This window comes from Pseudomonas sp. PDM13 (genome assembly GCF_025685765.1).
GTDB classification, from domain to species: Bacteria; Pseudomonadota; Gammaproteobacteria; order Pseudomonadales; family Pseudomonadaceae; genus Metapseudomonas; species Metapseudomonas solani.
The window spans coordinates 112,797-170,467 of the sequence record NZ_JAOTQU010000012.1; the positions used below are offsets into that span (position 1 = coordinate 112,797).

The window sequence follows — 57,671 nt, forward strand, 5'->3', positions numbered from 1 at the left end:
CCAGGTCGTACTTGATCTGCGGGTTGAAGTGCAGGTTGGCGTGCAGGTCGTTCGGGCGGCTGCTGGTGCCGTCCTTGTTGTTCCACACCCAGTCCATGAAGCCGTCGATGAGGATGTCGGAGTTGCCCACTGGGATGGTGTACGACCACACCGGGGTGACCTGCCACTGGCCGGCGGGGTTGTTGGTGATGCCGTCGGGCTTGCGGTAGTAGAAGTTCAGCTGGAAGAAATCGAAGCCGGGGATGGCCAGGTCGAAGCCTGGGCCGAGCAGGTAGTTCTGGTTGCGGTTCTCGCCACGCTCGTAGGTGGCGGCCAGCAGCACGTCGGTCACCGGGCCGAAGGCGATCTTCTGGTCGAACAGCTTGCCGAAGGACAGGCGCGGCTGGATTTCACCGTAGTAGGTGTTGTTGCCCGCGTTGGCGTCGGCCTTGCCGTTGTAGTTGATCTGGTCGGCGAAGATGAACAGGTCGCCCCAGGTCCAGCCACTGGCGTGCTCGAAGGTGAAGGTCTGCTGGATTTCCGGGTTGACCTTGAAATCCTTGCCATACAGGTAGGTGACGCTGTTGTTCTGCCACAGCAGCGGGCCGTCGGCCATGGCCTGCCCTCCCGCCAGGAGGCCTGCGGTAAGGGCGATGCAGTGAGGCAGATGCTTCAGGTTCATGCGGTTTTCCTTATTTTTCAGGGCTTCAGGTTTGCCTCTACGCAGCCGGCAGGAAGCCGCCCGACGGAGCAGGGCGGTCTTGCTGGAGGCGTGGAGGGATTCCGGGTTGGCCGTCCTGGCGTCAGCTCGGCATGACGACGCGGTCGGTCTTCGGATTCCGGGGCGGCGACGGGCGATCTTCAGCGCTGGGCTGTTCGGCTGCGTCGTGCGATATGCGCCGGGCCTCGTGGGGGGAGGCCTCGGTGGGGAATGTCGTGAACGGGGAGGGCAGGACAGTGGGCATGTCGCGGTCCGGGCGGCGGACGGCGCCGGATGTGCCGGTCTGGGCGGATGCGTTCATCGTTCAAAGCCTGCCTGTTGTTTTTGTAGGTCGTGGGCTTGCGGGTTACAGCCGTCCCGCTGGCTGCCTCGCGTTTGGAAACTGAACTGCGGGTCAGGTTTTGCGAATATAGCATCCTGTTTACAATCTGGGTAACAAAATAAATCAAAATTGTGTACATAAAGTCGGCCGTTTTGCCTGCGACCGATCGACTCGCCACGGGCCTCCCCCGAACGCCCTGTAAAGCACGCCATCCCTGCACGAAGCCCCGACGTGCCTCGCCGTTCCGTCCGGAGGCGGATGCCCATAAAAAAGCCCGCTTTGTAGGCGGGCTGTAATTCCTGTCCTCACCGGGTGGGTGCATTCAGGTGGGAGCAAAACTTAATGGGCGGCGCAGTGATGGCTGCGTTCCTTCTCACCCAGGATGTTGAACAGGATGTTGAGCACCAGGGCACTGACGGTGGCCATGGCGATGCCACTGTGGGTGATGGGTTCCATCCAGTGGGGCAGGTGGGCGAAGAATTCGGGGCGCACCACCGGCACCATGCCCATGCCCATGCTCACGGCCACCAGCAACTGGTTGCGGCGGTCGGTGATGTCTGCTTCGTGGAGGATCTTGATGCCGGTGGCGGCGACCATGCCGAACATCGCCAGGCCCGCACCGCCCAGGACCGCAGGCGGAATGGAGGCCACCAGGAAGGCGGCCTTGGGCAGCAGGCTGAGGGTGATCAGGAACAGGCCGGCGACGGCGGTGACGTAGCGGCTGCGCACACCGGTCATCTGTACCAGGCCGATGTTCTGGGCGAAGGAAGAGTGGGTGAAGGTGTTGAAGAAGCCGGCGAAGAAGGACGCGCCGGCGTCGCACAGCAGGCCACGGCGCAGGGCTTTCGGGCAGACCTCGCGGCCGGTGATCTTGCCCAGGGCGAGGAACATGCCGGTGGACTCGACGAAGATGATCACCACCACCAGGCACATGGACAGCACCGGTGCCAGCTCGAACTTGGGCATGCCGAAGTGCAACGGGGTGACCACCTGGAACCAGGGCGCCTGCTCCAGGCCCGTGAGGTCGACCATGCCCATGCCGCCGGCAACCAGGTAGCCCACGGCCATGCCGATCAGCACCGAGACGTTGACCCAGAATCCGCGCATGAAGCGGTTCACCAGCAGGATGATGCCGAGCACCAGGGCGGCGACCGCCAGGTATTCCAGGGCGCCGAACTGCACCGCCTTGCTGCCGCCGCCGGCCCAGTTCACCGCAACGGGGAAGAGGGTGAGGCCGATGGAGGTGATCACCGTGCCGGTCACCAGCGGCGGGAAGAAACGCACGATTCGCGCCATGAAGGGGGCCAGCAGCAGGCCGAAGAAGCCGGCTGCGATGGTCGCGCCGAAAATACCCTGCAGGCCGACGCCGGGCATGCCGGCCATCACCACCATGCTGCCGACGGCGGCGAAGCTCGCGCCCATCATCACCGGCATGCGGATGCCCACCGGGCCGATGCCGAGCGACTGCACCAGGGTGGCGATACCGGCGACCAGCAGGTCGGCGTTGATCAGGAAGGCGATCTCCTCGCGGGACAGGCCGGCGGCCTGGCCGACGATCAGCGGCACGGCCACGGCGCCGCCGTACATCAGCAACACGTGCTGGATGCCGACGAGCAGGAGTTGCAACAGAGGCAGGCGTTGATCGGCGGGCGGAATGGCGAGCTCGGGCTCGGTCAGCTTGGTCATGCAACACCTCTGGCGCTTTTGTTTTTGTTGAGCCGTTTAGGCCGCAGCTGGCAAAGGCCGGCTGCGATCCTGGTATTCATGTTTCTGCCATCCGGGCCCAGCTGTGGGCGGTGGATGGGGTACGCGGAAGAAATGGCAGGGCCTGATGCTGGAGGTGCACCGGAACGCCGTGCCGGAAGACGATAAAAAAAGCCTGCCTGGGGCAGGCTTGAAACACGGGCCGCAGCTTGGGGATGCGGCCCGTCGTGGTCGAGATTAGTTGGTCTTGGCGCCCTGGGCGATCCACGAGCCGATCAGGTCACGCTCGGCCTGGGTCATCTGGGTGATGTTGCCCAGCGGCATGATCTGGGTGGCGACGGCCTGAGCCTGGATCTTCGGCGCGAGGGCCTGGATCTGCTGCGGGGTGTCGAACATCACGCCACCCGGAGCCGCCGTGAACAGGGGGCTGGTGGGGGTGGCGGAATGGCAGACGGAGCAGCGTTCCTGGATCACGCTGTGGACCTTGTCGAAGTCCGCACTGCCGGCATTGGCCTGGGCGGTAGCGGGCGCCTGCTCGGTGGCGTGCTGGGCCGGAGCCTGGGCCTGCTCAGCGGGCTTGCTGGCTTCGGTGGTGGCTGCCGGCGCTGCGGCTTCGGTCTTGGCCGGTGCGGTGACCGGGGCGACGTTGGCGGTGGGCGCGGTGGCGGCCTTGTAGTTCGGCGAGGTGACGAAGGCCAGGCAGATCATGCCCAGTGCGCCGGCCGGGAGGGTCCAGGCGAACTTGTTGCTTTCGTGGCGGGTGTTGAAGTAGTGGCGCACGAGAACGGCGATCACCGCGATCCCGGCCAGGATCAGCCAGTTGTACTTGCTGCCGTAGGTGCTCGGGAAGTGGTTGCTGATCATGATGAACAGCACCGGCAGGGTGAAGTAGTTGTTGTGGCGCGAGCGCAGCAGGCCCTTGGCCGGCAGGGCCGGGTCCGGGGTGCGGTTCTCTTCGATCGCCTTAACCAGTGCACGCTGTGCCGGCATGATGATGCGGAACACGTTGCCGACCATGATGGTGCCGATCAGCGCGCCGACGTGGATGTAGGCACCACGACCGCTGAACACCTGGGTGAAGCCCCAGGCGGCGCCGATCACCAGCACGAAGAGGATCAGGCCGAGCAGGGCGGGTTGCTTGCCCAGGGGCGAGTCGCACAGCAGGTCGTAGATGAACCAGCCGGCGATCAGCGAACCCACGCCGATGGCGATGGCTGCCGCGGGGGCGAGGTCCAGGCCGGGGGCGATCAGGTACAGGGTCGGGTTCAGGTAGAACACCACGGTCAGCAGGGCGACGCCCGACAGCCATGTGAAATAGGCTTCCCATTTGAACCAGTGCAGGTTGTCCGGCATTTTCGGCGGGGCGAGCTTGTATTTCTCCAGGTGGTAGATGCCACCCCCGTGGATCGCCCACAGGTCACCGGCCAGCCCGTCGCGCGGGGCCTTGCGGTTGAGGTTGTTCTCCAGCCAGACGAAATAGAACGATGCGCCGATCCAGGCGATACCGGTGATCATGTGAACCCAGCGAATGCTCAGGTTCAGCCATTCGGTCAGATGTGCTTCCACAGTACGTACCTCTTTCCCGAACGATCGGCACGGCGATCGCTGGGCTTCTCTTATTAGTGGTGGGGGTCGAGGAAGAGCTGCTCGTCCTCGGTGAAGTAATGCTCATCGCAGTTGTTGCCAGAACCACTGCGATCAACCACCAGGAAGTCATCCCGCTTTTCGATCGTCAGCACCGGGTGGTGCCAAACGCCGCGATGGTAATTAACGCCCTGCTTGCCATTGGTGAGGAAAGCACGGACCAGACCCGGTACAGGTGCATCGCCAACGGGCGCGACCACGACCAGAAAGGGGTTGCCGAGCAGCGGTATGAAGGCCTGGCTGCCCTGCGGATGTCGTTCAAGCATGCTGATGGGGCGGGGCATCTCCAGGGATTCGGCGCTGAAGATGCTGATGATCGCCTTGTCGTCCGGCTGGGCCGTTTCGACGGTGGCCAGCTTGTGGTAACGGCGGGTGGAGCCGTTGTTGATCATGAAGAATTCGCTGCCTTCGGTTTCGATGACGTCACCGAACGCGGCGAAGGCTTCTTTGGTCAGGGGCTCGATCTTGAGAGTGCGCATGCTGTTCTTCTTATCCTTACTGTCGCCCCGCCACGGTGACGGGGGTTGCCGGAAGCTGTCCGGCGTTAACTGGCCACCTTGCCGAACAGGCGCAGGCGACTGACGCCTCCGTCCGGGAACACATTCAGGCGTACGTGGGTGACGGGGCCGAGGGCCCGGATCTGTTCGATGTATTTGTGTTCGGCGTGCATCGAGAGTTTCTGGCTCGGTAGCAGCTCGCGCCAGAACAGGCTCTGGGTCTCGATCTGGCTGTCGGTGCCGCCTTTGACGAAGGCGGCCTGGATCGAGCAGCTGTCGGGGTAGTTGCCCTTGAAGTGCAGGGTGTCGACCACGATGCGCTCGATCTCGCCGGGGTGGCCGAGGGCGACTATCACCCAGTCGTTGCCAGGCGTGCGGCGGCGGGCGGTTTCCCAACCGTCACCCATGTTGATGCCACGGCCCGGGTTGAGGATGTTGCCCATGCGACCGAAGTGCTCGTCGGAGCAGGCCAGCGCGCGGCCGCCATTGAGGGCGGCGGCGAGGTCGACCTGCTCGTTGTCGCCGACCGCGCTCCAGTCGCGATGGGGCACGCCGTATACGCGCAGGCGCGCCACGCCGCCATCGGGGTAGATGTTGAAACGCAGGTGGGTGAAGGCCTGGTCGTTGTCGACCGCGTGGTAGTGGTGGCTGTCGCCCTTGAGTTCCACGGCGCCGAGCACGTCGCTCCACTGGGTGTTCTCGTCCGGGTCGCCGTTGGCCACGAAGCAGCCTTCGAGGGACGCGGACGGCGGGTAGTTGCCGGTGAAGAAGCTGGTGTCGATGTCCACGCCCTTGATCGAGCCCGGTACACCCAGGCGGATCACGGCATGGTCGTAACCTTCGAAACGTTTGCGGCGGGATTCCCAGCCGTCCATCCACTTGCCGTTGTCGTCGAACACGCCTTCCTTCCAGACGGCCGCGGTCGGCTGGAACAGGCGGTTGACGTCAGCGAACCAGTCGTCGGTGACCGAGATGGCTCGGGTCCCGAGGCGGGCATCGGCGAGGTTGACGTACTTTTCGAAGGGTACTGCGTAGCTCTTCATCGTTGCTGTCTGCCTTGAAACAGTGGCATTGCGTAGGGCGGCGTGCCTGCAACTGGGGTTACATCTGCTGCAGGCGGAACAGCGCGATCTTGTTGATCTCGGCCAGGGCCCGGCTGAATTCGGCTTCGGGGGAGTTGTGGATGCGCTCCTCGAAGGCCGCCAGGATCTGGTGCCGATTGCTGCCCTTCACCGCCATGATGAAAGGAAACCCGAACTTGGCCTTGTAGGCGTCGTTCAGCTCGGTGAAGCGCGAGAACTCTTCAGCCGTGCATTCGTGGATGCCGGCACCGGCCTGTTCGCTGGTGCTGGCTTCGGTCAGTTCGCCACGGACGGCGGCCTTGCCTGCCAGGTCCGGGTGAGCGTTGATCAGGGCCAGCTGGGCGTCGTGGCTGGCGCTGAGGAGGATGTCGGACATGCGCTGATGCAGGCCGTCGATCTGGTCGACGCTGGCGTCCAGGCCGAGGTCGTAGGCTTTCTCGGCGACCCAGGGCGAATGCTCGTAGATGTCGGCAAAGGCGCTGACGAAGGCATCGCGGGACAAGCTGGACGGGGTGATCTTCTGGAAGCTGCTCATTGGGCGTTGCCTTGGAAAGGGTGGGTGGTGTGCCAGTGGCGGGCGATGTCCACGCGGCGGGCGAACCAGACCTTGTCGTGGCTCTTCACGTATTCGATGAAACGGGCCAGGGCGGCGAGGCGCGCGGGGCGGCCCAGCAGGCGGCAGTGCATGCCGATGGACAGCATCTTCGGCGCGCCGGCTGCACCTTCGGCGTAGAGCACGTCGAAGGCGTCCTTCAGGTATTCGTAGAAGTCGTCGCCCTTGTTGAAACCCTGCACCTGGGTGAAGCGCATGTCGTTGGTGTCGAGGGTGTAGGGGATGACCAGGTGCGGCTTCTCCACGGTGCTGGCCGGGTCCCAATAGGGCAGGTCGTCATCGTAGGTGTCGGAGTCGTAGAGGAAGCCACCTTCCTCCATCACCAGGCGGCGGGTGTTCGGGCCGGTGCGGCCGGTGTACCAGCCCATGGGGCGCTCGCCGGTCAGTTCGGTGAGGATGCGGATGGCCTCGAGCATGTGCTCGCGCTCCTGCTCCTCGCTCATGTACTGGTAGTCGATCCAGCGGTAGCCGTGGCTGCAGATCTCGTGGCCCGCCTCGACCATGGCGCGGATGGCGTCCGGGTGACGCTGGGCGGCCATGGCGACGGCGAAGATGGTCAACGGGATGTCGTGCTTCTTGAACAGGTTGAGCAGGCGCCAGACGCCGACGCGGCTACCGTATTCGTAGAGGGATTCCATGCTCATGTTGCGCGCGCCCTGCAGGGGCTGCGCCGCGACCATCTCGGAGAGGAAGGCCTCGGATTCCTTGTCGCCATGAAGGATGTTGCGTTCGCCGCCTTCCTCGTAGTTGAGAACGAAGGAAAGGGCGACGCGAGCCTCGCCCGGCCAGTGCGGATGCGGGGGATTGCTGCCGTAGCCGATCAGGTCGCGGGGGTAGTCGAGGCTCACTACTGGATTCCTTCTTGTCTGTTGAGGGTTCGCAGAGCCGTGGCTGCGCGAACACGATGGGTGATTGTATACAAATGTCGTTGCGTTTTGTAAATCGAATATTTGTCCAAGTCGACGTTCTGCAGGTTTGCAAAAAACTTGCCTGAATGGTCAGCTCTTTGCAATAAAACCCTTGTCGGGTGGAGGTATGCATCAAAATGGTGCCAGCTGCCCGAGCGCCCACGGAGGTGGGAAAAATTCTGGAATAATTGTGTACAATTCTGAAGAATAATGTCTTATATTTGTCGCATCGCGGTGCCCTTGATGCCCTTTCATGGGGCGGTAGGCACCCTGGATGCACCGAATTCAACGAGAAGAGGAGGCGTGGCAACCGCGGGTCGACGACTGCAGCGGGAGCCCGGAAAGCAATGGGACGATTGACCACCCACGTACTGGATGCCGCCCACGGTTGCCCTGGCAGCGACATCAGCATCGAGCTCTACCGCGTCGAGAACGGCGGCATGGAGCTGATCACCCGTACCACCACCAACGACGACGGCCGTTGCGATGCTCCCCTGCTGCAGGGCGAGAGCTACGCCACCGGCGTCTACCAGCTGCACTTCCATGCGGGCGACTATTACCGCAAGCGTGGCGTGAAACTGCCCGAGCAGGCCTTCCTCGACGTGGTCGTGCTGCGCTTCGGCATCAGTGCCGAGCAGGACCACTACCACGTGCCGCTGCTGATCTCCCCCTATAGCTATTCCACCTACCGCGGTAGCTAGTACCCGTCTACCCCCTGACTCATCAGCGAGTCCTTTTTCCCAGCCCGTCCACACTGCGGGCTTTTTTTTGCCTGCGATTTGGCGCCTGTCGGCATGGAACTAGACAGGAGAGTCCTGTCTGGACTGTGTGGCACTCCCGTACCAGGGTAATGGCATTTCGCCCTCTCTCTGACGAGTGGTTCGCATTTGGTCGGGAAACGGCTTGAGCAAAGTTCCCGGCGCCATAAAAATGCCGCCCCGATGTCGAGATGCCACTATTCCAAGGACGGTCGCAATGCGTCTGCAGTCTTTCGCTGCGGGCTTCTGCCTGCTTTTCCCCGCTTTTTCTGTTTTTGCCGCTGACAGCCCCGGCGCGCCCTTCGCGGGTGACCGCGACCTGATCCGCGAGCGCCAGGACCGCATCCTCGAAGAACAGCGCAAGCGCCTGCAGGACCTGCAGCAACTGCCCGGCCGCGAGGCTCCCGTCCAGCCCAGCGCCCCCGCCAGCCAGGGGCCGTGCTTCGACATCCGCAGCATCCGCCTGCAGGGTGCCAGCCTGATTTCCGCGTCGCGCCAGCGCGAGCTGCTCAAGCCCTTCGAAAACCAGTGCCTGGACAGCGGGCGCCTCAACGAGCTGCTCAAGGCCATCACCCAGCACTACATCGACAAGGGCTACGTCACTTCGCGCGCCTACCTGCCGCAGCAGGACCTGGCCGACGGCGAGCTGGACGTCATCGTGGTCGAAGGCAAGCTCGAAGGCCTCGACAGCTCGGCCATCGCCAGCGACCGCGAACTGGCCATGGCGTCGCCCGCCCGCAACGGCGAAGTGCTCGACCTGCGCGAAATGGAACAGCTGGTGGACCAGATCAACCGCCTGCCGTCGCGCCCCGCGCAACTGGAGCTGGTGCCTGGCGCGGACGTGGGTGGCAGCCGCGTGCAGCTCAAGGGCGAGCCGAGCAAACCCTGGCGCGTGGGCCTGAACCGTCACAACGACGGCCAGCGCAGCACCGGCGAGCAGCAGTGGGGCGCCAGCCTCGACTGGGACAGCCCCTTCGGCCTGGCCGACCAGCTCAGCCTCCGCGGCGGCGGCGACCTGGCCAGCGACCACTGGAAGCACTCGGCCAACCAGAGCGTCCTCTACAACCTGCCCTACGGCTGGTGGAACTTCAGCTACGCCTACAGCCAGAGCTACTACCGCACCCGTAACGACAACAGCGGCTTCCCCTTCGTCACCGACGGCGAGAGCAAGAACCACCAGTTGCGCGCCGAGCGTGTGCTGCACCGCGACAGCGTCAGCAAGACGGCGGCCAGCCTCGGCATCGCCCATGTGGAAACGCGCAACTACGTGGAGAACAGCCTGCTCGGCACCTCCAGCCCGCGCCTGACCGAATCCCAGCTGGGCTTCAACCACGGTCGCCGTATCGGCAATGCCTTCGTCAACGTCGATGTCGGCTGGCAGCGTGGCATCGGCGCCTCCGATGCCCAGCACGATCGCACGCCGTTCCATGGTTCGCCCGAGGCCCGCTACAACAAGTACAGCCTCACCGCCAGCTACCTGCAGTCCTTCCAGTTGCTGGGGGAATCCTTCAGCTTCGACAGCCTGGTCAACGGCCAACACAGCGAAGACGTGCTCTACAGCCCGCAACGCATCAGCGTCGGTGGCCTCAGCTCGGTGCGTGGCTTCAAGGAGCAATCCCTCTCCGGTGACACCGGCGCCTACTGGCGCAACCAGCTGCGCTGGCGCCGGCCGGTCACCTGGGCTGCGCTGCAACCCTTCGTGCAGGAATACGGTGCCGCCTTCGCCTATGACCTGGGGGTGATCCACGGCGATCGCTACAACCCCGGTCAGAGCGGCCGCCTCAGCGGCAACGCCTTCGAGTTCAGCGCCCGGGGCCAGCACCTGGCCGCCTCGGTCACCTTCGCGCGGTCCCTGGAACGCCCTGACGCCATCACGCGCCAGGAACACCCGGTGTATTTCCGCTTCGACCTCTTCTTCTGATTTCAGCTTCGCCCGGAGTTCCAGTACATGGACGTTCGCAGCCCCCTGTTCCAGAACATCGCCACCATCCTCGTCGGCGTGATGTTCCTCAATCCCATCGTCTCCACCGCCGCCGACCTGGCGGTGGACGCGGCCGCTGGCGGCAACACCAGCATCGGCAGCGCCGGCAATGGCGTGCCCGTGGTCAACATCGCCACGCCCAACGCCAACGGCCTGTCCCATAACCGCTTCACCGACTACAACGTCGGCCAGCAGGGGCTGATCCTCAACAACGCCACCGACAAGCTGCAGAACACCCAGCTCGGCGGCTACATCATCGGCAACACCAACCTCAACGGCCGTGCCGCCGGCCTCATCCTCAACGAGGTCAACGGCGGCAGCCCCAGCCAGCTCAAGGGCTACACCGAGGTGGCCGGGCAGGGCGCCCATGTCATAGTCGCCAACCCCCACGGCATCACCTGTGACGGCTGCGGCTTCATCAATACGCCCAAGGTCACCCTGAGCACCGGCAAGCCGGTGGTGGAGAACGGCCGCCTCGACCGCTACGACGTGGACGGCGGCGCCATCGCCATCGAGGGCGCCGGCCTCAACGCCGGCAATGTCGACCAGTTCGAGCTGATCACCCGCAGCGCGCAGATCAACGCCGAACTGCACGCCAAGCAACTGGCCATGGTCACCGGCCGCAACGAAGTGGACGCCGTCACCCTGGCCGCCACTGCCAAGGCCGACGACGGCAGCACCAAGCCGCAACTGGCCATCGACAGCTCCGCCCTCGGCGGCATGTACGCCGGGGCCATCCGCCTGGTGGGCACCGAGCAGGGCGTGGGTGTGAAGCTCGCCGGCGACATGGCCGCCAGCGGCGGCGACATCCAGATCGATGCCAACGGCAAGCTGACCCTGGCACGCACTGCCGCCAGCGGCGACATCACCCTCAAGGCCAACGATGTCGACCTGACCCGCAGCGCCTACGCCGGCGGCAAGGCCAGCGTCACCAGCGGCGGCACTGTCGAGGTGAAGGAAAGCCTGGCGGCCGCCGGCGACCTGAGCCTGAACGCCGCGCGCATCGACAACCGGGGCAACCTGGAAGCCGGCGTGCGCGCCGACGGCAGCGCCAACACCGCCAGCGTCCTCGACCTCCAGGGCGGCACCCTGACCAACCGCGGCAAGGTGCTGGCCCAGGGCACCCTGACCACCGACCTGGCGAAGCTCGACAACCAGGGCTCGCAACTGGTCGCCGCCGGCTCCGCCCAGGTGAAGGCCCAGACCCTGGAAAACCACGGTGGCCAACTCATCGGCCGGCAGGACCTGAAGGTCGAAGGCAAGCAACTGGACAACAGCGGTGGCACCCTGGCCGCCAACAAGGCACTGACCGTTACCGTCACCGACGAGGTGAAGAACCTCGGCGACGGCCTGATCCTCTCCAAGGCCGACGGCCTGACTCTCACTACCGCCGTGCTGGACAACCAGGGCGGTACCCTCCAGGCCGACAGCGGCGAGCTCAAGGCCACCGCCAGCAACCGCCTGGACAACCGCAGCGGCAAGGTCCTCGCCGGCGATGGCAAGCTGACCCTCGCGGCCGGCGAACTGAGCAACCAGCAGGGTCGCCTCAACGCCCAGGGCGGTGCCCTCACGGCCACCGTCGACAGCCTCGGCAACGGCCAGGGCCGCATCCAGGGCGACAGCGTCGAGCTCACCAGCACCACCCGCCTGGACAACGGCCAGGGCCAGATCGTCGCCACCCAGGGCGACCTGAGCATCAAGCGCGGCGAGGTCATCAACGACGGCGGCCAGCTACTGGCCAAACAGGCGGTGACGGTCGATGTCGACAGCCTGCGCAACCAGGGCGGCACTGTGGGTGGCGACAGCGCCAGCCTCACCCTGACCGGCAAGCTCGCCAACGACGGTGGCCTGATCGAAGCCAGCAAGACCCTCGCTCTCGACGTCGGCTCCGCCAGCAACGCCGGCGGCAAGCTGCGCGCACTCGGCAGCACCGGCATCAGCACTTTCGCCATCGGCGGCCGCTTCGACAACGACGGCGGCCTGGTGGAAATCGGCAACGCCGGCTTCAGCCTCACCAGCGCCAGCCTCAGCAACCAGCAGGGCACCCTGCGCCACGTCGGTACCCAGGGCTTCGCCCTCAGCCTGGCCGATGCCGGGCAGGCCGGCGGCAGCTTCATCACCAACGGCGTGCTCAGCCTCGATGTCGCCGACTGGACCAACAGCAGCCTGCTGCAGGCCCAGCGCCTGGACCTCAAGGTCGGCACCTTCACCCAGACCGCCAGCGGCAAGCTGGTGTCCATCGACGACATCACCGCCAGCGGCGGCGACTGGACCAACGACGGCGCCATCGAAACCGAAGGCAAGCTGCAACTGGCCCTCACCGGCCGCTACCAGGGCAACGGCAGCCTGAAGAGCCTGGGCGACCTGACCCTCAGCGCCGCCAATGCCGAACTCGGCCAGGGCGCGCAACTGCGCAGCGGCGGCAAGGGCGAGTTCCGCCTCGGCAGCAGTCTGGTCAACGCCGGCACTATCAGCACTGTGGGCGATACCCTGCTGATCGTCGCCAGCCTCGACAACCGCGGCACCCTCGGCGCCGCGCAGAAGCTGCGCATCGAAGCCCCGACCCTGCTCAACCAGGGCCTGGTCTTCAGCGGCGCCGACATGGCCCTGCGCGCCAACAGCCTCACCAACCTCAAGGGCGACATCTACAGCCTGGGCGCACTGAGCGCGGCGAAGGACGATGCGAATGGGCAGATGGCGTTGCTGGAGAACCGTTCCGGCGGCATCGAGTCCACGGGCGACATGACCCTGCGTGCCGCCACCCTGACCAACCGCAAGGAGCTGTTCACCCCCGGCAAGACGCTGGTCTCCGGCTCCATCAGCGTGGTCTGCTACGACTGCAGCGGTGATCACCACAACGTCGACTACGTCGCCACCGAGCGCTTCGAAAGCTCGGTGCTGGAAGATTCCGCCGCGTCGCGCATCCACAGCGGCGGCAACCTCGATATCCAGGGCGGTGTCATCGCCAACCGTTACAGCAGCCTGAGCGCCACCGGCAACATCGGCATCCAGGGCACCAGCCTGGAGAACACCGGCGCCGCCACCGGCATCATCGAGCGCGTCCGTCGTTTCAATACCGGCCGCGTCACCGACGGCACCGATGAGCGCTTCCGCGACAACTACATCAATCCCTACAACGCCCAGCCGATGCCGAAGGAAGTGCCCAGTGCGCTCTACAGCTGGGCGTTGACCAGCGACGTCGAGACCCGCACGCCTACCGGCATCGGTTCGCCGGCCATCATCCAGGCCGGCGGCAACGTCAGCATCCAGGCCACCCAGCCCATCACCAACGACTCGGTCCTGGCCAACCAGGCGCCCCAGGGCGGCACCGCCCAGAACCTGGACAGCCAGGTAGGCCTCACCAGCCAACCGCTGGTGGTGCAGCTCAATGCACAGCTGGCGCCGGACGCCAACCAGCAGGCGGTCAACCCGGTGACGCTGCCGGGCTTCGGTCTGCCCCAGGGCCAGAACGGCCTGTTCCATGTCAATCAAGGTGCCGGCCATCGCTACCTGGTCGAGACGCGCGCCGAGTTCGCCAACCTGAAGAGCTTCCTCAGCTCCGACTACATGCTGAACCGCCTCGGCTTCGACGCTGACCAGGCGCAGAAACGCCTGGGTGATGGCCTCTATGAGCAGCGCCTGATCCGCGAAGCGGTGGTCGCCCGCACGGGCAAGCGCTTCATCGACGGGCTCGCTTCGGATGAGGCTCAGTTCAAGTACCTGATGGACAACGCCATCGCCAGCAAGGAAGCCCTCAACCTAGCCCCGGGCGTGGCCCTGAGCGCCGAGCAGGTGGCCGCCCTGACCCACGACATCGTGTGGATGCAGGAGCAGGACGTGAATGGCGAGAAGGTGCTGGTGCCGGTGCTCTACCTGGCCCAGGCCAAGGACCGCCTGGCGCCCAGCGGCGCACTGATCCAGGGCCAGGACGTCGCCCTCATCAGCGGCAGCACCCTCAGCAACAGCGGCACCCTGCGTGCCAGCAACCAGCTGCAGGCGTCTGCCCTGAACATCGACAACCGTGGCCTGATGCAGGCGGGCGATCGCCTGTCCCTGCTGGCCACCGACAGCATCCGCAACGCCCATGGCGGCATCATCAACGGCAAGGACGTCAGCGCCATCGCCCTCACCGGCGACATCATCAACGAGCGCACCATCAGCCAGGACGCCCGCAGCGGCAAGAACTTCAGCCAGCTCACCAGCGTGGTGGACAAGGCCGCCGGGATCGAGGCGAGCAACAGCCTGAACCTCTCCGCCGGGCGCGACATCCAGAACATCGGCGGCAGCCTCAAGGCCGGCGGCAACGCCACGTTGAGTGCCGGCAATGACCTGGTCATCGCCTACGCTGCCGAAGAGAACGGCAGCATGCGCCAGGACAAGCGCCACTTCTGGAGCAATACCAGCACCACCCAGCATGGAAGTGATGTGCAGATCGGCGGCAACCTGCAGGCCAGCGCCGGGCAGGATCTCGCAGTGATCGCCAGCACCGTCAAGGCGGGGGGCGACGTCAGCCTGGAGGCCGAGCGCGACATCACCATCGCTGCGGCAGCCGACGAGAGCAGCAGCGAATACCGCTACAAGCGCAGCGGCAAGAAGATCAACAAGGAAGACAGCACCGTCCGCCAGCAGGCGGCGGTGATCGAAGCGGGCGGCGATCTCGATATCGAGGCGGGCGGCAACCTGCTGCTCAGCGCCAGCAAGCTCAAGGCCGGTGACGAAGCCTACCTGTACGCCGGCGAACAGCTGGCCCTGACCGCAGGGCAGGACAGCGACTACCACCTTTACGACATGAAGAAGAAGGAGGCCTTCGGCGCCAAGAAGACCCAGCGCGACGAAGTCACCGATGTCCGTAATGTCGGCACCAGCATCATCACCGGCGGCGACCTCACCCTCGCCAGCGAAGGCGACCAGCTCTACCAGCGCGCTCACCTGGAAAGCGGCAGCAACCTGACCCTGGAAAGTGGCGGTGCCATCACCTTCGAAGCGGTCAAGGACATGCACCAGGAGAGCCATGAGAAGAGCAAGAGCAGCTTCGTGTGGAACTCCATGGAGGGCAAAGGCAAGACGGATGAAACGGTCCTGCAGAGCCAACTGATCGCTCAGGGTGAGATCGCCATCAAGGCTGTCGATGGACTGAAGATCGATATCAAGGAGATCAACCAGCAGAGCGTCAGCCAGACCGTCGATGCGATGGTGGCTGCCGACCCGCAACTGGCCTGGCTGAAAGACGTTGAACAGCGAGGTGATGTTGACTGGCGTCGAGTGAAGGAAGTGCATGACTCCTTCAAGTACAGCCATTCGGGGCTGGGCGGTGGTGCGGCGATCATCATTGCGATCATCGTTGCCTACTTCACTGCGGGTGCTGCTAGCGGGCTTATTGGTACGGCTGCGAGTGCGACTGCAGGCTCGGGCAGTGCGATGGCAGCTGCAGGCACAGCTACAGCATCCGCCGTGGCGAATGGAGCGGCGATTGGCTCTACGGTGGCGGCGGGCACGGCCAATGCCGCTTTAACTGCTGTGGCTTCGTCCGCAGCTGGATCGGCCGCTGTAAGCACCATCAATAACAAAGGAAATCTTGGCGCGGTCGTTAAAGACATCACGTCGAAGGATGCGATGAAAGGGTATGTCGTTACTGGGGTGACGGCAGGTTTGACGGCTGGGGTCTACGACAAGTGGACCGGTACTAATACTGCCCCCTCAACTTCTTTACCTAATAGTGGGGCCGTTACCGCAGCGGGCGGGCTTGGCACCTGGGAGGGCGTCGGTCGATTCACTGCCAACCAAGTGCTCCAGAATGGGACCTCCACACTAGTTGACCGCGCCCTGGGAGGGGATTCGAAGTTCAGCGACGCCCTGCGTACCAGTCTGGCCAACGCTTTTGCTGCCGCTGGCTTCAACTGGGTGGGAGACAAGACCAGCGTTTACGAGTGGGACTGGAAAAACGGCAGTCTGCCCAAGATAGGGCTGCACGCCCTCATGGGGGGGCTCGCGGCCGAAGCCGCAGGTGGAGATTTCAAGACAGGCGCTTTGGCGGCTGGCTTGAACGAAGCCATCGTAGACGAGCTCGCCGACGTCTATGGCCATATGGACCTGGAAGAGAAGAAGCGCTTGCTCGTCATGAACTCGCAAGTACTTGGCGTCTTGGCCGCAGCTGCTCAGGGAGGCGACGAAGCAAGCCTGCAGACTGGAGCCTGGGTAGCTGGTAATGCGACTAGTTACAACAATCTTGATCATCCATCCGCTGATCAGCTTTTGAGTGAGTTGAAAGATTGTCGTGCAGGAAAACAGTGCAGTGAACAAACGCTCTACGGAATTCTAGATAAGTACGAGAAATTATCAGCGGCTCGCTCTAACGCCATTGAGTCTTGTACAAGCCGTGCTTGCGTTGAAAAGATAGTAAACAGCTCTATCGCAATGGACGATCCAGTAGCTAAAGAGCTGATGAGCTTCCTTTATCGCAGCGTGGGATACGATGTTCCTGGTCTTCTCAATGGCAATCCTAGTGTAGTTGCGGTGCCTTCAGCTAACCCGTTCAACGAGCACGGTGATCTTTTCACTCTGGATAAGCAGCTGGTGCTGGCCAAGTATCTTAGAGAGGGTTGGTTGACTTCTCAGGAGCAGGGGGCGCTGGACGTATGGATGAGTTCTACTCAGTGGCTAGAGCGTGCTTATGGGAAAACTCTCAATCCACAAGAGCGAGCGACGCTACTGGGTAACTTGGCACAGGAAGGGGTGATGGGTATTCACGGCGGGCGTATGCCTGCTGGTAGTACTGGTGGGGCGACTGCCGGGAACGGGCGAGGAGTGGCAGGCGTCAGCGTAGGGAAAGAGGTCAAGCCCGAAAAGGCTGTTGGTGATACGAAGCCAAAATGGGACAACGCCGTTTCACAAAGTGATGGGGATTTTGGCGCGCTTAATCAGAAGCCAAGACCGAGGTTTGTTGCGGATTCGTCCGGTATTGTTATTGATCTAAATTATACGAGGGGGCTTACGGCAACGAATGTTACAGTCACGGGGGCTCGTGGTGGCGTCCAGTATCCGCTACAGGGGCAAAGACCAAATTCCTACGCTAATCTTGGGAATGGCCACGTCATTGTCTATGGTCCAGAGGGGCGTGCGCTGTATGATGTCTCTAGCGCTCGAATAAAGGTGGTTGAATGGCATCAATCACCAAACGGGCAGTATTTCCCGAAAAAAGGCAGTGATACGAAAGTTTTCGAAGGGAATGTACCAAAATCAATCCTTAATGACTTGGGTTTGTGATGATGAAGAGCTGTCGGGGTGGTATTTCTACGCAGTCGTTGAGCTTGTTTTCTTCGGATATTGGAGCTGGAGAATTTTTTTCGTATGTGGGTAATCTGGTTTCGCTGGAGCAGGCGATTGCAGTTATAGGGTTATTATCTCCTGATTTTGTTGAGCACGATGGCCATGTTTTCTGGTTGCCTACCGTTCAGCAGTATGATCCACAAAAAAATATGTTGAGTGGGTTGGTTGAGGCGGAGACAGGGCAGTTGGAGAGGGGTTTTTCTCGGAGGGATGTGGAACGATATAGGAACAATTTCTCAGTAAGCCAGTTTTTTTCGAGGTGGGAGAGTGCGCCTGATCGGCCAGTATTTAAGGTTGGGCTATCGGAGGAGGACTATCGGCTTTGTTATATTTTTGCTGAGCAACTTAAAAAATACTGGAGGGTGGCGCTGTCTGAGTGCTTTCCAGAAAAAAAATTTGAGTTTGAGGTTGCTGATGATCTTCTTGATGAGTACGGGGTTTGCCTGACGTTTTGGCAGATTTAAGAGATCAATAAGAGACAAGCCACGTTTATTGCATCTAGGGTTATGGAAGTCCATGGAAGGAGGTCTGTATGCCACGTCTAACACGTATTTCATTGCCAGGTATTTCACTTCGCCTGATTCAGAAAGGGAACAATCGCTCAGCCTGTTTTTGCGTTGACGAGGATTATCTTTTTATCTGGACGTATTGCTGGAGCAGGTAAAGAAGCATGGATGTGCGATCCATGCCTGGTGTCTGATGACTTTTGACCACGCCCGAAAGCCCTGATTCCGCTATAAACTAGACCCAGGGCTGGTTGATCAAATACGTGCCGCCACAAATGGAAACTATGCACTGGGAAGTCCCAAGTTTTTTGCTGAATTTGAGGCGGCGTTGGGGCGAGTAGTCACAAGAGGTAAGCCTGGACGTCCCAAGAGTGTACTCGATCTTTAGGTCTGTCCCTTATCGTTTTATTATTTTCTGTAAGGTTAAGGAGTGATCAGTTTTTCGGGCTTGCCGGCTACCTTAGTCGGGTTGAGGAAGAAATATATTCTGTCTGTGTAACTGGGCGATGGGTGAGGGGTGAAAGTCTGCTTGGGCGGATGCCGGTCAATGGTTTGTTGTGCTGCTTATAGTTGAGCTCTTTGGGCATGTGCTAGGGCTATGATCTGAATAGGCTATAAATGAAAGGGTGTTAAGGAAATATGAAACGTACTTGTCTTGTCGCGGTCATGGCTCTTATGACTGCCTGTTCCAATAAAGATCCAGCAACTCTTCCAGTTGCCTCTAATGAAGCACCTTCTGCTATTCAGGCCTTCCGTGATATCTGCCTGAAGACTGCGCCCGACTTCTCTCAGGCCGCAGTGGTCGCCAAGACATTTGGTGTCGAAGTTACCGATATGGGCTTCATGATGGCGGGCTTCAACGCTGACAAGAGCATGAGTGTCCAGATCCAGGCAGGGAAGGAGTGTGCTGTGACCACGCCTTCGCAGCGGGACGAGAGCCTTACCCGGCAATTGCTGGACTCTGCTCGTGGTCTGTCAGGTACTCCGGTTGCGCAAACCGCTCCTTCCATGGTCACGCTCGGCGGCCAGGTTTTTATCCTCGCTCATGACCGAAGTGGCGGTGAGGCGTATGTCCTGCTGAAAGCAAAGGACTGACGTTAAGTCGATAGCGCCGGCACAGGTTACGGTGCTGGCGTCACTCCCCTCAGATATTTTGCTTCCGGCCATTACCCGGTCGGGAAAGCCATTTCATTCTTCGTTATCGGTCGCCTAATGCTCCAGAAATTCTTTATCGCTCTTGCCCTTGTCAGTCTGGGGGGCTGCTACAGCATGCCCACCTCATCGGTACCTGCCTCCTACGAACCTACCGCCACTTCTGGCACCAGTTATCTGATCGGTGTCGTGGGTATCTGGTCGGATGCCTATATCGCTGCCGAAGAGCAGAAACTGCTACTGCGCCAGCGCGGTGGTCATGAGTTCGCCTCTGCACAGTCGCTCAATGGTTGGTTAGTCCGGACGCCTCGGGATGTACGTGATCGATCGAAAGGAGTCGGCTCGTTGTTCGTGATGCCGTTGAAGCCTGGACGCTATGAGCTCTTCAACGTCTGGTTCGATACTGGGCGTACTCGCTCCTGGAGCCGGGAGGATTTCTCGATTCCGCTGAATCTGGAGGCTGGCAAGGCCTACTACATCGGTGATTTCCGCAGCGCCTGCATCATCGTCGGGAATGCCTGTACCTATTTCCATAGTCGCCATCCGGAGCGGGATTTAGCGCTCGCAAGGACGGCGCACCCTGAGTTGCCTTCCATTGAAGAACTCGACCTCAAATACCTCGATGGTGCTTATCCGACGATTATCGACCAGAGCGGCCCCAAGGCTTCTGTCTACAGGGCGCTGATGTCCGGGGAGCTGAAATGAAGAAGTGCATGCTATTGCTTGCAGCATTACTGCTCCTGACAGGCTGCCAGATCCATCACACGCTCAAGGAGCCGGACATCGTGCTCGGCGAGCCGCTGCCTCCCATCAACGTCGTGATAAGTGGGGATGTACCGGCGCCTCTCATTCGCAACTACCTACGAGGTACCGGGGCGTTTGAGCAGGTGACCGAGGGCTATGATCGGAACGGCTACAACCTGGTGGTCATCTCCCAGAGCAACTATTGGCAGTGGCACAACATCCCCAGGATGTTCCTGAGTGCGTTCACCTTCTTCCTCGTGCCCGCCCCGACCTACTGGGACAGCCGTATCGGCTTCCTTGTCAGCAAAGGTGAGAAGCCGCTCCGCACTTACGAGATCACCAATCACACCGAGCACAGGATCGGCCTGATCCCGACCGGGGACGCTCGAGGAGCGAATGTGCGGGTGATCGTCGATACCTTCGTCGCCCAGGTGCTCGCCGACCCGCCCTTCGACAAGGTGGCCTATGAGCAATCCGAGAACGCATCATCCTCCGCTTCAAGTGGCCGCGATTGCGGCAAGCCGGAGTGCCTGATCGAATAATCCCTGCGCCACCTTGGACATGGAACTCATCAGACGCGCTTATATCGTCAGCTCACATGGAAGGTCATGCGCAGCTTCGGATGAGTTCGTGCTGGGGTGGAAGTCTCAGGCAGAGTGTTGGGTTTAGTATTTCATCTTTATTTGTATCGTGCTCTGCGGGTGCTTAGTTGTGAAGCTCGGGTATTGAGGGCTCCAAATAATGTTTGATTTTCTGTTGAAGAACAGTGCTTCTCTAGCGAACTTGAAAGAATTCATCGCCTTGGTGATCCGCGCGACTGTGGATGAGGTGCTTGTTTTCAAGGATGAGGACTTCTACGAAAAAGCAGATGTGTTGGATCTTTCCAGCTGCAGTTGTTTGTGCTTGTTCTCATATGTCCAAGGTGATGCGGAAGTGCTCTTGCAGCTTTTTAGATGTGCGTTGGAGGCGGCGGAGTTAAAGGAAAGAGTGATTTCGGTGTCTGCGTCTTTAGGGGTTGAATGCTATGTTCCGGATCCTGTTAGCAATGCTTGGATATGCGTAGCGAATAATGGAGTGTTGTCTGATTTAGTAATGGTTGATAGTGAGAGTGAGGGCTGTTTTTATTTTGTCTAAGATGGGCCTTCTACGTCTCCCTTGCCGATTGTGGTTTGCGTGTCAAAAACTTAATAGAGGGCTAATGCCTGATCCTGCCGCAAGCAGGTATGAGCTAAGGCAGTGTGCTGAGTCTCAGTCATAATTCTGTTTTGCTTTCTGTTGCTAGAGTCGCGTGTTCTTGTTGTTTAGTGATGCGGCGGTAAAGATTTAAATAGGCAGATATCGTTTTTGTAGATTTTGATGTGTTCATGTCAAGAATCGGTTAAGTATTCTTTGGCTATATTAGAGGTATGACCAGACTGCTACTGGGAAGCTGGTCAAGCCTTGCTGCTTTGCCGCCGGAACTATGGTTTCGACTCCAGATGGCGATAAGGCCATTGAGACGATCAAGGCTGGGGACATTGTCTGGAGCAAGCCGGAGAAGGGGGGTAAACCCTTTGCCGCTGCAGTCACGGCCACGCATATCCGCACTGATCAGGCGATCTACCGGCTGAAGCTGAAGTCTACTGACAAGGATCTGGCCGATACGCTCTTGGTCACACCTGGCCATCCCTTCTATGTGCCGGTACGCAATGATTTCGTGCCTGCGATCAGCCTCAAGCCGGGTGATGAACTGCAGTCGCTAGGCGATGGCAGCAGCAATGATGCTTCGATCCTGGTTGAATCCATTGAGATGGTTCAGCCTCAAGGGGTGACCTACAACCTAACGGTGGATATTGGCCACACCTTCTATGTAGGGAACCTGAAAACGTGGGTGCACAACACCGGTAATTGCTTGCAGTGTGGGGCAGGTGGGTGTGTGGTGCATGCTACGGAGGGTCCAAAAGAGGTAGCTGGTACTGCTACGACGGGTGGGAAGGAAGTTTTTGCAAAGTATACAAAGGTTAATGTGAATGACCCCGCAGCAGACGCCATCGCAGCAAGGTTGGGTGGAATTTCTTCAGCAAAATTTCCTGGTAAATTTAAAGATCGCGAATTTGATGTCTTTAGTGATGAGTTTATAGGGCAGACAAAGCCTGCTAATTTCCAAATGGGAAGTGCGTTCCGTAACCAAGCTAAAGGTACCTTTGAAGCTGCTGTAGAACTAGGCCGAAAGCCTTATTTTCATTTTGATGGTGCGCCTAATCCGGCAGTTATTGAAAAATTAAATGAGTATGGAAAGCGATACGGTATAGAGCCAGTAATCGATACGACTCCATTGTAAGGTGATATCTTATGTATGAATTTCATGGTTGGATTAAATTATCAGAATCCCCTTCGGAAATGGATGAAGGGGGGCTAGATCAGAAAGTTAAAAAATTGAAAAATGAATTATCCAGCTTTGGATGGTCAAGCGGTAGAGGTGAAGTTTTACTGATGAATGGCATTTATACCCTTGTGTTAAACGCCATTCCTAATAGGCGGCGCACTGAAGCCGAAGACCTACAAAAGATAGTTGACATCGTGACGAAAGATTTTGCTGGGGCATATGGATTAATCTATGAGTACGATGAGCAGGCAAGTACTGAATATGGGCGCGGTGTGTTTTCAGTCAGAGTAATAAAAAGAGGAAGGTGCGAGATTTTTTTAGATCCGTTTCTATCGCCAGTAATACCTGTCGTTGAGGACGAATAATTTACAGGAAAAAAGGGGGCAGATTTAATTTTCGTTGGTTGGGCGCCATTAAATAGACAAGAAAAGGGGACAGATCTATTGAATTATTCCCCCCAACACCGGCCTCGCGCCGGTGTTGTTTTATCTGCGGTCAGCGCCAAGCAATAACTGCCGAGGCTGGACGAGAGCCTTACCCGGCAATTGCTGGACGCGGCTCGTGATTTGTCCAGTACGCCGGTTGCGCAAACCTCGCCTGCGAAGATCACGCTGGATGGTCAGGTTTTCATCCTTGCCCATGATCGGGTGGGCGGTGAGGCTTATGTGCTGTTGAAGGCTGAAGACTGACCGCGAGCCATAAAAAAGCCCCGCATGTGCGCGGGGCGTGCAAGGTCCGGTTGGACTCAGAACCAGTCGGCTTGCATGCCCAGGCAGGTGTCGTCGCGGGCTTCGAGGATGGCCAGGGCGTGGTGGACGCCGGGCACTTCCCTGGTGAGGAAGAAGCGGGCGGCCTGCAGTTTGCCTTTGTAGAGCCCGGTGTCGGCGTGGTTGGATCTTGGTCGACTCCAAAGTGAGCTAAAGCGGCTTAATTCCAATGGCACATTTGATGATGTTATCGAGATGAAAATTATGACGGTGACTGGTTTGACTGTCTGGAGGCCCTAAATGTCAGAGGGATATTATCTTGTTTGCATGAGTTGCAAGGCTGGTGTGGTATTGGGGGAAAGTATAGCTATTAGATATGTAGATTTTCCAGGCCACGAATTATTTGGTTTCTCCGAAATAGGCGGGGGCGGGGTATGGCAGCCGTCTGTACATGGTTGTGCTGATCTACAGCAATTTTTGATTACCCATAGACTTCATGAGCTTAGAGTTTTACCTGAGTCTGTCGATATGTATGCAAAGAATGAAGGGGTCCCTCACTCGTTCCCTGATGGAGACTGCGGGGACCCCGAATATAGTAGGACAAAATTTTATACTGGTAGCGTGGAGAGGCCCGATCCTACCCTAGATAGAGAGCGCATCACGGAAGAATTGATTGAGGAATTGAGAGAATTCTGATTTTTGTGTTCTGTGTTCTGTGTTCTGCGTTTTGTGTTGATTTCAGCTAGCTGGTAATAGAGTTTGGCTAGCTCGATTTGCACTATGCTTATTAAACTGGGGGAAGTGTGGAGGGGTGTCTCGTCATCATGTTTCTCTCACTTTTTCCTGTGTGTAGACTCTGTGTCTTCTTATAATGATTAGTGTCCTCTATTGGAATGCTTTGTGAGTCACATTTGGGTTATCAATAGGTGCCGTATGGCAGCATATGACAGTTGAGCTTATTGAGTTGTCTTGTCATAACTTGGAGCGAGTCGATATTTTCTTCTCCTTGCTCGAGCGTTTGATGTTGGAAGGAGATATAAAGCTCGCGTGCGACGGTGTTTTTCTGGTTGGACCTATTTCTGATCAATTAAATGTTCTAAGGGCGGCGTGGCCGTTAGAACCAAGTGAAGATGATCTTGATGGTTTCGGACTTTGGTTTCTCTCAGAGGCTCCTGCTGGGCTTGTGTGGATAGACTCGGATGGGAGGGAGTTTTGGGCGTAAGTTAGGCTCTAGTAGGAATGAGCCAGTTGGGCGTGACCCATTTCCTTCGCTTGGCCGCTAAGGATGATGGCTCTCACTTTTGGGGCTCTCGTGGCATGACTCACGCCCCGCTTCGCGATATCTCCATCTCCTCTACATTTGTATCTAACTAGACCTTCCAACAACGGAGTGCTCGCCATGACTGACTTGCGCCCGTTCTTCTCCAACCCTTCCGGTTCCTCTGTTCTTCTGCTCAATGGCTGGTTCTACAGGAGGCAGCCGAGTACCGCCTGATTGCCGCGCGGGACCCACTTGCCAGAGTTGCGTGTATGGAAGGGGCCTGCGTCAATGGGCGTGATCTGGCCTTTATGCGCCCATAAAAAGCCCGGCATCCGCCGGGCTTCGTCATTTCAGGAGGACCGTTTCAGCGGGATATCAACGCCGCCGTCCCCGCCGCGCCGAACAGCCCGGCGCTGACGCGGTTGAACCAGGTCTGGCCTTCGCCGGAGCGCAGGTAGCGGGCGGCGGCGTGGGCGCTGAGACCGTAGAAGAGCTTGCAGGCGAGGTCCAACACGGCCCAGGTGGCGATCATCACCGAGAGCTGGCCCAGCAGTGGGCGGTCGGCGCTGATGAACTGGGGCAGGAAGGCGGCGAAGAAGAGGATGTCCTTGGGGTTGCTGGCGGCGAGGCCGAAGGCTTTCCAGTAGAGGGCGCGGAAGCTCGGGTTGACCGGTTGCTCTTCGGCCGCCACCGGTTTGGCGGCGTTGCGCGATTGCTTCCAGCTCTGCCAGGCGAGGTAGAAGAGGTAGAGCGCACCGACCAGCTTGAGTGCGCTGAACAGTTGCTCGGAGGCCAGCAGCAGGGCGCCGAGGCCGAGCGCGGAGGTGGCGAGCAGCCCGGTGGCGGCGCTGACACCACCGAGGAAGGCGGGCAGCGAGCGGCTGATGCCGTAGTTGAGGCTGTTGCTGACCATCAGCAGGGACAGGGGGCCGGGGATCAGGATCACCACCAGCGCGGCGCTGCTGAACAGCAGCCAGGTTTCCAGGCTCATTCGCTCGTCTCCGGGAAATGAAAAGGCCCCGGCGCTTCAGCGCCAGGGCCTTGGGGTGTTGCGGAGCGAGCTTACAGGAAAATGAACTTGGCGACGAAGATGGCGCAAAGTGCATACAGGCTGGGCGATACCTCGCGGTATTTGCCGGTGCAGGCCTTCATCACCACGTAGGTCACGAAGCCCAGGGCGATACCGTCGGCGACCGAGAAGGTCAGCGGCATCATGATGACGGTGACGATCGCGGGGATGGTTTCGGTGTGTTCGTCCCAGTCGATGTGGGCCATGCCGCCCATCATCAGCATGGCGACGTAGATCAGCGCGCCGGAGGTGGCGTACGCGGGGATCATGCCGGCCAGCGGAGCGAAGAACATGGCAGCGACGAAGAGGATGCCGACGGTGACGGCGGTCAGACCGGTGCGGCCGCCTGCGGCGACGCCAGCGGCGCTTTCCACGTAGCTGGTGACCGGCGGTACGCCGAGCACGCCGCCGAATACGCTGGAGGCGCTATCGGCCTTCATGGCTTTCGACAGGTTCTCGATGCGGCCGTCTTCCTTCACCAGGTTCGCGCGCTGGGCGACGCCCATCAGGGTGCCGGCGGTGTCGAACATATGCACGAAGAGGAAGGCCAGGATCACGCTGATCATGGTCACGTCGAACGCGCCGGTGATGTCCATCGCCATGAAGGTGGGGGCCAGGCTCGGCGGCATGGAGAAGACACCGCCGAACTTGACGATGCCCAGGCCGACGCCGATCAGGGTGACGGTGAGGATGCTGATCAGGATGCCGCCGAACACGCGACGGTATTCCAGGATTGCGATCATCAGGAAGCAGATGGCGGCCAGCAGGGGAGCGGGGGAGGTCAGGTCACCGATGTGCACCAGGGTGCTGGAGTTCGGTACCACGATACCGGCGGTCTTCAGGCCGATGAGCCCGAGGAACAATCCGACCCCCGCGCCCATGGCGAAGCGCAGGCTGCTGGGGATGCTGTTGAGCAGCCATTCGCGGATGCGCGAGAAGGTCAGGATCATGAACAGCACGCCGGACAGGAACACCGCGCCGAGGGCGATCTGCCAGCTGTAGCCCATGGTGTTGACCACGGTGTAGGTGAAGAAGGCGTTGAGGCCCATGCCCGGTGCCAGGCCGACCGGCCAGTTGGCGTACAGGCCCATCAGGAAGCAGCCGAAAGCCGCGGCCAGGCAGGTGGCCACGAATGCCGCACCGTGATCGATGCCGGCGTCCGCCATGATGTTGGGGTTTACGAAGATGATGTAGGCCATGGTGATGAAGGTGGTGAGGCCGGCGGCCAGCTCGGTTCTCACGGTGGTGCGGTGTTCGGTCAGCTTGAAGAGGCGTTCAAGCAGGCCTTTGGCGGGAGGGCTCGCAGCATACGTTCCTTGTTCTTGTTGTTTGGTGCTTTCCACAGCAGGTACCTCTCATTTAGTTGTTTTGAGCTGTTTCGGCCGGCTGGTTACCTGGGTCCCTTGCGCAGCGAAAAGCCTGAGGTTTGGTGCCTCACGGGGCAGTGCGAACTTTCTGACTTTTGGGTCAAAAAGTACGCAGTCGGATTATGTGTTTGTGTACAAAAAAGTCAATTAATGTTTGTCGCCTTGTGTGCAGCTTTTTGGGGGCATAGACTGCGCTTGCTGGACTGACCGGTAAGACCACAACAACAAAGCCTCCGGATCTCGCACAAGGGCGTAGCCACGCCAGCGCTCCGGGGGCACCGCAACGGAGATTCCCCCATGCTCAAGTGGTGCTCGCGCTCGATATTCCTGCAGGTCGTCATCGGCCTGGTCATCGGTATCCTCTGCGGTATCGGCTTCCCCGAGTTCTCCGCGCAGCTCAAGCCCTTGGGCGACGGCTTCATCAAGCTGATCAAGATGCTCATCGCGCTGATCGTGTTCTGCGTGGTGGTGAGCGGCATTTCCGGGGCGGGTGACTTGAAGAAGGTCGGCCGCATCGGCTTCAAGGCGGTGGTGTATTTCGAAGTGCTGACCACGGTGGCGCTGCTGATCGGCCTGCTGGTGGCTTATGGCGGCGGGCTGGGCGTGGGCGCCAATATCGACCTCGGCCAGTTGCCGGCCGGAGACGCTGCGCTTTACACCTCGCGCACTGGCGACCTGCATGGGCCGGTGGACTTCGTCATGGGGCTGATCCCGGCCTCGGTCATCGGCGCTTTCGCCAGCAACGACATCCTCCAGGTGCTGCTGTTCTCGGTGCTGTTCGGCTGTGCGTTGAACCAGGTGGGCGAGGCCGCCTCGGGCGTGGCCAGGCTGATCAACGAGATGAGCCATGTGATCTTCCGCATAATGGGCATGATCGTGCGCCTGGCGCCCATCGGCGTGTTCGGTGCCATTGCCTTCACCACCAGCAAGTACGGCGTGGATTCCCTGCGTCACCTGGGTGGGCTGGTGGTGGTGTTCTACGCCACCTGCGCGGTGTTCGTGCTGCTGGTGCTGGGCACCGTACTGCGGGTTTCCGGGCTGCGCCTGTGGCCGTTCCTCGGCTACCTGCGCGAGGAGTTGCTGATCGTCCTCGGCACTGCCTCCTCGGATGCGGTGCTGCCGCAGATCATGCGCAAGCTGGAGCACCTGGGCATCCGCAGCTCCACGGTGGGCCTGGTGATCCCCACCGGCTATTCCTTCAACCTGGACGGCTTCTCCATCTACCTGACCCTGGCCATCGTCTTCATCGCCCATGCCACCGGCACGCCGCTGGCGATGAATGACCTGATCACCATCCTGCTGGTGTCCCTGGTGACCTCCAAGGGCGCCCACGGCATTCCGGGTTCGGCCCTGGTTATCCTTGCCGCTACGCTCGCGGCCGTACCGGCCATACCAGTTGTAGGCCTGGTGCTGGTGTTGTCGGTGGACTGGTTCATGGGCATCGGCCGGGCGCTGACCAACCTGATCGGCAACTGCATCGCCACCGTGGCCATCGCCCGCTGGGAGAAGGACATCGACCTGGGCCGCGCCCGCAGCGTGCTGGCCGGCGAACAGGGTTTCGCCTTCAAGGATCGTAGCGGCGTGAGCACGACGGCGGATTGAGAACGGTGCTGGCGGGCCGCATGATGCTGCGGCCCGATCCGGTTCGGCCTGGTTTCACAAGGAGGAAATCACAGTGAACAGCTCATCGACCCTGGTGGGTTCCATCGTCCAGTCCCTGCGCGAGTCCATCGAGCAGGGGCGCTGGCCCGTCGGCGAGATGCTCCCGGGCCAGCGTGAGCTGGCCGAGCAACTGGGCATCAGCCGGCCCTGCCTGCGCGAGGCGGTGACGGTGCTGGAAACCCTCGGCATGGTCCGCTCGCTGCCCGGCAAGGGCGTGCAGGTGCTGGGGCGGGAAGCGACAGAGCACGCGATCACGGCGCCCCGGGACCACAGCATCGAGGACGTGATCCAGCTGCGCTATGCGCTGGAGCCCTTCATCGTCGGCCTGGTGGCGCAATCCATCGCATCAAGCGACCTCGACCGCCTGCGCCTGCGCCTGATGGACCTGCGCGACGCTGCCGAGGACGACGACATGGATGCCTTCGTCGAAGCCTATATAGGCTTCCATCAATTGCTCGGTTCGCTGACCACCAACCCCATCTTCCAGTCCCTGGTGACCCAGGCGGGTAACGCCCTGGCCCGCAGCGATGCCTTGCTGCGCCAGCGTGGCGATGAGCTGCAGGAGCGGGTGCGCGAGCACGAGGCGCTGGTGCAGGCCATCCGCCGACGGGACAGCCTGCTGGCGTCCTCGCTGATGCGTGACCATCTGGTGAGCGAGGGGCGGCGCATGGGGTTGCGCCTGGAGCTGCCGGAGGGCTCCAGGGCCCTGTAGATGTGAGGTTGAGCGGGGCGGCACTGCTTTTGTTCGGTCAGATTGTGTACAATGCGCACATTTTTCCGAGGCTTTCCCCGCCGGAGGCTGGCAATACGATGCCGACTCAGCGTAGTGTCAGCCCTATTGCCGCTTTCGAAACCTTCTACGTGGGCCCCCATGAACGACGTTGAACACAGTTTGAAGAAGCCGCCGCGTGCCGCCAAAGGCACGCGCAATGGCACCCAGGACGAAGTCGTCTACGCACATATCTTCGAAGCCATTCTCGAGCAGCGTCTGGCCCCGGCCACCAAGCTGAGCGAAGAAGCCCTGGGTGAGATCTTCGGCGTCAGCCGCACCATCATCCGTCGCGCCCTGTCGCGCCTCGCCCATGAAGGCGTGGTGTTGCTGCGCCCCAACCGTGGCGCCGTCGTGGCCAGCCCTGGTGCCGAGGAAGCGCGGCAGATCTTCTACGCACGCCGCATGATCGAGCGTGCCATCACCGAACTGGCCTGCATCAACGCCACCCCCGAGCAGATCGCTGGCCTGCGCCAGATGGTCATCGAGGAGCGTGAATGCTTCGCCCGTGGTGACCGCGGCATGGGCATCCGCCTCTCCGGCGAATTCCACCTGAAACTGGCCGAGGCTGCCGGCAACTTCACCCTGCTGGGCTTCCTGCGCAGCCTGATCTCGCAGACCTCGCTGATCATCGCCCTCTACGAGAGCAACAGCCGCACCCACTGTTCGGACGAGGAGCATGACAAGGTCATCGACGCCATCGAGTCGCACAACGTCGAGGTCGCTGTCGACCTGATGATGCGCCACATGGACAGCGTCGACGCCAAGCTCAACCTCGAAGGCGAGACCGCCTCCGATGACCTGCACGCGGTGTTCTCGCACCTGCTGCAGAGCAAGAAGAAAAGCACCCGCGCTTCCTCGCGCAGCGCCTGAGCACGGTGTGATGAAGAAGCCCCGCGAATGCGGGGCTTTTTTGTGGGTGTGTGGTTTTGGGTGAGGCGGGTCGTCGGGCGTAACCCCGGGGGCGGGATCGCGAATGGGTTCGCTCCCACGGAGCGCCGGGGCGCTTTTGGGCGAATGAATTCGCCCCTACAGGACGCGCGCGTGGGGGAATGAAAAAGCCCCGCATGGGCGGGGCTTTCGGGTGCGGCGCTGGATCAGTCGCGGCGGTGCACGGAGCGGCCGGCGGCGAAGGTTTCCTTCACGGTGCGGTCGTCGCCGAGGATGGTCAGTGCGAAGAGCTTCTCTTCGATGGTCTTGGCCTGCTGCATGCGGTAGGCGATCAGCGGGGTGGCCTGGTAGTCGAGGACCACGAAGTCCGCGTCCTTGCCACTGGCGAAGTTGCCGATCTTGTCGTCCAGGTACAGCGCGCGGGCGCCGCCCAGGGTGGCCAGGTACAGGGATTTGAACGGGTCGAGCTTCTTGCCCTGCAGCTGCATGACCTTGTAGGCCTCGTTCAGCGACTGCAGCTGGGAGAAGCTGGTGCCGGCGCCGACGTCAGTGCCCAGGCCCACGCGCACGCCATGCTCTTCCAGCTTCTGCAGGTCGAAGAGGCCGCTGCCCAGGAACAGGTTGGAGGTGGGGCAGAAGGCCACGGCCGAGCCGGTTTCCGCCAGGCGCTTGCACTCGTCGTCGCAGACGTGGACGCCGTGGGCGAAGACCGCGCGTGGGCCGATCAGCTTGTAGTGGTCGTACACGTCCAGGTAGCCCTTGCGCTCCGGGAACAGCGACTTCACCCATTCGATCTCCGCCTTGTTCTCGGAGAGGTGGGTGTGCATGTACAGGTCCGGGAACTCGCCGAACAGCTTGCCGGCCAGGGTCAGTTGCTCCGGGGTGCTGGTGGGGGCGAAGCGCGGGGTCACCGCGTAGTGCAGGCGGCCCTTGCCGTGCCAGCGCTCGATCAGCTCCTTGCTGTCGGCGTAGCCGCTTTCCGGGGTGTCGGTCAGGTAGTCGGGGGCGTTGCGATCCATCAGCACCTTGCCGGCGATCATGCGCAGGTCCAGGGCTTCGGCGGCTTCGAAGAAGGCGTCGACCGACTGCTTGTGCACGGTGCCGAACACTAAGGCGGTGGTGGTGCCGCTGCGCAGCAGTTCCTTGAGGAAGATGGCCGCCACGTCCGCCGCGTGGGCCTTGTCGGAGAAGGCCTTCTCGGTGGGGAAGGTGTAGGTGTTCAGCCAGTCCAGCAGCTGTTCGCCGTAGGAGGCGATCATGCCGGTCTGCGGGTAATGGATGTGGGTGTCGATGAAGCCGGGGGTGATCAGGGCGTCGCGGTATTCGCGCACGTCCACACCCTTGAGACCGGGCAGCAGGTCGGCGGCATTGCCGACGCGGGCGACCTTGCCGTCCTCGATCACCAGCACGCCGTCCTCGAAATACTCGTAGGACTGCTCGATGCCCACCTCGGCGGGGTCGGCGATGCTGTGCAGGATGGCGGCGCGATAGGCTTTTACAGGGCTGGTCATGTTGAATCTCGTTCTTTCGTGATCGTGATGCCCCGTGTCGGGGCTCCGCGCAGGCGAGCGCCGAGCTGAGGCAGCTCGGCGTCCTTCTGCATGAATCGGGGTGTCAGGCCTGTTCGCGGCGGGAAGAGGGCACCAGTTTGGCGACTGTTTCCCTTTTCTTCACGTCCTGGCCTTCTTCCTTCTGACCGAAGGTGGCGTTGTAGGTGGCGATGATCTCGCCGGCGATGGAGATGGCGATCTCGGCGGGCAGCTTGCCCTTCACCTCGGCGATGCCCATGGGGCAGCGCATGCGTTGCACGGTTTCGGTGGCGAAGCCGCGATCGCGCAGGCGGTGTTCGAACTTCACGCGCTTGGTCTTCGAGCCGATCAGGCCGTAGTAGGCGAAATCGTTGCGCTTGAGGATCTCGGCGGTGAGCTCCAGGTCGAGCTGGTGGTTATGGGTCATGACGATGAAGTAGCTGCCAGCGGGCATGCGCTCGACTTCATCGACCACTTCATCATTCACCACCTTCTCTACGCCGGCCGGGATGAATGCCGGGAATTCGTTCTCTCGCGAGTCGATCCAGCGCACCTTGCAGGGCAGGCTGGCGAGCAGCGGAACTAGGGCGCGGCCGACGTGGCCGGCGCCGAACAGGGCGATGTGCGCCTGGGGCTGGCCCATGGGTTCGAACAGCAGCACCGTGGCTCCGCCACAGCATTGGCCGAGGCTGGCGCCCAGGCTGAAGCGTTCCAGGCGGGTGTCCTGGGTGCGGGTACGGAGCATTTCCCGGGCGATTTCCATCGCCTTGAACTCCAGGTGGCCGCCACCGATGGTTTCGTAGATACGGTCATCACTGACCACCATCTTCGAGCCGGAATTGCGCGGGGTGGAGCCGCGCTCTTCGATGATGGTCACCAGCACGCAGGCTTCGCTGCGTTGCTGGAGTTCGGCCAGGGCGCTGATCCAGCTCATTTGCTCAACCTCCAGGTACGCAGGGGTTTGGCGGAGCGCGAGAGGCGCCAGACATCCTGTTCCGGGCGACGCAAGGTTTCGGTCGGCAGGACGGGGGCGGCCTGCTGTTCCGGGGTTTCGCGGCTGAAGGCGGGTTGGCTGTTCATCTCGGCTCCCGGCCCGCCGTCAGGCGGGCTCTACCTGGCTGGCAGCTGGCTTGGTGGCCGCCTGCTGCAGCTTCTTCATCTGCTCCACGCCCCAGAGCACGCGCTCCGGAGTGGCCGGTGCATCGATGTTCGGTTGCGCCTTGTAGTCCGCCAGGCTGGCCACGGCGTCCTTGAGTGCGCACCACACGGCGATGCCGAGCATGAAGGGCGGCTCGCCCACGGCCTTGGAGTGGAACACCGTCTGCTCGGGGTTCTTGCGGTTCTCCACCAGCTTCACCCGCAGGTCGATGGGCATGTCGGCGATGGCGGGGATCTTGTAGCTCGCCGGGCCGCTGGTCATCAGCTTGCCCTTGGCGTTCCACACCAGCTCTTCCATGGTCAGCCAGCCCATGCCCTGGACGAACGCGCCTTCCACCTGGCCGATGTCGATGGCCGGGTTAAGCGAGTCGCCCACGTCATGCAGGATGTCGGTGCGCAGCATCTTGTACTCGCCGGTCAGGGTGTCCACCAGCACTTCCGCGCAGGCAGCGCCGTAGGCGAAGTAGTAGAAGGGGCGGCCGCTGGCCTTGTCGCGGTCGTAGAAGATCTTCGGCGTGCGGTAGAAGCCGGTGCTGGAGAGCGAGATCTGGTTGAAGTAGGCGAGCTGGATCACTTCCTCGAAGGACAGGTAGTGGTCGCGTACGCGCACCTGCTCGTTGCTGAATTCGATGTCTTCGTCGGTCACCTTGAAGTGGATGGCGAGGAAGTCCACCAGGCGCTTCTTGATGGTTTCGGCAGCGTTCTGCGCGGCCTTGCCGTTCAGGTCGGTGCCGCTGGAGGCCGCGGTCGGCGAGGTGTTGGGCACCTTGTCGGTGTTGGTCGCGGTGATCTGGATGCGGCCGATGTCCACCTTGAAGATCTCGGCCACCACCTGGGCGACCTTGGTGTTCAGGCCCTGGCCCATCTCGGTGCCGCCGTGGTTCAGGTGGATCGAACCGTCGGTGTAGATGTGCACCAGCGCGCCGGCCTGGTTGAGGAAGGTGGCGGTGAAGCTGATGCCGAACTTGACCGGGGTCAGCGCCAGACCCTTCTTCAGCACCGGGCTCTTGGCGTTGAACGCGCGGATCTCTTCGCGGCGCTTGGCGTATTCGCTGCTGGCCTCGAGGTCGGCGGTCATCTCATCCAGCAGGTTGTGCTCGACCGGCTGGTAGTAGTGGGTGACGTTGCGCTCGTCCTTGCCGTAGTAGTTGGTCTTGCGCACCTCCAGCGGGTCCTTGCCCAGGTGGCGCGCGATCACGTCCATGATCTCTTCGATCACCACCATGCCCTGCGGGCCGCCGAAGCCGCGATAGGCGGTGTTCGACGCGGTGTTGGTCTTGCAGCGGTGGCCGTTGATGGTGGCGTGTTCGAGGAAGTAGGCGTTGTCCGAGTGGAACATCGCGCGGTCGACGATGGAGCCGGAGAGGTCCGGCGAGTAGCCGCAGTTGCCCGCCAGTTCCAGTTCGATGCCGGTGAGCAGGCCGTTGTCGTCGAAGCCGATGTCGTACTCGGCGTAGAACGGGTGGCGCTTGCCGGTGATGCTCATGTCTTCGACGCGCGGCAGGCGCATCTTGGTCGGGCGGCCGGTGAGGTGCGCGATCACCGCGCAGAGGCACGCCGGGCCGGCGGCCTGGGTTTCCTTGCCACCGAAGCCACCGCCCATGCGGCGCATGTCGATGACGATCTTGTGCATTTGCACGCCCAGCACCTCGGCCACCAGCTTCTGCACCTCGGTGGCGTTCTGGGTGGAGGTGTAGACGATCATGCCGCCGTCCTCGGTGGGCATCACCGAGGAGATCTGGGTTTCCAGGTAGAAGTGCTCCTGGCCGCCGATGTGCAGGTTGCCCTGCAGGCGGTTCTTCGCGCTGGCCAGGGCGCTGGCCGAGTCGCCGCGCTTGTGCTGGTGGCTGTCGAGGACGAAGTGCTTCTTGCGCAGCGCGTCGACCACGTCGAGCACCGGCTCCAGGTCTTCGTATTCGATGATCGCGGCCATGGCCGCCTTGCGGGCGGTTTCCAGGCTGTCGGCGCCAACGGCGATGACCACCTGGCCGACGTACTCGACCTTGCCGTCCGCCAGCAGCGGGTCGCCGGCCACGACCGGGCCGATGTCCAGCTGGCCGGGAACGTCCTCGGCGGTGATGGCGATGGCCACGCCCGGGAAGGCGTAGCAGGGGGTGGTGTCGATGCGCAGGATGCGGGCATGGGCGCGGTCGCTCATGCGGGCATAGACGTGCAGCTGGTTGGGGAACTCCAGGCGGTCGTCGACGTACACAGCTTCGCCGGACACGTGCTTGGGCGCGCTCTCGTGCTTGACGCTCTTGCCGACTCCGGTGGTGATGTCGGCGCGGAACAGCGCGGCCAGTTCTTCCTGGGATTTGATCTTGTGGTGGTTAGACATGCTCTGTGCCTCCAACGACTGCTGCGCCCGCGTGAACGGTGACGGGCGCGACGTGCAGATTAAGCCGACGGTACTGCGCTTCCTGGCCAGCAACTGCCGGGTGCGGCGCTTGGTGCGCGACATGCTTGAAATCACACATAGGCAGTCACCCGGGTTTCGACTTCGGGGGCCTGCAGTTCGAGGAAGTATTTGCGCAGCAGGTTCTGTGCGGTCAGCAGGCGGTATTCCTTGCTGGCACGGAAGTCCGACAGCGGCGTGAAGTCCTGGGCCAGGGCTTCGCAGGCGCGTTCGATCACGCCCGGGTACCAGGCGGCGCCCACCAGCGCGGCTTCACAGGCAGCGGCGCGCTTGGGAATGCCGGCCATGCCGCCGAAGGCGATGCGGGCTTCACGCACCACGCCGTTTTCGATCACCAGGTTGAAGGCGGCGCAGACGGCGGAAATGTCGTCGTCCAGGCGTTTGGAGACCTTGTAGGCGCGGAACGCCTGGTTGGTGCGGGCGCGCGGCACGAGGATCTTTTCGATGAACTCGGCTTCCTGGCGCACCGTCACCTTGTAGTCGAGGAAGTACTCGTCCAGCGGCAGGGTGCGGGTCTGGTTGCCCTTGCGCAGGACGATCTTCGCGCCCAGGGCGATCAGCAGCGGCGGGGCGTCGCCGATGGGGGAAGCGTTGCCGATGTTGCCGCCCAGGGTGCCCTGGTTGCGGATCTGCAGCGAGGCGAAGCGGTGCAGCAGTTCGCCGAAGTCCGGGTATTCGCGGGCCAGGGCGCTGTAGCAGTCGGAGAGCGCGGTGGCGGCGCCGATCTCGATGAAGTCGGGGCCGATCTCGACGCGCTTCATGGCGTCGATGTGGCCGACGTAGATCATCACCGGCAGTTCGCGGTGGAACTGGGTGACTTCCAGGGCCAGGTCGGTGCCGCCGGCCAGCAGGCGGGCCTGCGGGTTGGCGGTGTAGAAGTCGGCCAGGTCGGCGACGGTCAGTGGCACCAGGCAGCGCTTGTCACCGCTGTTGAGCTCGGCGGTTTCGCGCGGGGCGATGGCCTGGAGCTGGGCCACGGTCTGGGCCTCGAAGGCGTCGAACTGGTCCGGCTGTTTCTGGCAGCAGGCCTGCTCGGCGGCGTCGATGATGGGGCGGTAGCCGGTGCAGCGGCACAGGTTGCCGGCCAGGGCTTCCATGGTCTGGGCCTTGTCGTAGCCGTCGCTGTTCTTTTGCAGGGCGAACAGCGACATGACGAAGCCGGGGGTGCAGAAGCCGCACTGGGAACCGTGGCAGTCGACCATGGCTTGCTGCACGGAGTGCAACTGGCCTTTGTGCTTGAGGTCTTCCACGGAAATCAGCTGCTTGCCGTGCAGGGACGAGACGAAGGTCAGGCAGGAGTTGAGGGTGCGATAGCGGATGCGATCCCCCTCCAGCTCGCCGACCACGACCGTGCAGGCGCCGCAGTCGCCCGAGGCACAGCCTTCTTTGGTTCCGGGTTTGGCCAGGTGTTCACGCAAGTAGTTGAGCACGGTGACGTTGGGATCGAGATCGCGCTCGGTGCGCAGCTCCCGATTGACTAAAAACTGGATCAAGGACGACCTCCAGGCACTTTATTGTTTTTACGAGGGCTCGTATGGCCGCGAATTTAGAATCCTCTGACTTTCTGGTCAATAAATATTTGACTCAAAAGTCAGAAAATCTTCATGCCGATGGGCTATGAGGGCGGCGCGCCCGCTCTGGTACGGCAAAGTTGCTTAATCCGTGCCAGTCATCTGCAAGTGTAGAAACGCCGACGCCCCCATGCGGGGGCGTCGGTCGAACGGTGGGGGTGGGGAGGGCGGTCAGGCGGCTTGCTGGGAATCCGTCAGCTGGTGTTCCTCGCCGGCGTAGTAGGCCCGCACGCGGGGGTCCATCACCGCGCGCCAGAGCGGCGGGATCAGCGCCAGGACGATCATCCCCGCGTAGCCGTTGGGCAGCTGCGGGCTGTCGTCGAAGTGGCGCAGCACCTGGTAGCGGCGCTTGGCGTAGGCGTGGTGGTCGGAGTGGCGCTGCAGGTGGAAGAGGAACAGGTTGGTGAGCAGGAAGTTGCTGTTCCAGGAATGCGCCGGGCTGGTCCGCTCGTAGCGGCCGTTCTCCAGCTTGCGCCGGTGCAGGCCGTAGTGCTCCACGTAGTTGACGATCTCCAGCAGGGTGAAGGCCATGGCCGACTGGCCGAGGAAGAACAGCACGCCGAGCCAGCCGAACGCCAGGCCGAAACCGACGGTGAAGGCTGCACTGATGGCGTACCACCAGATCAGCTCGTTGCGCCAATGCAGTGCAGGCAGGCCCTTGCGCTTCAGGCGCTCGGATTCCAGGTGCCAGGCATTGAGGAAGTTGTGCTTATAGGCATGGGGCAGGAAGGCATAGAGGCTTTGCCCGTAGCGCGAGGAGGAGGCGTCCTCGGGGGTCGAGACATGGACGTGGTGGCCACGCACGTGTTCGACCTTGAAGCCCCCGTAGCAGACGGCTGCCAACAGCAGGCCGCCGGCGTTCTGCTCGATCTTCGGGTCCTTGTGGATCAGTTCGTGGGACACGGTGATGCCGATGGCACCCATCACGGTGCCCACCGAGAGCAGCCAGCCGAGGCGGCCGACCCAGTTCCAGTCCTCGTGGTGGATGAAGACCCAGCCGCTCCAGGCCAGCATGCCCAGCAGCAGCGGCACGGTGGCCAGGCTGAGCACCTGGTAGTAGTCCTGGCGCTCCATCTCCGGCACCTGCTCGGTTTCATCCGGGTTGGCCGGGTCGCGGCCGACGATGGCGTCGAGGAGCGGGATCACCCCGAAGACCACGGTGATCACCAGCCAGGGCCACGCATTGGCGTAGTGGCTGTCCAGCGACCAGTAGAAACTCATGGGGATTCCGGCAACCGGGATCAGCCAGATCCAGTAGCCGACCTTTTTCAGGGCGAGCATCCAGTTGGAAGGCAGGCGTTCGAACATGGGTGTTCTCCGTGTCGAGGTGGATGGGTTCTTGTAAAATTGTCAGACAATCCTGCGCCTCCCAGCCCCACCCGGCGACCGACCTTTAGGTCTGAATGCCCGCTTGTTGTCACCTTTGCCAGGTAACACCCTGTGTTACACTTCGCCCCCTGCAGCGTTCCGCTGCGGGCCGCAATCCCTTGAAGCTGCTGCGTTCCCGGGCCGATATAGCAACGCCGGAGCTATCGCCGAGGGCGCCTTACGGACATTCCCAGCCTCCATGACCGAAGGAAAACCATGACGTTCAAGGCACCGGACAGCCTCGCCGAACAGATCGCCCACCACCTCGCCGAGCGCATCATTCGCGGGGAGATGAAGGAACGCGAGCGCATTCAGGAGCAGAAGGTCACCCAGTCCCTCAACGTCAGCCGCGGTTCCGTGCGCGAGGCGTTGCTGATCCTCGAGCGCCGTCACCTGATCAACATCCTGCCGCGCCGTGGCGCTCAGGTTTCCGAGCTCACCCCCCATCACGTGCAGAGCCTCTATGCGCTGATGATGGAGATGTACATCCTCCTGGCCAACGCCGTGGCCCAGCGCTGGAGAAGCGAGGCGGACCTCGCCCCCTTCCGCGCCATCCAGCTGCGCCTGGAGGAATGCCTGAAGGAGCACGACATCGGCAACTTCGTCGATGCCAGCTTCGACATCATGCGTGCCGCCTACCCCTTCGCCGACAACCCCTACCTGGAAGAGACGGTGGAGAACCTGCTGCCGGCCATCAGCCGCACCTATCACCTGGCGCTGGAGCAGCGCAAAGGCGAGATGGCCCAGTTCATGCTGGCGTTCGCCGAGTTGCTGCAGGCGGTGATCGCCCGTGAGCCGGCGCGTATCCGCGATGTGCTGCACGCCTATGGCCAGCACAACTGCCAACTGGTGCTTGCGGCGCTGGCCGGGCGCTGATCGTTCACTGACCGAGGGAGGCAGGGATGCGGCTCAAGTGCATCAAACTGGCGGGGTTCAAATCCTTCGTCGACCCGACCACGGTCAACTTCCCCAGCAACATGGCGGCGGTCGTCGGCCCCAATGGCTGCGGCAAATCCAACATCATCGACGCCGTGCGTTGGGTGATGGGCGAGAGTTCGGCGAAGAACCTGCGCGGCGAGTCGATGACCGACGTCATCTTCAACGGCTCCAACACCCGCAAGCCGGTGGCCCAGGCCAGCATCGAACTGATCTTCGACAACTCCGACAACACCCTGGTGGACGAGTACGCGGCCTTCGCCGAAATCTCCATCCGCCGCCGGGTCAGCCGCGACGGGCAGAACACCTATTTCCTCAACGGCACCAAGTGCCGGCGCCGCGACATCACCGACATCTTCCTCGGCACCGGCCTGGGGCCGCGCAGCTACTCGATCATCGAGCAGGGGATGATCTCCAAGCTGATCGAGGCCAAGCCCGAGGACCTGCGCAACTTCATCGAGGAAGCCGCCGGCATCTCCAAGTACAAGGAGCGCCGCCGCGAGACCGAGAGCCGCATCCGCCGTACCCACGAGAACCTCGCACGCCTCACCGACCTGCGCGAAGAGCTGGAACGCCAGCTCGAACGCCTGCATCGCCAGGCCCAGGCCGCCGAGAAGTACCAGGAATACAAGGCCGAGGAGCGCCAACTGCGCGCCCAGCTCGCGGCCCTCAAATGGCAGACCCTGAACGAGCAGGTAGGCCAGCGTGAAGCGGTGATCGGCAGCCAGGAAGTCAGCTTCGAGGCGCTGGTGGCCGAACAGCGCAGCGCCGACGCCAGCATCGAACGCCTGCGCGATGGGCACCACGAGCTGTCCGAACGCTTCAACCTGGTCCAGGGGCGTTTCTACTCTGTGGGCGGCGACATCGCCCGCGTCGAGCAAAGCATCCAGCACGGCCAGCAGCGCCTGCGCCAGTTGCAGGACGACCTGCGCGACGCCGAGCGCGCCCGCCAGGAAACCGAATCCCACCTCGGCCATGACCGCACCCTGTTGGCAACCCTGGGCGAGGAGCTGGAAATGCTCGCGCCCGAGCAGGAGATCAGCGCCGCCGCAGCCGAGGAAGCCGCCGCTCAGCTGGAAGAAGCCGAGACCGGCATGCATGCCTGGCAGGAGCAGTGGGATGGCTTCAACCAGCGCAGCGCCGAGCCCCGGCGCCAGGCCGAAGTGCAGCAGGCGCGCATCCAGCAGTTGGAGCAGAGCCTCGAACGCCTGCTGGAGCGTGGGCGCCGCCTCAATGACGAACGCGCCCAGCTCGCGGCTGATCCGGAAGACGCCGCCATTCTCGAACTGAGCGAGCAGCTCGCCGCCGGTGAATTGCAACTGGAAGAGTTGCAGGCTGCGGAAGAGGCCCAGGTCGAGCGCCTGGAGCAATTGCGCGAAGAACTGCAGCAGGCGACCCAGGCCCAGCAGCGCGCCCAGGGCGAACTGCAGCGCCTCAACGGGCGCATCGCCTCCCTCGAAGCCCTGCAACAGGCCGCGCTCGACCCGGGTACCGGCACCGCTGAATGGTTGCGCAACCAGAAGCTCGACCAGCGCCCGCGCCTGGCTGAAAGCATGCGGGTGGAAGCGGGTTGGGAGCTGGCGGTGGAAACCGTGCTCGGCGCTGACCTGCAAGCCGTGCTGCTGGACGATTTCAATGCCCTCGACCTGAGCGGCTTTACCCAGGGCGACCTGCGCCTGGCGGCCGCCGTCAAGGGCGGTGCCCGGGTGCCCGGCAGCCTGCTGGACAAGGTCGAGTCCGCCATCGACCTGGTGCCCTGGCTGGCGCGGGTACGGCCCGTGGACAGCCTCGACCAGGCCCTGGCCGCGCGTTCGACGCTGGCTGCCGACGAGAGCCTGATCAGCCGCGATGGCTACTGGGTCGGGCGCAACTTCCTCCGTGTGCGCCGCGCCAGCGAGGCCGAAAGCGGCGTGCTGGCCCGTGGCCAGGAGCTGGAGCGCCTGCATGCGGAGCATGATGAGCAGCAAGCGGCCCTGGAAACCCTGGAAGAGCGCCTGCAGCACCTGCGTGACAGCCAGCGCCAGCAGGAAGAAAGCCGCGAGCAGCAACGCCGCCGCGCCCAGGATGAATCCCGCCGTCTGGGCGAGCTCAAGGCGCAGCTGTCTGCCCAGCAGGCCAAGGTCGAGCAACTCACCTTGCGTCGCCGTCGCCTGGAGGCGGAGCTGGCCGAGCTGGACGAACAGCGTGCCATCGAGCACGAGCAGCTCGGCGAGTCGCGTCTTGTCCTGCAGGACGCCCTGGATGCGATGGAAACCGACACCGAGCAGCGCGAAAAGCTGCTCGCCGAGCGCGACAGCCTGCGCGAGCGCCTCGACCGCATCCGCCAGGAAGCCCGCCAGCACAAGGACCAGGCCCACCAACTGGCCGTCCGCGTCGGCTCCCTGCGTGCCCAGCATGATTCCACGCGCCAGGCGCTGGAGCGCCTGAGCCTGCAGTTCGAGCGCCTCGAAGAGCGCCGCGAGCAGCTCAACCTCAATCTGGAGGAGGGCGCCGCGCCGCTGGAAGAGCTGCGCATGAAGCTCGAAGAACTGCTGGACCGGCGCATGGGCGTGGAGGAGGAGCTCAAGCTCGCGCGCCTGGCCTTGGAAGACGCCGACCGCGAACTGCGTGATGCCGAGAAGCGTCGCACCCAGGCCGAGCAGCAGTCACAGCTGTTGCGCGGCCAGTTGGAACAGCAGCGCATGGACTGGCAGGCCCTGACCGTTCGCCGCAAAACCCTGCAGGACCAGCTTCACGAAGACGGCTACGACCTCCACGGCGTGCTCGCCACGCTGCCCGGCGAGGCCAGCGAAGCGGCCTGGGAAGAAGAACTCGAACGCCTCGCGGCGCGCATCCAGCGCCTGGGGCCGATCAACCTCGCGGCCATCGACGAATACCAGCAGCAATCCGAGCGCAAACGATACCTGGACGCCCAGAACGACGACCTGGTGGAAGCGCTGGATACCCTGGAAAACGTCATCCGCAAGATCGACAAGGAGACCCGCAACCGCTTCAAGGAAACCTTCGACCAGATCAACTCGGGCCTGCAGGCGCTGTTCCCCAAGGTCTTCGGTGGCGGCCATGCCTACCTGGAGCTGACCGGGGAAGACCTGCTCGACACCGGCGTCGCCATCATGGCGCGGCCGCCGGGCAAGAAAAACAGCACCATCCACCTGCTTTCCGGTGGCGAGAAGGCGCTCACCGCGCTGGCTCTGGTATTCGCCATCTTCCAGCTCAACCCCGCGCCGTTCTGCATGCTCGACGAGGTGGATGCGCCGCTGGACGACGCCAACGTCGGGCGCTATGCCCGCCTGGTGAAGGAGATGTCGGAGAAGGTCCAGTTCATCTATATCACCCACAACAAGATCGCCATGGAAATGGCCGATCAGCTGATGGGCGTGACCATGCACGAGCCGGGATGCTCGCGCCTGGTCGCGGTGGACGTCGAGGAGGCTCTTTCCCTCGTAGAGGCCTGATCGGGCCGGGGGTGCAACCTTTTCGCCCGGAGGGCCGTGAAGCCTCTATCAGAGGTTTCTCTGCTGGGCTGGCCGTGCTAGCTTAATGCCCAATTTTGTCGCACGTGGAAAACGCCATTCATAACATGGAGTTGGGCGCCACGTTTTCAGAGGACCGGATGTCCTTTCTTCACCATCATCAGAATATTTTTTGACCAGGGGACACAGGATTAATGGATATCGGTCTGCGCGAGTGGCTGATCGTCATCGGCATCATCGTAATCGCCGGCATTTTGTTCGATGGCTGGCGCCGCATGAGCGGCGGCAAGGGAAAACTGAAATTCAAGCTCGACCGTAGCTTCTCCAACCTTCCTGACGATGACGAGGATCCCAATCTGGTGAGCCCGGTACGCGTCAAGGAACGCCACCAGGAACCCTCGCTCGATGAGGAAGACCTGCCGCCCATGAGCGCCAAGGAGCTGAACAAGCGCCGCGGCGAACCGCACCAGGGCGACCTCAATCTCGATGAGCCGGTCCCGACCCTGCTCAACCCCGTGGACGATGGCACCCCGGCCAAGCCCGCCAAGAACGGCAAGACCCATGCTGCACCGGCCCAGGACCTGCCTCCGGTGGAGGAAGTGCTGGTGATCAACGTGGTGGCGCGCGACGGTGACGGCTTCAAGGGCCCGGCCCTGCTGCAGAACATCCTCGAGAGCGGCCTGCGCTTCGGCGAAATGGACATCTTCCACCGTCACGAAAGCATGGCCGGTAACGGCGAAGTGCTGTTCTCCATGGCCAACGGCGTCAAGCCCGGCACTTTCGACCTGGACGACATCGACCACTTCAGCACCCGTGCGGTGAGCTTCTTCCTCGGCCTGCCGGGCCCGCGTCATCCGAAGCAGGCCTTCGATGTGATGGTCGCGGCGGCGCGCAAGCTGTCCCAGGAACTGAACGGCGAATTGAAGGACGATCAGCGCAGCGTGATGACGGCGCAAACGATCGAACACTATCGGCAGCGCATCGTCGAGTTCGAGCGCCGCAGCCTGACCAAACGCTGAATCACAGGATCCAACGAAAGAGCAGCCCAGGCTGCTCTTTTCGTTTGCACAGGAAAGAGCACGAATCATGACCGACGCCCAGACCGCCGCCCAGCGCATCCACCAATTGCGTGCCGAACTGGATGAGCACAACTACCGCTACTACGTGCTGGACGAACCCAGCGTTCCCGATGCCGAGTACGACCGCCTGTTCCGCGAGCTGCAGGCCCTGGAGGCCGAGCATCCGGAGCTGGTGACGCCGGAGTCGCCGACCCAGCGCGTGGGCGGCGAGGCCCTGAGCGCCTTCGGTGAAGTGCGCCACGAGGTGCCCATGCTCAGTCTGGGCAACGCCTTCGAGGAGGAAGACCTGCGCGCCTTCGACCGCAGCGTGCAGAGCGGCCTGGGGCTCTCTTCCGGCGACCTGTTCGGTGGCGGTGCCGAGGTGGAGTACAGCTGCGAGCCCAAGCTCGACGGCCTGGCGGTCAGCCTGCTGTACCGCGACGGCCAACTGGTGCGCGGTGCCACCCGTGGCGACGGCAGCACCGGCGAAGACATCAGCGCCAACGTGCGCACCATCCGCAACGTGCCGCTGAAGCTCAAGGGCGAGGGCTGGCCCGCCGTGCTCGAAGTGCGCGGCGAGGTGTACATGCCCAAGGCCGGCTTCGAGGAGCTCAATGCGCGCCAGGCGGAAAGCGGCGGCAAGACCTTCGCCAACCCGCGCAACGCTGCGGCCGGCAGCCTGCGTCAGCTGGATCCGCGCATCACCGCCAGCCGCCCCCTGGAGTTCTGCTGCTACGGCATCGGCCAGGTCAGTGGCGAACTGCCGGCCACCCAGGTCGGCATGCTGGAGAAGCTCAAGGGCTGGGGCGTGCCCATCAGCCGTGAATTGAAACTGGCCAAGGGCGTCGAAGCCTGCCTGGCCTACTACCACGACATCGGCGAGCGGCGCATGGACCTGGCCTATGACATCGACGGCGTGGTGTTCAAGGTCAACAACATCGAAGACCAGCAGCAACTGGGCTTCCGCGCGCGCACCCCGCACTGGGCGCTGGCCCACAAGTTCCCCGCCCAGGAGGAGCTCACCGAGCTGCTGGACGTGGAATTCCAGGTCGGCCGCACCGGTGCCGTCACCCCGGTGGCGCGGCTGAAGCCGGTCAAGGTGGCCGGCGTCACCGTGGCTAACGCCACCCTGCACAACATGGACGAGGTCGCGCGCCTGGGCCTGATGATCGGCGACACGGTGATCATCCGCCGCGCCGGCGACGTGATCCCCCAGGTGATGCAGGTGGTCACCGAGCGCCGCCCTGCAGACGCCCGCGAGGTGCATGTCCCCGAGCAGTGCCCGGTGTGCGGCTCGGCTGTCGAGCGCACCCAGCTGGTCAAGCGCGCCAAGGGCAAGGAAACCACCAGCGAAGGCTCGGTCTACCGCTGCGTCGGTCGCCTGGCCTGTGGTGCCCAGCTGAAGCAGGCGATCATCCACTTCGCATCCCGCCGTGCGCTGGATATCGAAGGCCTGGGCGACAAGATCGTCGAGCAGCTGGTGGACACCGGGCTGGTGGCCTCGCCGGCGGACCTGTTCACCCTGACCTACGAGCAGGTGGTGGCGCTGGAAGGCTTCGCCGACCTGTCGACCCGCAACCTGCTGGCGGCGATCCAGGACAGCGCCAGGCCGACCCTGGCGCGCTTCATCTATGCGCTGGGCATCCCCGATGTGGGCGAGGAGACCGCCAAGCTGCTGGCCCGCGCGCTCGGCTCCCTGGCGCGCATCCGCCAGGCGCTGCCCGAGGTGCTGACCTACCTGCCGGACGTGGGCCTGGAGGTCGCCTTCGAGATCCACAACTTCTTCAGCGATGCCCACAACCTCCAGGTCATCGACGACCTGCTGGCCCGTGGCGTGGTGCTGCAGGAGGAGGGCGACCTCAGCCCCGAGTTCGCCGCCTGCGCGACCCTGGCGGGCTTCATCGACAAGCTCAACATTCCCTTCATCGCTGCCACCGGTGCAGAGAAGCTGGCAGTGAAGTTCGGCAGCCTGGAAGGCGTGATCAAGGCCGACTGGCTGGACCTGCGCCAGGTGGAACGCCTCAACGAGAAGGCGGCCAAGTCCCTGCGCGATTTCTTCGACCTGCCCGCCAACGCCGAGCGTGCCGCGCTGATCGAAGCGCAGCTACGCGACTTCGGCATGCACTGGGAAAGCGAGAAGAAAGCCGTCGAAGGCCTGCCCCTGGCCGGGCAGACCTGGGTGCTGACCGGCACCCTGGAAGTGATGAGCCGCGATGTGGCCAAGGAGAAACTGGAAGCCCTCGGCGCCAAGGTGGCGGGCTCGGTCTCGGCCCGTACCCACTGCGTGGTGGCGGGCCCCGGTGCCGGCTCCAAGCTGGCCAAGGCCACCGAGCTGGGCGTGCGCGTGCTGGACGAAGAGGCCTTCCTCGCCGAGCTTAAGGGGATGGGCGTTTCGCTCTGACCCGGTAAGGCCCTGCGAGCGCGGGGCATGACCGCAGGCACAGATGAAAAGGCCGGGCATTAGCCCGGCCTTTTTTATTGCGTTGTCGCTTACTTGTTCACGGCGTCGCTGAGGCCTTTGGCCGGCACGAACTTGACGACCTTCTTGGCCGCGATGTCGATGCTCTTGCCGGTCTGCGGGTTGCGGCCGGTGCGGGCAGGGCGCTCGGTGATCTTCAGCTTGCCGATGCCCGGCAGGGTGATCTCATCACTGTTTTCCAGCGTATCGCTGACGATTTCGCTCAGCTGTTCCAGCACGGCACGCACGGAGGCCTTGGTGGTGTCGGTGGCTTCGGCGATGTCTGCGATCAGTTGGTCTTTGGTGATTGCCATGGGTGTAGCTCCAGTGGATGTGGGATTCGGCTTGCGTTCGGGTTGGCGATGCAGCGCGGGTTCAGACCCGCGCTCGCGCTGAAAGTGCGATGGCGCCAGGTGCCATTGGCGAAGCGGGCGGCACGCTAGCATAAAAGCCGGGGCACTCCTGCCACCAAGTGTTTCTGTTCGTCGCCACGGCCTTTTCGCAGAGGCCCGACAGGCGGTGATGGGCGGTCTACGCTTGCTGTTACATCGCTATGACATTGCGGAGAGTCGCCATGCTACGTGCCTTTGCCGACCTGGGGTTTCGTTGGAAGATCGCCCTGCCCATCCTGCTCCTGGTGGTGCTCCTGGTGCTGATGGGTGGCCTGGGCATGCAGGGGGTGTCCCAGGTGGCCGATTCCAGCAAGCAGCTGACCAATCGCTACCTGCCCGCCATCAGCCTGCTGCTCAATGCCGACCGCGATCTCTACCAGGCCTTCACGGCCGAGCGCAGCCTGCTGGACGAGGGGGCGGGTACCCACATCGAACAGCTCAAGGCCGACCATGCGGAGAACCTGCAGCAGGCCTATGACCGCGTGCACAAGTACGCGGAGATGGGCGCCAGTGCCGAGGCGCGGCAACTGGTGGCCCAGTTCGACAGTGGCTTCGAGCAATGGAAGGTCACCTCCCTGAAAGTGGTCCAGCTCGCGACTTCCGACCCGGAGGCCGCCAGCGTCCTCAGCTTCGGTGACAGCGAAAGCCAGTTCCAGAACATGCGCGATGCCATCGACAAGCTCGGCGAGCTCGAGGACAACGCAGCCAATGCCGAGGGGCAGCGGGCGATTGCCATTGGCGAGACGCGCAGCTGGCAGCAGGGGGTGATCATCATCATCGGCCTGGCCATCTGCCTGGTGCTGGTGCTCGGTTTCCCCACCCTGGTCACCCGGCCCCTGCATCGCTTGCTGGAGCGTATCGAGCAGATCGCCGATGGCGACGGCGACCTGCGTGTGCGCCTCGATGTCACCTCGCGGGACGAGCTGGGCAAGCTCAGTCACGCCTTCAACCGCTTCCTCGACAAGCTGCAGCCGCTGATCAAGGAGGTCGGGCGGGTGACCGGCGAGGTCGCCGACTCGGCGCAGAACCTGGCCGGCCTGGCCGCGGCCAACGATCGGCTGATCAGCAGCGAGCACGCGGCGGTCGACCAGGTCAGCACCGCTGCCACCGAAATGAGCGCCGCCGTTCATGAGGTGGCCCGCAACGCCCAGAATGCCGCCGATGCCGCGCGCTTCGCCGAGGTGCAATCCCGCGAGGGCGCGCAGGTGGTGGGCGCCACCATCAAGGCCATTCGCCAGTTGGCCCAAGAGGTGGAAAGCGCTTCCACCACCATCGGCACCCTGGAGCAGGAGACCGCCAACATCGGCGCCGTGCTGGCGGTGATCAAGGGCATCGCCGACCAGACCAACCTGCTGGCGCTCAACGCCGCCATCGAAGCGGCACGGGCGGGCGAGCAGGGCAGGGGCTTCGCGGTGGTGGCCGACGAGGTGCGTGCCCTGGCCGCACGCACCCAGGAATCCACCAAGGACATCCAGCAGATGATCGAGCGCCTGCAGGTGGGCGTGCAGAATGCCGTGCGCGCCATGCACTCGGGCAGCGCCCAGGCCCGTGACAGCGTGGAGCGCGCCGCTGGCGTCGACCAGGCGCTGACGGACACCGGCGATTCGGTGCAGCGCATCAACGACATGGCCGCGCAGATCGCCACCGCCTGCGAAGAGCAAAGCAGCGTCACCGAAGAGATCGCCCGCAACATCAGCGACATCCGCGATCTCTCAACCGAAGCGGCACAAACCTCCGACCAGAGCACCCAGGCGAGCCGTCATCTCTCCGAGCTTTCCAGCGGCCTCGCCAAGCTGGTCGGGCGCTTTCGGGTATGAGTCGCAAGTGCTTGTAACGGAAATGTTTTTAGCAGTTGTAAGTTGGCGAAGAGCCGGTACAATGGCGCGGCTCGCCGATCTGGCGAGCTGCGTTATGGTGGCCCTGCCGGTCCCCCCGCAACGATTACCCGTCAACCTGGTCAGATCCGGAAGGAAGCAGCCACAGCGGGAACATTGTGTGCCGGGGTGTGGCTGGTAGGGTCACCCCCATCTCCCAGCGCTGCAATTCACCGGTAGCGCGACACGATTCTCTCTATCTCTCCCGACGTCCGCATGCGCGCCAGTGCACGCACGATCCCGCTCGCCGGTATCTCCGGTGCATTGCGCACCAGGCAGGCCACGGGCTCTTCCTCCAGTACCGCCACCGCCGCCAGGCGTTCGCTCGCCGGCATGCCGCGGTTGAACCATTTCAGCGCCAGTTCGCTGCTGACCGCGTAGCGGTAGCGCCCTGCACCGAGTTTCTGCAGCACCAGGCCCTGGTTGCGGGCCTCGTCTCGTTGCAGGGTGCCGTCATCGAACCGCTCCTGCAGGCCTGGATAGGAATAGCCCAGTACGGTGCCCACGCTCTGCGCCGGCAGGCGTTGCGGGTCGACGGGGGCTGCGTTGTCGGGGGCGCTCACCAGCAGGTCGCGCTGCACCAGGATCGGCTCGCTCCACAGGTAATTCACGCCCAGGTCGCCCATCCAGTTGGGGCTCACGTAGCAGCGGACGTCGACATCGCCATGCTCCAGGGCCAACTGCACGCGGGTGCGGGGCAGCACGTTGATCTGCGCCTCGCGCCCGAGTTGCCGGGCCAGGCCCTGGATGATGTCGAAGATGATGCCGCCGGTCAGCTCGTTGCTCTCGATCTGCGCCACCGGCATGGCCCAGCTGTCCACCGCGGAGAAGCGCAGGGGAGCCGTTTCGGCGCGAGCCAGCGCACTGGTGATCAGCAACAGAAGGAGCAGCGTTGAACGCATCGAGCACCCTCGAACGGGTATGGCGAGGCATCCACAATGCCCCGTGTCACACCTGTTGAACATAGAGCACTTCGCATCGGATGCAATTTGCGGTTTGCTCCGCTAGCATTAGCCCCTTCCGATTCCCCAGCTGCGACGGTTTTCAATGAGTTATCAGGTTCTTGCACGTAAATGGCGTCCGCGCTCGTTCCGCGAAATGGTCGGCCAGACCCATGTGCTGAAGGCTCTGATCAACGCGCTGGACAACCAGCGCCTGCACCACGCCTACCTGTTCACCGGCACCCGTGGCGTGGGCAAGACCACCATCGCGCGCATCCTCGCCAAGTGCCTGAACTGCGAAACCGGCATCAGCTCCACGCCTTGTGGCCAATGCTCGGTGTGCCGCGAGATCGACGAGGGCCGCTTCGTCGACCTGATCGAGGTGGACGCCGCGAGCCGCACCAAGGTCGAAGACACCCGCGAACTGCTGGACAACGTGCAGTACGCGCCGAGCCGTGGCCGCTACAAGGTCTACCTGATCGACGAAGTGCACATGCTCTCCACGCACTCGTTCAACGCCCTGCTCAAGACCCTCGAAGAGCCGCCACCCCACGTCAAGTTCCTGCTGGCCACCACCGACCCGCAGAAGCTGCCCGTCACCATCCTCTCGCGCTGCCTGCAGTTCTCCCTGAAGAACATGCCGCCGGAGCGCGTGGTCGAGCACCTGACCCACGTCCTCGGTGCCGAAAGCGTGCCGTTCGAGCCCGACGCCCTGTGGCTGCTGGGTCGTGCCGCTGACGGCTCCATGCGCGACGCCATGAGCCTCACCGACCAGGCCATCGCCTTCGGTGAGGGCAAGGTCCTGGCCGCCGACGTGCGCGCCATGCTCGGCACCCTCGACCACGGCCAGGTCTATGGCGTGCTCCATGCGCTGCTGCAGGGCGATGCCCGTGGCGTGCTCGAAGCCATCCGCCACCTGGCCGAGCAAGGCCCGGACTGGAGCGGCGTGCTCGCCGAAATCCTCAACGTGCTGCACCGCGTGGCCATCGCCCAAGCATTGCCGGATGCGGTGGACAACGGCCAGGGCGACCGCGACCGCGTGCTGGCATTGGCCGAAGCGTTGCCCGCCGAAGATGTGCAGTTCTATTACCAGATGGGCCTGATCGGCCGCCGCGACCTGCCATTGGCGCCGGACCCGCGTGGTGGCTTCGAAATGGTGCTGCTGCGCATGCTCGCGTTCCGCCCGGCGGATGCCGACGGTGCCCCGAGGGTCACGCTAAAGGACCCGGGAATCAGCAGGGCCACGGCTGATTCCTCGAACACCCCAGTGGCCGGCGCTGTCGTGGCGCCGGTTGCCCCCGTACCCCCTGTCGCTCCGGTAGCGGCTCCCCAGCCGCCCGTCGAGTCCGTGGTTGCCCCGGCGGCCGTGGTGTCGGCGCAGGCTGCACCCGAGCCGGTGGTTGCCGCCCCTGTGGTGGAAGCCCCGGTCGCGCCCCGCGTGGCTGAAGTGGCTCCTGCTGCTGAAGTGGCGCGGCAGCCTTTGGCCGAGCCTGCCCAGGTCGCCCAGCCTGCTCCCGAGCCCGAGCCCGAGCCTGTTGCCCAGGCCGAGGTGATCGACCTGCCCTGGGAAGAGCGTCCCGCCACGCCGGTCGCGCCTGCCCAGCCCGCAGCCGAGATCGCCGAGCCGGCCGCAGTCGCCGAGATTGTTGAAGTCGCTGTAGTGGTTGAGGCGGTCGAGCCGCCTGCTCCGGTCGTGGAAGCGCCAGCCCCGGTTGTCGAGCCCACTCCTGAGCCGCAGCCCGTTGCCGAGCCCGTGGTTGCGCAAACCCAGGGCACGGAGCTGGTTGTCGCCACGGATGCGGATGACGACGAGCCGCCACCCGGCGACTACGACGATTATTACGAGGCGGACGTCGAATCCATCGCCTACATGGATGAGCTGCCCGTCGCCGAACCTGAAGCCGCTGCCGTGCCGGAAGTGTTGCCCGCCGCGCAGCCCGCCACGGGGCTTGCCGCCGAGTGGTTGGACCTGTTCCCGCGCCTGGGCATCAGTGGCCTCACCGGCAACATCGCTGCCAACTGCACCCTGGTGTCCGTGGAGGGCGACGTCTGGCGCCTGCACCTGGACCCGGCGCAGAGCGCGCTGTTCAACTCCACCCAGCAGCGCCGCATCAACGACGCGCTGAATCAGTATCACGGTCGTACCCTGGTGCTGGAAGTAGAGGTGTGCAAGCCCGAGCAGGAAACCCCTGCCCAGGCCGCCGCCCGCAAGCGTGCTGCCCGCCAGCGCGATGCCGAGGAATCCATCTCCCTCGACCCGCTGGTACAGAAGATGATCGAACAGTTCGGTGCGAGCGTTCGCCCGGACACCATTGAACCCCTTGACCGCTGAGGACAACCATCATGATGAAGGGTGGCATGGCAGGCCTGATGAAACAGGCCCAACAGATGCAAGAAAAGATGCAGAAGATGCAGGAAGAGCTGGCCAATGCCGAGGTTACCGGCCAGTCCGGTGCCGGCCTGGTGAGCGTGGTGATGACCGGTCGCCATGACGTCAAGCGCGTCACCCTGGACGACAGCCTGATGCAGGAAGACAAGGACATCCTCGAAGACCTGATCGCCGCCGCCGTCAACGATGCCGTGCGCAAGGTCGAGCAGAACAGCCAGGAAAAGATGTCCGGCATGACTGCCGGCATGCAGCTGCCGCCCGGCTTCAAGATGCCCTTCTAAGTGGGGAGCGCCCAGCCAGCACGCATTACTGCGTTGCGAACGGCCCCGGGCATCCTCATTTACAGACGTAAACTCCGGTGCCCGTAGCCGTTCACGCCTTGTACTGCATACCGTCTGATCGCTCCTGGCGACAGCGCGTGGAGTAAAGGTCGGAACAGAGCAGGGCACCGGAGCCCGTTTAAGCCCCAATCCCGAGATTTCTGAATGAGCTTCAGCCCGCTGATCCGCCAACTGATCGATGCCCTGCGCATCCTGCCCGGTGTCGGGCAGAAGACCGCCCAGCGCATGGCGTTGCAGATGCTCGAGCGTGATCGCAGCGGCGGGCTGCGGCTGGCCCAGGCGCTGACCTCGGCGATGGAGGGTGTGGGGCATTGCAAGCAGTGCCGCACCCTCAGCGAGGATGATCTCTGCCCGCAATGTGCCGACCCACGCCGCGACGATTCGTTGTTGTGCGTGGTGGAGGGGCCGTTGGACGTGTTCGCCGTCGAGCAGACCGGTTATCGCGGCCGTTTCTTCGTGCTCAAGGGCCACCTCTCGCCCCTCGATGGCCTGGGCCCGGAAGCCATCGGCATTCCCGAGCTGATGGAGCGTGTGGATGCCGGCGCCTTCAGCGAGGTCATCCTCGCCACCAACCCCACGGTGGAAGGCGAAGCCACTGCCCACTACATCGCACAGCTCCTGGCCCCCAAAGGCCTGGTGGCCTCGCGCATCGCCCATGGCGTGCCCCTGGGTGGCGAGCTGGAATTGGTGGACGGCGGCACCCTGACCCACGCTCTGGCCGGTCGCCGCCCCATCGGCCTCTGATCGTCCCTCTGCGTAAACGCGCGCCGTAGCCCGGGCTTCAGCCCGGGGCCGGAGTGGGTTCGTCCGCCAGCGCAGCCAATGCCTCTGCATCCATCCCATAGGCGATCCACTTGCCGTCCGGCCGCCCACCCAGGCGCTGGTAGAAGCGCTCGGCATCACCGTTGCCCGCCAGCACATCCCACTTCATCCGCCCCGCACCGCGTGTCAGCGCCCATTGCGCGATGGCGGCAAGCAGGCGTTCGCCGATGCCGAGCGAGCGTGCCGGCGGGGCCACGAACAGCTCCTTGAGCACCAGGGTTGGCTGCAGGTCGTAGGTGAAGGCGATCTCCAGCGTTACCGCATAGCCGAGCAACTTGCCCGTCGCCTCGGCCACGACTATCCGGCACTGGGGGTGCGGGCCGAATGCGCGGGCCAGCAGCTGCGCCTCGTCCACCGCGAAGTCCTCCAGGTAGTTCTCGAAGCGGGCCAGCTCACGCATCAGCGGGAGGAGGGCGGGCACATCCTCGGCCCGCGCCTCGCGTATGTCCGCACTCAGCATGCGCAGGGGATGCCCTGGCCAGCGGGGCGGACCGCTACCGCCCCGGTGAGGCTCAGCCCCTCGTCCAGCCAGCCGGTGACGCCGCCGAGCATCTCCTTCACGGCGAAGCCCAACCCGGCCAGCCGAACGGCGGCGCGGTGCACGCCGTTGCAATGGGGGCCGGCGCAGTAGACGACGAACAGCGTGTCGCGCGGGTAGGCCGCCATGAACGCGGCGTCCATTAGGCGATGAGGGATGTTGATCGCGCCTGGCACATGGCCGGCGGCGAAGGCCGTCTCACCGCGCACGTCGACCAGCACGTAGTCGACGTCGCCGGCCTGCTGGCTGGCGTTCACGTCCGAGCAATCGGTCTCGAAGGCCAGGCGCTGGGTGAAATGGGCCAGGGCCGCATGGGGAGCGGCGGCAGGGAACTGGCTGATGAGGCTGGGCATGGTGGTTCTCCATCGGTTGGGTTGATGGCGCCACTGTATCCAGCACCTTTCCTGCTCTACAGTGGCGGGCAGGACAGCGACTGGTAAGTTTCCGCCAAATGAACGACGACCCCGGCCTGGTGGCCATCCTCGCCTACGACGGCCTGTGCACCTTCGAATTCGGCATCGCCGTGGAGATCTTCGGCCTGCCCCGACCCGAGTTCGATTTCCCTTGGTACCGCCACTGCATCGTCGGCCTGGACGAGGGCCCCATGCGCGCCATGGGTGGCATCCGGGTGCTCGCCGACGGCGGGCTGGAGCGCCTGGCCGAGGCCCGCACCCTTGTCATCCCCGGCTGGCGTGACCGTGCCGAGGCACCGCCCGAGCGGCTGCTGACCGCCTTGCGCGAGGCCCATGCGCGTGGGGCGCGGCTGGTGTCCATCTGCTCCGGCGTCTTCGTCCTCGCCGCCAGCGGCTTGCTGGATGGCCAGCGCGCCACCACTCACTGGCGCTACGCCGAGGAGCTGGCGCGGCGCTTTCCGGCTGTCGAGGTGGACCCCGAGGTGCTCTACGTCGACGCCGGGCAACTGATCAGCTCGGCGGGTAGTGCCGCCGGCATCGACGCCTGCTTGCACCTGGTGGCACGGGACTTCGGCACCCAGGTGGCCAACACCGTGGCGCGACGCCTGGTGATGTCGCCCCAGCGCGCCGGCGGCCAGGCGCAGTTCATCCCCGCACCGGTGGCCCGGGCGCCGCGCAACGACCTCTCGGCGTTGATGCACTGGGCCCGGCAGAACCTGCAGCAACCGCTGGAGGTGAGCCAGCTGGCACGTCGCGTGGCCATGAGTGAGCGCACCTTCCTGCGCCGCTTCAGCGAAGCCACCGGCATGACGCCCAAGGCCTGGCTGCAGCACGAGCGCCTGGCCCGTGCCCGTGAGCTGCTGGAAAGCGGCGTCGACGGCAGCGAGCGCATCGCCGAGCTGTGCGGCTTCCGCTCGGTGGAGAGCTTCCGCGTGGCCTTCCGCAACGCCGTCGGGCTACCGCCTTCGGCCTATCGGGAGCGCTTCGGTGCGGCGCATACGTCCTGATCGATGGCGCATGTCTCGCCTTGAAAACCAAGCAAGCGCTCGGTAAGTTTCTCTGACTTTTTCAGGGAGCTCCGCCATGTCCGCTTGCCAGGAATACTTCGACGAATCCCATCAACTGGTGCGCGATTCGGTGCGCCGCTTCGTCGAGCGGGAAATCCTCCCGCACATCGGCGACTGGGAGGAGGCCGAAGAATTCCCCCGCGAGCTCTACCTCAAGGCCGGCGCCGCCGGCATTCTCGGCATCGGCTACCCGGAGCAGTACGGCGGCAGCCACGAAGGCGACCTGTTCGCCAAGGTGGCAGCCAGCGAGGAACTGATGCGCAGCGGCTCCGGCGGCCTGGTGGCCGGGCTGGGCTCCCTGGACATCGGCCTGCCGCCGCTGGTCAAGTGGGGTCGCCCCGAGCTGCGCGAGCGCATCGCGCCCCAGGTGCTGGCCGGCGAGAAGATCATGGCCCTGGCGGTGACCGAGCCTTCAGGCGGCTCCGACGTCGCCAACCTCAAGACCCGCGCCGTGCGCGAGGGCGACTTCTACCGCGTCAACGGCAGCAAGACCTTCATCACCAGCGGCGTGCGTGCCGACTACTACACGGTGGCGGTGCGCACCGGTGGCGATGGCTTCGGTGGCGTCAGCCTGCTGCTGATCGAGAAGGGCACTCCCGGCTTCAGCGTCGGCCGCAAGCTGAAGAAGATGGGCTGGTGGGCCTCCGACACCGCCGAGCTGTTCTTCGAGGACTGCCTGGTGCCCGTGGGCAACCTGATCGGCGCCGAGAACATGGGCTTCGCCTGCATCATGGCCAACTTCCAGTCCGAGCGGCTGGCCCTGGCCATCATGGCCAACATGACGGCGCAGCTGGCGCTGGAGGAATCCCTGGCCTGGGCCCGCGAGCGCGAGGCCTTCGGCAAGCCCATCGGCAAGTTTCAGGTGCTCAAGCACCGCCTGGCCGAGATGGCCACGCAGTTGGAGGTCTCCCGCGAGTTCACCTACCGCCAGGCGGCGAAGATGGCCGCCGGCAAGAGCGTGATCAAGGAGATTTCCATGGCCAAGAACTTCGCCACCGACATCGCTGACCGCCTCACCTACGACGCCGTGCAGATGCTCGGCGGCATGGGCTATATGCGCGAAAGCCTGGTGGAACGCCTCTACCGCGACAACCGCATCCTCTCCATCGGCGGCGGTTCGCGGGAGATCATGAACGAGATCATCAGCAAGCAGATGGGGCTCTGACCCAGCCCGCGCGAGGCGCCCATCGGGTGGCCTTGCGCGAGGCCCTGCGGCTCGTTATATGATGATCGAAATTCAAATGGGGCCTGCGGGCCGGACAAGAGGGTAGGTGCCATGAGCGAGTTGAGCCGTGAAGAGATACTGCAGGCCTGGCTGGAAGCGGAGCGCAGCATGCTGGAGCGCCTGAAGCCCGGTACCCTGAGCATGTCCGAGGTGGTGCAACTGAGCCCGCGCGAGTTCTTCGACGGCATCGGCCGGGGCGATCTGCCGTCACCTCCCATAGGTGAACTGATGGGCTTCGTGCCTATCGAATGGTCAGAGGAACGCTTCGTTTTCCAGGGCGTTCCGGATGCCCGCCACTACAATCCATTGGGCACCGTGCACGGCGGCTACGCGGCCACCTTGCTGGACTCCTGCATGGGCTGCGCCATCCATATGCACGTCAAGCCGGGGCAGGGCTACACCACTACCGACCTGCGCATCAGCTACGTGCGGGCCATGACCGTGAACACGGGGCCGGTGAGGGCGGAGGGGCGGATCATCCATGTGGGGCGCTCGACCGCGCTGGCCGAGGGCCGTATCTATGACGTGGACGGGAAGCTCTATGCCACCGGCTCCACGACCTGCCTGATACTCGGAGGGAAGTGATGAACTCGCAACGTATCGTCGTCACCGGCATGGGGCTGGTCTCGCCCCTGGGCTGCGGTGTGGAGATCGCCTGGCAACGCCTGCTGGCCGGCCGCTCGGGCGTGCGCGCCCTGCCCGAGGCCACCGTGCTCGACCTCGCCGCCAAGGTAGGCGGCAGCGTGCCGACGCGGGAGGAGTACGCCGAAGGCGGCTTCGACCCCGACAGCGCCGCGCCGCCGAAGGAGCAGAAGAAGATGGACCGCTTCATCCTCTTCGCCCTGGCCGCCGCCGACGAAGCGTTGCAGCAATCCGGCTGGGTCGCCGACAGCGACGAGAAGAAGGCCCGCACCGCCACCGTGATCGGTTCCGGCATTGGCGGTTTCGGCGCCATCGCCGACGCCGTGCGCACCACCGACAGCCGCGGCCCACGGCGCCTGTCGCCGTTCACTATCCCGTCCTTCCTGGTCAACCTGGCCGCTGGGCACGTGTCCATCCGCCATGGCTTCCAGGGCCCCATCGGTGCCCCGGTGACCGCCTGCGCGGCGGGCGTGCAGGCCATCGGCGACGCTGCGCGGATGATCCGTGCCGGCGAAGTGGATATCGCCCTGTGCGGCGGCGCCGAAGCCTCCATCGACCGCGTGGCGCTGGCCGGCTTCGCTGCGGCACGGGCGTTGTCCACCGACTTCAGCGAGCACCCGGAACAGGCCTCGCGCCCCTTCGACAGCCGCCGCGACGGCTTCGTCATGGGCGAAGGCGCCGGGATGCTGGTGATCGAATCCCTCGACCACGCTCTGGCCCGTGGCGCCACGCCCATCGCCGAGCTGGTGGGCTACGGCACCAGTGCTGACGCCTACCACCTCACCGCCGGGCCGGAAGATGGCAGCGGCGCCCAGCGCGCCATGCGCACCGCCATCGCCCAGGCGGGCATCGAGCCGCGGCAGATCCAGCACCTCAACGCCCATGCCACGTCCACCCCGGTGGGCGACAAGGGTGAGCTGGCGGCGATCAAGGCGGTGTTCGGCGAGGAGGGCGGAGTGGCCGTATCCGCCACCAAGTCCGCTACCGGGCACCTGCTTGGCGCTGCCGGTGGGCTGGAAGCGATCTTCACCG

46 protein-coding genes, 1 other RNA gene and 2 pseudogenes (2 of these 49 cut by a window edge) are annotated in these 57,671 nt (G+C 63.3%); 29 read left to right on the forward strand and 20 right to left on the reverse strand.

Going from position 1 to position 57,671, the window contains the following annotated elements:
- The 7 genes from OEJ36_RS14530 to puuE form a co-directional block, all read right to left on the reverse strand.
- On the reverse strand, positions 1 to 661 hold the 5' portion of the coding sequence (locus tag OEJ36_RS14530) for an outer membrane protein OmpK (RefSeq protein ID WP_410478769.1). Its footprint begins 161 nt before the window's first position; 661 of the gene's 822 nt are visible here — the first part of the coding sequence; the start codon lies at positions 659 to 661; the stop codon falls past the left edge of the window.
- Between the two features lie 700 nt (positions 662 to 1,361).
- The gene (locus OEJ36_RS14535) at positions 1,362 to 2,708 is read right to left on the reverse strand and encodes a nucleobase:cation symporter-2 family protein (RefSeq protein WP_263402082.1); all 1,347 of its coding nucleotides are present in this window, start codon (positions 2,706 to 2,708) and stop codon (positions 1,362 to 1,364) included.
- A 255-nt stretch (positions 2,709 to 2,963) separates the two neighbouring features.
- Complete coding sequence (locus tag OEJ36_RS14540; protein ID WP_263402083.1) at positions 2,964 to 4,292, reverse strand: urate hydroxylase PuuD; 1,329 nt, start codon at positions 4,290 to 4,292, stop codon at positions 2,964 to 2,966.
- Positions 4,293 to 4,345: 53 nt separating this feature from the next.
- Positions 4,346 to 4,849, reverse strand: a complete 504-nt coding sequence (locus OEJ36_RS14545) for an ureidoglycolate lyase (protein ID WP_021220531.1) — start codon at positions 4,847 to 4,849, stop codon at positions 4,346 to 4,348.
- Between the two features lie 65 nt (positions 4,850 to 4,914).
- On the reverse strand, positions 4,915 to 5,910 hold the full coding sequence (alc, locus tag OEJ36_RS14550) for an allantoicase (RefSeq protein WP_263402084.1): 996 nt from the start codon (positions 5,908 to 5,910) through the stop codon (positions 4,915 to 4,917).
- Between the two features lie 58 nt (positions 5,911 to 5,968).
- Positions 5,969 to 6,484 (reverse strand): 2-oxo-4-hydroxy-4-carboxy-5-ureidoimidazoline decarboxylase, encoded by a 516-nt coding sequence (gene uraD, locus OEJ36_RS14555; protein WP_043243492.1) that lies wholly within the window; start codon positions 6,482 to 6,484, stop codon positions 5,969 to 5,971.
- On the reverse strand, positions 6,481 to 7,410 hold the full coding sequence (gene puuE / locus OEJ36_RS14560; protein WP_263402085.1) for an allantoinase PuuE: 930 nt from the start codon (positions 7,408 to 7,410) through the stop codon (positions 6,481 to 6,483). Before puuE ends, uraD begins: the two co-directional genes overlap by 4 nt.
- 407 nt (positions 7,411 to 7,817) lie before the next feature.
- Between puuE and uraH the strand changes: the two genes are divergently transcribed.
- The 10 genes from uraH (at position 7,818) to OEJ36_RS14610 (ending at position 22,667) form a co-directional block, all read left to right on the forward strand.
- Positions 7,818 to 8,171, forward strand: coding sequence for a hydroxyisourate hydrolase (gene uraH, locus OEJ36_RS14565; protein WP_031288154.1), 354 nt, complete (start codon positions 7,818 to 7,820; stop codon positions 8,169 to 8,171).
- Positions 8,172 to 8,445: 274 nt separating this feature from the next.
- A complete protein-coding gene (locus tag OEJ36_RS14570; protein WP_263402086.1) occupies positions 8,446 to 10,149 on the forward strand; it encodes a ShlB/FhaC/HecB family hemolysin secretion/activation protein in 1,704 nt (567 codons plus the stop codon).
- Positions 10,150 to 10,176: 27 nt separating this feature from the next.
- Complete coding sequence (locus tag OEJ36_RS14575) at positions 10,177 to 17,472, forward strand: DUF637 domain-containing protein (protein WP_263402087.1); 7,296 nt, start codon at positions 10,177 to 10,179, stop codon at positions 17,470 to 17,472.
- A complete protein-coding gene (locus tag OEJ36_RS14580) occupies positions 17,472 to 17,999 on the forward strand; it encodes a hypothetical protein (RefSeq protein ID WP_263402126.1) in 528 nt (175 codons plus the stop codon). Before OEJ36_RS14575 ends, OEJ36_RS14580 begins: the two co-directional genes overlap by 1 nt.
- Positions 18,000 to 18,680: 681 nt before the next feature.
- Entirely contained in the window at positions 18,681 to 19,136 is a 456-nt protein-coding gene (locus tag OEJ36_RS14585; protein WP_263402088.1) for a hypothetical protein, read from the forward strand.
- 117 nt (positions 19,137 to 19,253) lie between these two features.
- Complete coding sequence (locus OEJ36_RS14590; protein WP_263402089.1) at positions 19,254 to 19,898, forward strand: hypothetical protein; 645 nt, start codon at positions 19,254 to 19,256, stop codon at positions 19,896 to 19,898.
- Positions 19,895 to 20,479, forward strand: a complete 585-nt coding sequence (locus tag OEJ36_RS14595) for a hypothetical protein (protein ID WP_263402090.1) — start codon at positions 19,895 to 19,897, stop codon at positions 20,477 to 20,479. Before OEJ36_RS14590 ends, OEJ36_RS14595 begins: the two co-directional genes overlap by 4 nt.
- 199 nt (positions 20,480 to 20,678) lie before the next feature.
- Positions 20,679 to 21,071, forward strand: a complete 393-nt coding sequence (locus OEJ36_RS14600) for a hypothetical protein (RefSeq protein WP_263402091.1) — start codon at positions 20,679 to 20,681, stop codon at positions 21,069 to 21,071.
- A 328-nt stretch (positions 21,072 to 21,399) separates the two neighbouring features.
- Complete coding sequence (locus tag OEJ36_RS14605; protein WP_411861010.1) at positions 21,400 to 22,257, forward strand: restriction endonuclease fold toxin; 858 nt, start codon at positions 21,400 to 21,402, stop codon at positions 22,255 to 22,257.
- Between the two features lie 11 nt (positions 22,258 to 22,268).
- Entirely contained in the window at positions 22,269 to 22,667 is a 399-nt protein-coding gene (locus OEJ36_RS14610; RefSeq protein WP_263402092.1) for an immunity 7 family protein, read from the forward strand.
- 380 nt (positions 22,668 to 23,047) lie between these two features.
- Here the strand turns inward: OEJ36_RS14610 and OEJ36_RS14615 are convergent.
- A pseudogene (locus OEJ36_RS14615) lies at positions 23,048 to 23,188 on the reverse strand (acyl-CoA dehydrogenase C-terminal domain-containing protein); the annotation flags it as partial.
- A 121-nt stretch (positions 23,189 to 23,309) separates the two neighbouring features.
- Between OEJ36_RS14615 and OEJ36_RS14620 the strand changes: the two are divergent.
- Complete coding sequence (locus tag OEJ36_RS14620; RefSeq protein ID WP_263402093.1) at positions 23,310 to 23,705, forward strand: hypothetical protein; 396 nt, start codon at positions 23,310 to 23,312, stop codon at positions 23,703 to 23,705.
- A gap of 325 nt (positions 23,706 to 24,030) precedes the next feature.
- Positions 24,031 to 24,231, forward strand: coding sequence for a DUF596 domain-containing protein (locus OEJ36_RS30650; protein ID WP_411861012.1), 201 nt, complete (start codon positions 24,031 to 24,033; stop codon positions 24,229 to 24,231).
- 403 nt (positions 24,232 to 24,634) lie between these two features.
- Here the strand turns inward: OEJ36_RS30650 and OEJ36_RS14625 are convergent, their stop codons facing one another.
- Positions 24,635 to 25,261 carry a LysE family translocator gene (locus OEJ36_RS14625; RefSeq protein WP_263402094.1) on the reverse strand — a complete coding sequence of 209 codons (627 nt, stop codon included), beginning with the start codon at positions 25,259 to 25,261 and terminating at the stop codon, positions 24,635 to 24,637.
- Between the two features lie 71 nt (positions 25,262 to 25,332).
- Complete coding sequence (locus tag OEJ36_RS14630) at positions 25,333 to 26,682, reverse strand: NCS2 family permease (RefSeq protein WP_263402095.1); 1,350 nt, start codon at positions 26,680 to 26,682, stop codon at positions 25,333 to 25,335.
- 321 nt (positions 26,683 to 27,003) lie between these two features.
- On the opposite strand from OEJ36_RS14630, the gene OEJ36_RS14635 reads away from it, so the two are divergent.
- The 3 genes from OEJ36_RS14635 to OEJ36_RS14645 all read left to right on the forward strand — a co-directional run bounded on the left by OEJ36_RS14635 (position 27,004) and on the right by OEJ36_RS14645 (position 30,010).
- Positions 27,004 to 28,308, forward strand: a complete 1,305-nt coding sequence (locus OEJ36_RS14635) for a C4-dicarboxylate transporter DctA (protein ID WP_263402096.1) — start codon at positions 27,004 to 27,006, stop codon at positions 28,306 to 28,308.
- Between the two features lie 73 nt (positions 28,309 to 28,381).
- Positions 28,382 to 29,080, forward strand: a complete 699-nt coding sequence (locus tag OEJ36_RS14640; protein WP_263402097.1) for a FadR/GntR family transcriptional regulator — start codon at positions 28,382 to 28,384, stop codon at positions 29,078 to 29,080.
- A gap of 159 nt (positions 29,081 to 29,239) precedes the next feature.
- Complete coding sequence (locus tag OEJ36_RS14645) at positions 29,240 to 30,010, forward strand: GntR family transcriptional regulator (RefSeq protein ID WP_263402098.1); 771 nt, start codon at positions 29,240 to 29,242, stop codon at positions 30,008 to 30,010.
- 224 nt (positions 30,011 to 30,234) lie between these two features.
- Here the strand turns inward: OEJ36_RS14645 and guaD are convergent, their stop codons facing one another.
- From guaD to OEJ36_RS14675, 6 genes are all read right to left on the reverse strand, one after another.
- Positions 30,235 to 31,539: a guanine deaminase gene (gene guaD / locus OEJ36_RS14650; protein ID WP_263402099.1), complete on the reverse strand. Its 1,305-nt coding sequence runs from the start codon at positions 31,537 to 31,539 to the stop codon at positions 30,235 to 30,237.
- A 103-nt stretch (positions 31,540 to 31,642) separates the two neighbouring features.
- Positions 31,643 to 32,491 carry a xanthine dehydrogenase accessory protein XdhC gene (xdhC, locus tag OEJ36_RS14655; RefSeq protein WP_021222163.1) on the reverse strand — a complete coding sequence of 283 codons (849 nt, stop codon included), beginning with the start codon at positions 32,489 to 32,491 and terminating at the stop codon, positions 31,643 to 31,645.
- A complete protein-coding gene (locus tag OEJ36_RS14660) occupies positions 32,488 to 32,637 on the reverse strand; it encodes a hypothetical protein (protein WP_263402100.1) in 150 nt (49 codons plus the stop codon). Before OEJ36_RS14660 ends, xdhC begins: the two co-directional genes overlap by 4 nt.
- A 19-nt stretch (positions 32,638 to 32,656) precedes the next feature.
- Positions 32,657 to 35,053, reverse strand: coding sequence for a xanthine dehydrogenase molybdopterin binding subunit (gene xdhB, locus OEJ36_RS14665; protein WP_263402101.1), 2,397 nt, complete (start codon positions 35,051 to 35,053; stop codon positions 32,657 to 32,659).
- Between the two features lie 131 nt (positions 35,054 to 35,184).
- Positions 35,185 to 36,624 carry a xanthine dehydrogenase small subunit gene (xdhA, locus tag OEJ36_RS14670; protein WP_263402102.1) on the reverse strand — a complete coding sequence of 480 codons (1,440 nt, stop codon included), beginning with the start codon at positions 36,622 to 36,624 and terminating at the stop codon, positions 35,185 to 35,187.
- A gap of 249 nt (positions 36,625 to 36,873) precedes the next feature.
- Positions 36,874 to 38,010 (reverse strand): alkane 1-monooxygenase, encoded by a 1,137-nt coding sequence (locus tag OEJ36_RS14675; protein ID WP_263402103.1) that lies wholly within the window; start codon positions 38,008 to 38,010, stop codon positions 36,874 to 36,876.
- Positions 38,011 to 38,286: 276 nt separating this feature from the next.
- Here OEJ36_RS14675 and OEJ36_RS14680 point away from each other — a divergent pair, with 276 nt between their 5' ends.
- From OEJ36_RS14680 to ligA, 4 genes are all read left to right on the forward strand, one after another.
- Entirely contained in the window at positions 38,287 to 38,946 is a 660-nt protein-coding gene (locus tag OEJ36_RS14680) for a GntR family transcriptional regulator (protein ID WP_263402104.1), read from the forward strand.
- A 26-nt stretch (positions 38,947 to 38,972) separates the two neighbouring features.
- Positions 38,973 to 42,461: a chromosome segregation protein SMC gene (gene smc / locus OEJ36_RS14685; protein WP_263402105.1), complete on the forward strand. Its 3,489-nt coding sequence runs from the start codon at positions 38,973 to 38,975 to the stop codon at positions 42,459 to 42,461.
- Between the two features lie 212 nt (positions 42,462 to 42,673).
- Complete coding sequence (gene zipA, locus OEJ36_RS14690; RefSeq protein WP_263402106.1) at positions 42,674 to 43,498, forward strand: cell division protein ZipA; 825 nt, start codon at positions 42,674 to 42,676, stop codon at positions 43,496 to 43,498.
- Between the two features lie 67 nt (positions 43,499 to 43,565).
- Positions 43,566 to 45,938 carry an NAD-dependent DNA ligase LigA gene (gene ligA, locus OEJ36_RS14695; protein WP_263402107.1) on the forward strand — a complete coding sequence of 791 codons (2,373 nt, stop codon included), beginning with the start codon at positions 43,566 to 43,568 and terminating at the stop codon, positions 45,936 to 45,938.
- Between the two features lie 89 nt (positions 45,939 to 46,027).
- Here ligA and OEJ36_RS14700 read toward each other — a convergent pair whose 3' ends face one another.
- Positions 46,028 to 46,309, reverse strand: coding sequence for an HU family DNA-binding protein (locus OEJ36_RS14700; protein WP_021222154.1), 282 nt, complete (start codon positions 46,307 to 46,309; stop codon positions 46,028 to 46,030).
- Positions 46,310 to 46,569: 260 nt separating this feature from the next.
- Here OEJ36_RS14700 and OEJ36_RS30655 point away from each other — a divergent pair.
- From OEJ36_RS30655 to ffs, 3 genes and pseudogenes are all read left to right on the forward strand, one after another.
- A pseudogene (locus tag OEJ36_RS30655) lies at positions 46,570 to 47,346 on the forward strand (MCP four helix bundle domain-containing protein); the annotation flags it as partial.
- 36 nt (positions 47,347 to 47,382) lie between these two features.
- On the forward strand, positions 47,383 to 48,204 hold the full coding sequence (locus tag OEJ36_RS30660) for a methyl-accepting chemotaxis protein (protein ID WP_411861013.1): 822 nt from the start codon (positions 47,383 to 47,385) through the stop codon (positions 48,202 to 48,204).
- 104 nt (positions 48,205 to 48,308) lie between these two features.
- Positions 48,309 to 48,405: signal recognition particle sRNA small type (gene ffs / locus OEJ36_RS14710), an RNA gene on the forward strand.
- 26 nt (positions 48,406 to 48,431) lie between these two features.
- On the opposite strand, the gene OEJ36_RS14715 is transcribed toward ffs, so the two are convergent.
- Positions 48,432 to 49,163, reverse strand: coding sequence for a substrate-binding periplasmic protein (locus OEJ36_RS14715; RefSeq protein WP_263402109.1), 732 nt, complete (start codon positions 49,161 to 49,163; stop codon positions 48,432 to 48,434).
- A gap of 145 nt (positions 49,164 to 49,308) precedes the next feature.
- Between OEJ36_RS14715 and dnaX the strand changes: the two genes are divergently transcribed.
- The 3 genes from dnaX to recR all read left to right on the forward strand — a co-directional run bounded on the left by dnaX (position 49,309) and on the right by recR (position 52,676).
- On the forward strand, positions 49,309 to 51,534 hold the full coding sequence (gene dnaX, locus OEJ36_RS14720; protein WP_263402110.1) for a DNA polymerase III subunit gamma/tau: 2,226 nt from the start codon (positions 49,309 to 49,311) through the stop codon (positions 51,532 to 51,534).
- An 11-nt stretch (positions 51,535 to 51,545) separates the two neighbouring features.
- A complete protein-coding gene (locus OEJ36_RS14725) occupies positions 51,546 to 51,872 on the forward strand; it encodes a YbaB/EbfC family nucleoid-associated protein (RefSeq protein WP_021222150.1) in 327 nt (108 codons plus the stop codon).
- Positions 51,873 to 52,076: 204 nt separating this feature from the next.
- On the forward strand, positions 52,077 to 52,676 hold the full coding sequence (gene recR, locus OEJ36_RS14730; RefSeq protein WP_021222149.1) for a recombination mediator RecR: 600 nt from the start codon (positions 52,077 to 52,079) through the stop codon (positions 52,674 to 52,676).
- Positions 52,677 to 52,713: 37 nt separating this feature from the next.
- Here recR and OEJ36_RS14735 read toward each other — a convergent pair whose 3' ends face one another.
- Both OEJ36_RS14735 and OEJ36_RS14740 read right to left on the reverse strand, forming a co-directional pair.
- Complete coding sequence (locus OEJ36_RS14735; RefSeq protein ID WP_263402111.1) at positions 52,714 to 53,214, reverse strand: GNAT family N-acetyltransferase; 501 nt, start codon at positions 53,212 to 53,214, stop codon at positions 52,714 to 52,716.
- Positions 53,208 to 53,645 (reverse strand): rhodanese-like domain-containing protein, encoded by a 438-nt coding sequence (locus OEJ36_RS14740; protein WP_263402112.1) that lies wholly within the window; start codon positions 53,643 to 53,645, stop codon positions 53,208 to 53,210. The genes OEJ36_RS14735 and OEJ36_RS14740 overlap by 7 nt, the downstream gene beginning before the upstream one ends.
- Before the next feature lie 98 nt (positions 53,646 to 53,743).
- Here OEJ36_RS14740 and ftrA point away from each other — a divergent pair, with 98 nt between their 5' ends.
- The 4 genes from ftrA to fabF form a co-directional block, all read left to right on the forward strand.
- Positions 53,744 to 54,712: a transcriptional regulator FtrA gene (gene ftrA, locus OEJ36_RS14745; RefSeq protein WP_263402113.1), complete on the forward strand. Its 969-nt coding sequence runs from the start codon at positions 53,744 to 53,746 to the stop codon at positions 54,710 to 54,712.
- A 76-nt stretch (positions 54,713 to 54,788) separates the two neighbouring features.
- A complete protein-coding gene (locus tag OEJ36_RS14750) occupies positions 54,789 to 55,937 on the forward strand; it encodes an acyl-CoA dehydrogenase family protein (protein ID WP_263402114.1) in 1,149 nt (382 codons plus the stop codon).
- Positions 55,938 to 56,048: 111 nt separating this feature from the next.
- Positions 56,049 to 56,582 carry a PaaI family thioesterase gene (locus tag OEJ36_RS14755; RefSeq protein WP_263402115.1) on the forward strand — a complete coding sequence of 178 codons (534 nt, stop codon included), beginning with the start codon at positions 56,049 to 56,051 and terminating at the stop codon, positions 56,580 to 56,582.
- Positions 56,582 to 57,671, forward strand: the 5' portion of a protein-coding gene (fabF, locus tag OEJ36_RS14760; RefSeq protein ID WP_263402116.1) for a beta-ketoacyl-ACP synthase II. Its footprint extends 185 nt past the window's final position; only the first 1,090 of its 1,275 coding nucleotides appear in the window; the start codon lies at positions 56,582 to 56,584; its stop codon lies beyond the right edge, outside the window. Before OEJ36_RS14755 ends, fabF begins: the two co-directional genes overlap by 1 nt.

Coding starts and splice junctions, on each gene's coding strand:
- OEJ36_RS14535 (WP_263402082.1), bottom strand. CDS start 2,708: ATGACCAAGCTGACCGAGCCCGAGCTCGCCATTCCGCCCGCCGATCAA.
- OEJ36_RS14545 (WP_021220531.1), bottom strand. CDS start 4,849: ATGCGCACTCTCAAGATCGAGCCCCTGACCAAAGAAGCCTTCGCCGCG.
- alc (WP_263402084.1), bottom strand. CDS start 5,910: ATGAAGAGCTACGCAGTACCCTTCGAAAAGTACGTCAACCTCGCCGAT.
- uraD (WP_043243492.1), bottom strand. CDS start 6,484: ATGAGCAGCTTCCAGAAGATCACCCCGTCCAGCTTGTCCCGCGATGCC.
- uraH (WP_031288154.1), top strand. CDS start 7,818: ATGGGACGATTGACCACCCACGTACTGGATGCCGCCCACGGTTGCCCT.
- OEJ36_RS14570 (WP_263402086.1), top strand. CDS start 8,446: ATGCGTCTGCAGTCTTTCGCTGCGGGCTTCTGCCTGCTTTTCCCCGCT.
- OEJ36_RS14575 (WP_263402087.1), top strand. CDS start 10,177: ATGGACGTTCGCAGCCCCCTGTTCCAGAACATCGCCACCATCCTCGTC.
- OEJ36_RS14580 (WP_263402126.1), top strand. CDS start 17,472: ATGATGAAGAGCTGTCGGGGTGGTATTTCTACGCAGTCGTTGAGCTTG.
- OEJ36_RS14585 (WP_263402088.1), top strand. CDS start 18,681: ATGAAACGTACTTGTCTTGTCGCGGTCATGGCTCTTATGACTGCCTGT.
- OEJ36_RS14590 (WP_263402089.1), top strand. CDS start 19,254: ATGCTCCAGAAATTCTTTATCGCTCTTGCCCTTGTCAGTCTGGGGGGC.
- OEJ36_RS14595 (WP_263402090.1), top strand. CDS start 19,895: ATGAAGAAGTGCATGCTATTGCTTGCAGCATTACTGCTCCTGACAGGC.
- OEJ36_RS14600 (WP_263402091.1), top strand. CDS start 20,679: ATGTTTGATTTTCTGTTGAAGAACAGTGCTTCTCTAGCGAACTTGAAA.
- OEJ36_RS14605 (WP_411861010.1), top strand. CDS start 21,400: ATGGTTTCGACTCCAGATGGCGATAAGGCCATTGAGACGATCAAGGCT.
- OEJ36_RS14610 (WP_263402092.1), top strand. CDS start 22,269: ATGTATGAATTTCATGGTTGGATTAAATTATCAGAATCCCCTTCGGAA.
- OEJ36_RS14620 (WP_263402093.1), top strand. CDS start 23,310: ATGTCAGAGGGATATTATCTTGTTTGCATGAGTTGCAAGGCTGGTGTG.
- OEJ36_RS30650 (WP_411861012.1), top strand. CDS start 24,031: ATGTTGGAAGGAGATATAAAGCTCGCGTGCGACGGTGTTTTTCTGGTT.
- OEJ36_RS14625 (WP_263402094.1), bottom strand. CDS start 25,261: ATGAGCCTGGAAACCTGGCTGCTGTTCAGCAGCGCCGCGCTGGTGGTG.
- OEJ36_RS14635 (WP_263402096.1), top strand. CDS start 27,004: ATGCTCAAGTGGTGCTCGCGCTCGATATTCCTGCAGGTCGTCATCGGC.
- OEJ36_RS14645 (WP_263402098.1), top strand. CDS start 29,240: ATGAACGACGTTGAACACAGTTTGAAGAAGCCGCCGCGTGCCGCCAAA.
- guaD (WP_263402099.1), bottom strand. CDS start 31,539: ATGACCAGCCCTGTAAAAGCCTATCGCGCCGCCATCCTGCACAGCATC.
- xdhC (WP_021222163.1), bottom strand. CDS start 32,491: ATGAGCTGGATCAGCGCCCTGGCCGAACTCCAGCAACGCAGCGAAGCC.
- OEJ36_RS14660 (WP_263402100.1), bottom strand. CDS start 32,637: ATGAACAGCCAACCCGCCTTCAGCCGCGAAACCCCGGAACAGCAGGCC.
- xdhB (WP_263402101.1), bottom strand. CDS start 35,053: ATGTCTAACCACCACAAGATCAAATCCCAGGAAGAACTGGCCGCGCTG.
- OEJ36_RS14675 (WP_263402103.1), bottom strand. CDS start 38,010: ATGTTCGAACGCCTGCCTTCCAACTGGATGCTCGCCCTGAAAAAGGTC.
- OEJ36_RS14680 (WP_263402104.1), top strand. CDS start 38,287: ATGACGTTCAAGGCACCGGACAGCCTCGCCGAACAGATCGCCCACCAC.
- smc (WP_263402105.1), top strand. CDS start 38,973: ATGCGGCTCAAGTGCATCAAACTGGCGGGGTTCAAATCCTTCGTCGAC.
- zipA (WP_263402106.1), top strand. CDS start 42,674: ATGGATATCGGTCTGCGCGAGTGGCTGATCGTCATCGGCATCATCGTA.
- ligA (WP_263402107.1), top strand. CDS start 43,566: ATGACCGACGCCCAGACCGCCGCCCAGCGCATCCACCAATTGCGTGCC.
- OEJ36_RS14700 (WP_021222154.1), bottom strand. CDS start 46,309: ATGGCAATCACCAAAGACCAACTGATCGCAGACATCGCCGAAGCCACC.
- OEJ36_RS14715 (WP_263402109.1), bottom strand. CDS start 49,163: ATGCGTTCAACGCTGCTCCTTCTGTTGCTGATCACCAGTGCGCTGGCT.
- dnaX (WP_263402110.1), top strand. CDS start 49,309: ATGAGTTATCAGGTTCTTGCACGTAAATGGCGTCCGCGCTCGTTCCGC.
- OEJ36_RS14725 (WP_021222150.1), top strand. CDS start 51,546: ATGATGAAGGGTGGCATGGCAGGCCTGATGAAACAGGCCCAACAGATG.
- recR (WP_021222149.1), top strand. CDS start 52,077: ATGAGCTTCAGCCCGCTGATCCGCCAACTGATCGATGCCCTGCGCATC.
- OEJ36_RS14735 (WP_263402111.1), bottom strand. CDS start 53,214: ATGCTGAGTGCGGACATACGCGAGGCGCGGGCCGAGGATGTGCCCGCC.
- OEJ36_RS14740 (WP_263402112.1), bottom strand. CDS start 53,645: ATGCCCAGCCTCATCAGCCAGTTCCCTGCCGCCGCTCCCCATGCGGCC.
- ftrA (WP_263402113.1), top strand. CDS start 53,744: ATGAACGACGACCCCGGCCTGGTGGCCATCCTCGCCTACGACGGCCTG.
- OEJ36_RS14750 (WP_263402114.1), top strand. CDS start 54,789: ATGTCCGCTTGCCAGGAATACTTCGACGAATCCCATCAACTGGTGCGC.
- OEJ36_RS14755 (WP_263402115.1), top strand. CDS start 56,049: ATGAGCGAGTTGAGCCGTGAAGAGATACTGCAGGCCTGGCTGGAAGCG.